Annotated in this window: 56 protein-coding genes (1 of these 56 cut by a window edge); 34 read left to right on the forward strand and 22 right to left on the reverse strand. The window is 63.2% G+C overall.

Going from position 1 to position 56,710, the window contains the following annotated elements; genetic code table 11:
* From ACMHLQ_RS10885 to ACMHLQ_RS10900, 4 genes are all read right to left on the reverse strand, one after another.
* A protein-coding gene (locus ACMHLQ_RS10885; protein ID WP_415404806.1) for a TetR/AcrR family transcriptional regulator crosses the window boundary here: on the reverse strand, positions 1–341 show its 5' portion. Its footprint begins 319 nt before the window's first position; only the first 341 of its 660 coding nucleotides appear in the window; its start codon is at positions 339–341; the stop codon falls past the left edge of the window.
* Positions 338–1,888 (reverse strand): trimethylamine methyltransferase family protein, encoded by a 1,551-nt coding sequence (locus ACMHLQ_RS10890; protein ID WP_415405270.1) that lies wholly within the window; start codon positions 1,886–1,888, stop codon positions 338–340. The genes ACMHLQ_RS10885 and ACMHLQ_RS10890 overlap by 4 nt, the downstream gene beginning before the upstream one ends.
* Positions 1,866–4,268 (reverse strand): GcvT family protein, encoded by a 2,403-nt coding sequence (locus ACMHLQ_RS10895; protein WP_415404807.1) that lies wholly within the window; start codon positions 4,266–4,268, stop codon positions 1,866–1,868. The genes ACMHLQ_RS10890 and ACMHLQ_RS10895 overlap by 23 nt, the downstream gene beginning before the upstream one ends.
* Before the next feature lie 106 nt (positions 4,269–4,374).
* On the reverse strand, positions 4,375–5,118 hold the full coding sequence (locus ACMHLQ_RS10900; RefSeq protein WP_415404808.1) for an IclR family transcriptional regulator: 744 nt from the start codon (positions 5,116–5,118) through the stop codon (positions 4,375–4,377).
* 142 nt (positions 5,119–5,260) lie between these two features.
* On the opposite strand from ACMHLQ_RS10900, the gene ACMHLQ_RS10905 reads away from it, so the two are divergent.
* The 11 genes from ACMHLQ_RS10905 (at position 5,261) to ACMHLQ_RS10955 (ending at position 13,871) form a co-directional block, all read left to right on the forward strand.
* Positions 5,261–6,100, forward strand: coding sequence for a cyclase family protein (locus tag ACMHLQ_RS10905; RefSeq protein WP_415404809.1), 840 nt, complete (start codon positions 5,261–5,263; stop codon positions 6,098–6,100).
* Positions 6,100–6,450: a cupin domain-containing protein gene (locus ACMHLQ_RS10910; protein ID WP_415404810.1), complete on the forward strand. Its 351-nt coding sequence runs from the start codon at positions 6,100–6,102 to the stop codon at positions 6,448–6,450. The genes ACMHLQ_RS10905 and ACMHLQ_RS10910 overlap by 1 nt, the downstream gene beginning before the upstream one ends.
* The gene (locus ACMHLQ_RS10915) at positions 6,447–7,100 is read left to right on the forward strand and encodes an SDR family NAD(P)-dependent oxidoreductase (protein WP_415404811.1); all 654 of its coding nucleotides are present in this window, start codon (positions 6,447–6,449) and stop codon (positions 7,098–7,100) included. The genes ACMHLQ_RS10910 and ACMHLQ_RS10915 overlap by 4 nt, the downstream gene beginning before the upstream one ends.
* On the forward strand, positions 7,052–7,231 hold the full coding sequence (locus tag ACMHLQ_RS10920; protein WP_415404812.1) for an SDR family oxidoreductase: 180 nt from the start codon (positions 7,052–7,054) through the stop codon (positions 7,229–7,231). The genes ACMHLQ_RS10915 and ACMHLQ_RS10920 overlap by 49 nt, the downstream gene beginning before the upstream one ends.
* Positions 7,232–7,234: 3 nt before the next feature.
* A complete protein-coding gene (locus tag ACMHLQ_RS10925; RefSeq protein ID WP_415404814.1) occupies positions 7,235–8,167 on the forward strand; it encodes a 3-hydroxyacyl-CoA dehydrogenase family protein in 933 nt (310 codons plus the stop codon).
* 190 nt (positions 8,168–8,357) lie between these two features.
* A complete protein-coding gene (locus ACMHLQ_RS10930; protein WP_415404815.1) occupies positions 8,358–9,629 on the forward strand; it encodes an ABC transporter substrate-binding protein in 1,272 nt (423 codons plus the stop codon).
* A 7-nt stretch (positions 9,630–9,636) separates the two neighbouring features.
* The gene (locus ACMHLQ_RS10935; RefSeq protein ID WP_415404816.1) at positions 9,637–10,365 is read left to right on the forward strand and encodes an ABC transporter ATP-binding protein; all 729 of its coding nucleotides are present in this window, start codon (positions 9,637–9,639) and stop codon (positions 10,363–10,365) included.
* The gene (locus tag ACMHLQ_RS10940; protein ID WP_415404817.1) at positions 10,358–11,068 is read left to right on the forward strand and encodes an ABC transporter ATP-binding protein; all 711 of its coding nucleotides are present in this window, start codon (positions 10,358–10,360) and stop codon (positions 11,066–11,068) included. Before ACMHLQ_RS10935 ends, ACMHLQ_RS10940 begins: the two co-directional genes overlap by 8 nt.
* On the forward strand, positions 11,065–11,931 hold the full coding sequence (locus ACMHLQ_RS10945; protein ID WP_415404818.1) for a branched-chain amino acid ABC transporter permease: 867 nt from the start codon (positions 11,065–11,067) through the stop codon (positions 11,929–11,931). The genes ACMHLQ_RS10940 and ACMHLQ_RS10945 overlap by 4 nt, the downstream gene beginning before the upstream one ends.
* Entirely contained in the window at positions 11,928–12,938 is a 1,011-nt protein-coding gene (locus ACMHLQ_RS10950) for a branched-chain amino acid ABC transporter permease (RefSeq protein ID WP_415404819.1), read from the forward strand. The genes ACMHLQ_RS10945 and ACMHLQ_RS10950 overlap by 4 nt, the downstream gene beginning before the upstream one ends.
* A gap of 3 nt (positions 12,939–12,941) precedes the next feature.
* Positions 12,942–13,871, forward strand: a complete 930-nt coding sequence (locus ACMHLQ_RS10955) for a 3-keto-5-aminohexanoate cleavage protein (protein ID WP_415404820.1) — start codon at positions 12,942–12,944, stop codon at positions 13,869–13,871.
* Here the strand turns inward: ACMHLQ_RS10955 and ACMHLQ_RS10960 are convergent.
* Positions 13,868–14,533, reverse strand: coding sequence for a winged helix-turn-helix transcriptional regulator (locus ACMHLQ_RS10960; RefSeq protein WP_415404821.1), 666 nt, complete (start codon positions 14,531–14,533; stop codon positions 13,868–13,870). The genes ACMHLQ_RS10955 and ACMHLQ_RS10960 overlap by 4 nt on opposite strands.
* An 81-nt stretch (positions 14,534–14,614) precedes the next feature.
* Here ACMHLQ_RS10960 and ACMHLQ_RS10965 point away from each other — a divergent pair, with 81 nt between their 5' ends.
* Together ACMHLQ_RS10965 and ACMHLQ_RS10970 are read left to right on the forward strand one after the other, a co-directional pair.
* Complete coding sequence (locus ACMHLQ_RS10965) at positions 14,615–15,709, forward strand: NmrA family NAD(P)-binding protein (RefSeq protein ID WP_415404822.1); 1,095 nt, start codon at positions 14,615–14,617, stop codon at positions 15,707–15,709.
* Positions 15,710–15,740: 31 nt separating this feature from the next.
* Positions 15,741–16,268, forward strand: coding sequence for a carbonic anhydrase (locus ACMHLQ_RS10970; protein ID WP_415404823.1), 528 nt, complete (start codon positions 15,741–15,743; stop codon positions 16,266–16,268).
* Between the two features lie 7 nt (positions 16,269–16,275).
* Here the strand turns inward: ACMHLQ_RS10970 and ACMHLQ_RS10975 are convergent, their stop codons facing one another.
* On the reverse strand, positions 16,276–17,754 hold the full coding sequence (locus ACMHLQ_RS10975) for a S8 family serine peptidase (protein WP_415404825.1): 1,479 nt from the start codon (positions 17,752–17,754) through the stop codon (positions 16,276–16,278).
* A gap of 143 nt (positions 17,755–17,897) precedes the next feature.
* Here ACMHLQ_RS10975 and ACMHLQ_RS10980 point away from each other — a divergent pair, with 143 nt between their 5' ends.
* From ACMHLQ_RS10980 to ACMHLQ_RS11005, 6 genes are all read left to right on the forward strand, one after another.
* Positions 17,898–18,428 (forward strand): RNA polymerase sigma factor, encoded by a 531-nt coding sequence (locus ACMHLQ_RS10980; RefSeq protein WP_415404826.1) that lies wholly within the window; start codon positions 17,898–17,900, stop codon positions 18,426–18,428.
* A gap of 7 nt (positions 18,429–18,435) precedes the next feature.
* Positions 18,436–19,185 carry an anti-sigma factor family protein gene (locus ACMHLQ_RS10985; RefSeq protein WP_415404827.1) on the forward strand — a complete coding sequence of 250 codons (750 nt, stop codon included), beginning with the start codon at positions 18,436–18,438 and terminating at the stop codon, positions 19,183–19,185.
* 192 nt (positions 19,186–19,377) lie between these two features.
* Positions 19,378–19,770, forward strand: coding sequence for a hypothetical protein (locus tag ACMHLQ_RS10990; protein ID WP_415404829.1), 393 nt, complete (start codon positions 19,378–19,380; stop codon positions 19,768–19,770).
* Positions 19,731–20,480, forward strand: coding sequence for a hypothetical protein (locus tag ACMHLQ_RS10995; protein ID WP_415404830.1), 750 nt, complete (start codon positions 19,731–19,733; stop codon positions 20,478–20,480). The genes ACMHLQ_RS10990 and ACMHLQ_RS10995 overlap by 40 nt, the downstream gene beginning before the upstream one ends.
* A gap of 135 nt (positions 20,481–20,615) precedes the next feature.
* Positions 20,616–22,211 carry an ATP-binding protein gene (locus ACMHLQ_RS11000; protein ID WP_415404832.1) on the forward strand — a complete coding sequence of 532 codons (1,596 nt, stop codon included), beginning with the start codon at positions 20,616–20,618 and terminating at the stop codon, positions 22,209–22,211.
* A 122-nt stretch (positions 22,212–22,333) separates the two neighbouring features.
* Positions 22,334–23,005, forward strand: a complete 672-nt coding sequence (locus ACMHLQ_RS11005) for a response regulator transcription factor (protein WP_415404833.1) — start codon at positions 22,334–22,336, stop codon at positions 23,003–23,005.
* Positions 23,006–23,053: 48 nt separating this feature from the next.
* Here ACMHLQ_RS11005 and ACMHLQ_RS11010 read toward each other — a convergent pair whose 3' ends face one another.
* From ACMHLQ_RS11010 to ACMHLQ_RS11035, 6 genes are all read right to left on the reverse strand, one after another.
* Positions 23,054–24,703, reverse strand: coding sequence for an ATP-binding cassette domain-containing protein (locus tag ACMHLQ_RS11010; protein WP_415404834.1), 1,650 nt, complete (start codon positions 24,701–24,703; stop codon positions 23,054–23,056).
* Positions 24,700–25,227, reverse strand: a complete 528-nt coding sequence (locus ACMHLQ_RS11015; RefSeq protein ID WP_415404835.1) for a hypothetical protein — start codon at positions 25,225–25,227, stop codon at positions 24,700–24,702. The genes ACMHLQ_RS11010 and ACMHLQ_RS11015 overlap by 4 nt, the downstream gene beginning before the upstream one ends.
* Positions 25,197–25,616, reverse strand: a complete 420-nt coding sequence (locus ACMHLQ_RS11020; protein WP_415404836.1) for a hypothetical protein — start codon at positions 25,614–25,616, stop codon at positions 25,197–25,199. Before ACMHLQ_RS11020 ends, ACMHLQ_RS11015 begins: the two co-directional genes overlap by 31 nt.
* Positions 25,617–25,639: 23 nt before the next feature.
* A complete protein-coding gene (locus tag ACMHLQ_RS11025) occupies positions 25,640–26,212 on the reverse strand; it encodes an aspartyl/asparaginyl beta-hydroxylase domain-containing protein (protein WP_415404837.1) in 573 nt (190 codons plus the stop codon).
* Positions 26,213–26,483: 271 nt separating this feature from the next.
* Positions 26,484–27,386: a CobW family GTP-binding protein gene (locus tag ACMHLQ_RS11030; protein WP_415404838.1), complete on the reverse strand. Its 903-nt coding sequence runs from the start codon at positions 27,384–27,386 to the stop codon at positions 26,484–26,486.
* A gap of 9 nt (positions 27,387–27,395) precedes the next feature.
* The gene (locus ACMHLQ_RS11035) at positions 27,396–29,024 is read right to left on the reverse strand and encodes an amidohydrolase (RefSeq protein ID WP_415404839.1); all 1,629 of its coding nucleotides are present in this window, start codon (positions 29,022–29,024) and stop codon (positions 27,396–27,398) included.
* A 105-nt stretch (positions 29,025–29,129) separates the two neighbouring features.
* Here ACMHLQ_RS11035 and ACMHLQ_RS11040 point away from each other — a divergent pair, with 105 nt between their 5' ends.
* The 6 genes from ACMHLQ_RS11040 (at position 29,130) to ACMHLQ_RS11065 (ending at position 35,671) form a co-directional block, all read left to right on the forward strand.
* Positions 29,130–30,062 (forward strand): LysR family transcriptional regulator, encoded by a 933-nt coding sequence (locus ACMHLQ_RS11040; protein ID WP_415404841.1) that lies wholly within the window; start codon positions 29,130–29,132, stop codon positions 30,060–30,062.
* Between the two features lie 105 nt (positions 30,063–30,167).
* Complete coding sequence (locus ACMHLQ_RS11045) at positions 30,168–31,739, forward strand: ABC transporter substrate-binding protein (protein WP_415404842.1); 1,572 nt, start codon at positions 30,168–30,170, stop codon at positions 31,737–31,739.
* A 73-nt stretch (positions 31,740–31,812) separates the two neighbouring features.
* Positions 31,813–32,790, forward strand: coding sequence for an ABC transporter permease (locus ACMHLQ_RS11050; RefSeq protein ID WP_415404843.1), 978 nt, complete (start codon positions 31,813–31,815; stop codon positions 32,788–32,790).
* A 9-nt stretch (positions 32,791–32,799) separates the two neighbouring features.
* Positions 32,800–33,687 carry an ABC transporter permease gene (locus tag ACMHLQ_RS11055; protein WP_415404845.1) on the forward strand — a complete coding sequence of 296 codons (888 nt, stop codon included), beginning with the start codon at positions 32,800–32,802 and terminating at the stop codon, positions 33,685–33,687.
* Positions 33,687–34,682, forward strand: a complete 996-nt coding sequence (locus ACMHLQ_RS11060) for an ABC transporter ATP-binding protein (protein ID WP_415404846.1) — start codon at positions 33,687–33,689, stop codon at positions 34,680–34,682. Before ACMHLQ_RS11055 ends, ACMHLQ_RS11060 begins: the two co-directional genes overlap by 1 nt.
* Positions 34,679–35,671 (forward strand): ABC transporter ATP-binding protein, encoded by a 993-nt coding sequence (locus ACMHLQ_RS11065; RefSeq protein ID WP_415404847.1) that lies wholly within the window; start codon positions 34,679–34,681, stop codon positions 35,669–35,671. The genes ACMHLQ_RS11060 and ACMHLQ_RS11065 overlap by 4 nt, the downstream gene beginning before the upstream one ends.
* 38 nt (positions 35,672–35,709) lie before the next feature.
* Here the strand turns inward: ACMHLQ_RS11065 and ACMHLQ_RS11070 are convergent, their stop codons facing one another.
* Positions 35,710–37,404: an ABC transporter ATP-binding protein gene (locus ACMHLQ_RS11070; RefSeq protein ID WP_415404848.1), complete on the reverse strand. Its 1,695-nt coding sequence runs from the start codon at positions 37,402–37,404 to the stop codon at positions 35,710–35,712.
* A gap of 555 nt (positions 37,405–37,959) precedes the next feature.
* On the opposite strand from ACMHLQ_RS11070, the gene ACMHLQ_RS11075 reads away from it, so the two are divergent.
* Complete coding sequence (locus tag ACMHLQ_RS11075) at positions 37,960–40,980, forward strand: hypothetical protein (RefSeq protein ID WP_415404849.1); 3,021 nt, start codon at positions 37,960–37,962, stop codon at positions 40,978–40,980.
* Positions 40,981–40,994: 14 nt separating this feature from the next.
* On the opposite strand, the gene ACMHLQ_RS11080 is transcribed toward ACMHLQ_RS11075, so the two are convergent.
* The 5 genes from ACMHLQ_RS11080 to ACMHLQ_RS11100 all read right to left on the reverse strand — a co-directional run bounded on the left by ACMHLQ_RS11080 (position 40,995) and on the right by ACMHLQ_RS11100 (position 46,111).
* On the reverse strand, positions 40,995–41,798 hold the full coding sequence (locus tag ACMHLQ_RS11080) for a citryl-CoA lyase (RefSeq protein WP_415404851.1): 804 nt from the start codon (positions 41,796–41,798) through the stop codon (positions 40,995–40,997).
* A complete protein-coding gene (locus ACMHLQ_RS11085) occupies positions 41,795–42,988 on the reverse strand; it encodes a CaiB/BaiF CoA transferase family protein (RefSeq protein WP_415404852.1) in 1,194 nt (397 codons plus the stop codon). Before ACMHLQ_RS11085 ends, ACMHLQ_RS11080 begins: the two co-directional genes overlap by 4 nt.
* A complete protein-coding gene (locus ACMHLQ_RS11090; protein WP_415404853.1) occupies positions 42,981–44,495 on the reverse strand; it encodes a tripartite tricarboxylate transporter permease in 1,515 nt (504 codons plus the stop codon). The genes ACMHLQ_RS11085 and ACMHLQ_RS11090 overlap by 8 nt, the downstream gene beginning before the upstream one ends.
* A 3-nt stretch (positions 44,496–44,498) precedes the next feature.
* Positions 44,499–44,981, reverse strand: coding sequence for a tripartite tricarboxylate transporter TctB family protein (locus ACMHLQ_RS11095; protein ID WP_415404854.1), 483 nt, complete (start codon positions 44,979–44,981; stop codon positions 44,499–44,501).
* 146 nt (positions 44,982–45,127) lie between these two features.
* The gene (locus ACMHLQ_RS11100; protein WP_415404855.1) at positions 45,128–46,111 is read right to left on the reverse strand and encodes a tripartite tricarboxylate transporter substrate binding protein; all 984 of its coding nucleotides are present in this window, start codon (positions 46,109–46,111) and stop codon (positions 45,128–45,130) included.
* Between the two features lie 104 nt (positions 46,112–46,215).
* Between ACMHLQ_RS11100 and ACMHLQ_RS11105 the strand changes: the two genes are divergently transcribed.
* From ACMHLQ_RS11105 to ACMHLQ_RS11140, 8 genes are all read left to right on the forward strand, one after another.
* Positions 46,216–46,881 carry a response regulator transcription factor gene (locus ACMHLQ_RS11105; RefSeq protein WP_415404857.1) on the forward strand — a complete coding sequence of 222 codons (666 nt, stop codon included), beginning with the start codon at positions 46,216–46,218 and terminating at the stop codon, positions 46,879–46,881.
* Entirely contained in the window at positions 46,871–48,229 is a 1,359-nt protein-coding gene (locus ACMHLQ_RS11110) for a sensor histidine kinase N-terminal domain-containing protein (RefSeq protein ID WP_415404858.1), read from the forward strand. The genes ACMHLQ_RS11105 and ACMHLQ_RS11110 overlap by 11 nt, the downstream gene beginning before the upstream one ends.
* Entirely contained in the window at positions 48,208–49,212 is a 1,005-nt protein-coding gene (locus tag ACMHLQ_RS11115; RefSeq protein ID WP_415404859.1) for an ABC transporter substrate-binding protein, read from the forward strand. The genes ACMHLQ_RS11110 and ACMHLQ_RS11115 overlap by 22 nt, the downstream gene beginning before the upstream one ends.
* A 63-nt stretch (positions 49,213–49,275) precedes the next feature.
* A complete protein-coding gene (gene maiA / locus ACMHLQ_RS11120) occupies positions 49,276–49,920 on the forward strand; it encodes a maleylacetoacetate isomerase (RefSeq protein ID WP_415404860.1) in 645 nt (214 codons plus the stop codon).
* A gap of 13 nt (positions 49,921–49,933) precedes the next feature.
* Entirely contained in the window at positions 49,934–50,884 is a 951-nt protein-coding gene (locus ACMHLQ_RS11125; protein WP_415404861.1) for an MBL fold metallo-hydrolase, read from the forward strand.
* Positions 50,881–51,273: a hypothetical protein gene (locus ACMHLQ_RS11130; protein ID WP_415404862.1), complete on the forward strand. Its 393-nt coding sequence runs from the start codon at positions 50,881–50,883 to the stop codon at positions 51,271–51,273. The genes ACMHLQ_RS11125 and ACMHLQ_RS11130 overlap by 4 nt, the downstream gene beginning before the upstream one ends.
* Before the next feature lie 3 nt (positions 51,274–51,276).
* Positions 51,277–52,902, forward strand: coding sequence for an FAD-dependent oxidoreductase (locus ACMHLQ_RS11135; RefSeq protein WP_415404863.1), 1,626 nt, complete (start codon positions 51,277–51,279; stop codon positions 52,900–52,902).
* On the forward strand, positions 52,902–53,090 hold the full coding sequence (locus tag ACMHLQ_RS11140; RefSeq protein WP_415404864.1) for a DUF2783 domain-containing protein: 189 nt from the start codon (positions 52,902–52,904) through the stop codon (positions 53,088–53,090). The genes ACMHLQ_RS11135 and ACMHLQ_RS11140 overlap by 1 nt, the downstream gene beginning before the upstream one ends.
* On the opposite strand, the gene ACMHLQ_RS11145 is transcribed toward ACMHLQ_RS11140, so the two are convergent.
* The 4 genes from ACMHLQ_RS11145 to ilvD form a co-directional block, all read right to left on the reverse strand.
* Complete coding sequence (locus ACMHLQ_RS11145) at positions 53,087–53,458, reverse strand: hypothetical protein (protein WP_415404865.1); 372 nt, start codon at positions 53,456–53,458, stop codon at positions 53,087–53,089. The genes ACMHLQ_RS11140 and ACMHLQ_RS11145 overlap by 4 nt on opposite strands.
* A gap of 13 nt (positions 53,459–53,471) precedes the next feature.
* On the reverse strand, positions 53,472–54,245 hold the full coding sequence (locus tag ACMHLQ_RS11150) for a DUF6478 family protein (protein WP_415404866.1): 774 nt from the start codon (positions 54,243–54,245) through the stop codon (positions 53,472–53,474).
* Positions 54,246–54,310: 65 nt separating this feature from the next.
* A complete protein-coding gene (locus ACMHLQ_RS11155) occupies positions 54,311–54,934 on the reverse strand; it encodes a hypothetical protein (protein WP_415404867.1) in 624 nt (207 codons plus the stop codon).
* Positions 54,915–56,678, reverse strand: a complete 1,764-nt coding sequence (gene ilvD / locus ACMHLQ_RS11160) for a dihydroxy-acid dehydratase (RefSeq protein ID WP_415404868.1) — start codon at positions 56,676–56,678, stop codon at positions 54,915–54,917. Before ilvD ends, ACMHLQ_RS11155 begins: the two co-directional genes overlap by 20 nt.
* Between the last annotated feature and the right edge of the window lie 32 nt (positions 56,679–56,710).

The raw sequence follows: 56,710 nt of genomic DNA on the forward strand, positions 1-56,710 counted from the left end.
TCAAACAGCGATGTGTCGATGTTGCAGTGAAAGACGTTGCAACATGCTTCGGTGATCGTGTCGGCGGGCGCGTTGGCCTGCGCCACCATCGCGGCAGTGTTGGTGTCTCGCCAATGCTGCAACAGCGCATCCAGCAGGTCGGTGCGGTTCTTGAAGTACCAGTAAAAGCTAGATCGCGAGACGTTCATACGCGTGGCCAGGTCCGCCACTTTGACGGCCTCGACCCCGCCTTGTTTCAGAACCGCGAGGGCGGCGTTCATCCAGTCCTGCCGCGTGACCTTGACGTTGCCGATCAGCGGATCCTTGTCTGGATCATCCCTATGCAGCAGCGGTGCGCTCATCCGTTCTCCGGCGCGCAGCCGCCCCGTGCCGTGCGATCGGCAATGTACCTGGTCAGCTCTTCCAACCGGTCCTCATTCCCTGCGGGCGGGGTAAAATCGCGCAGGATACCCTTCCAGATGTCCGTTGCGCGATGCGTGGCATCCACGCTGCCCCGTTCCTCCCATGTGCCGATATTGGCGAAATCCGCAACAAGCGGTTCATAGAATGCGGTCTGATACCGCTCCATCGTGTGGGCGGCGCTGAAAAAGTGGCCGCCCGGCTGCACCTCTTCCAAGGCGTCGATGGCAATTTCGGCCTCTTGGGCCGGGGTCGCCACGCAGAGTTCTGCCACCATTTGCAGCACCTCGACATCCGTGATCAACTTTTCATAGGACACGGTCAGCCCCCCTTCGAGCCACCCGGCGGCATGCAGGGTGACCGTCGCCCCGGCCATCAGGCATCCCCATGTGCCAAACTGCGTCTCGTTCGCCGCCTGCACGTCGCCAAGGTTGGCGGCCGATCCAGAGGCACAGCGCCACGGCAAGCCGATATGGCGCGCAAGTTGGCCCGCCGCCAGCGATGCCTTGAAATGCTCGGGCGTGCCGAAAACGGGCGCCCCGGATTTCATGTCGACATTGGACGTGAACGTTCCATAGCACACGGGCGCACCCGGATTGACCAATTGGCCCAGGGTGATGGCCGCCAAAGCCTCCGCATGGCTGAGCGTCATGGCCCCTGCCACGGTGATCGGTGCCATTGCCCCCATAAGGGTAAAGGGCGTTATGATCGCCATCTGCCCGGCGCGCGCAAAATCCATCACGCCCAGCGCCATGGGAATGTCCAACTGGCGGGGCGAGTTGGTGTTGATGATGGTGTAGCAATGGGACTGCGCCGCAAACTCTGCATCCGAGATCCCGCGAAAATTGCGCAACATCTCAAAGGATTCTTCCACCTGGCCCGTGCCCCGCGAGTAGATGAACGGCACCTTGTCCGTCAGCTCCATCTGCCCCTTGGTCATTGCATAGTGCCGCAGGTGGATCGGCACGTCCTGCGGTTCGACCAATGGCGGGATCATGTGCAGCACGTCAAAATGCTGGGTCAGCGTGATCAGTTCGCGAAAGTCCTGTTCGGTGCCGGGTCTGCGCCCCCGGTCGAGGTCGGTCGCGTGCGGGCACCCGGCACCGGGTTGAAAGACCATCGATCCCAGTTCCATCACCTGATCGCGGCTTGGATCGCCTGCAATCAGCGCAAAGGACTTCGGGGCCGTCGCCAGCGCAGCCTCGACCATCTCGCGCCCGAGATGCACCATCTGGGTGCTCTCATCGACCTTCGCGCCACCTGCCTTGAAGGTCGCGCGCGCGGCGGGCAACAGCACTTTGATGCCCAGCCGCTCCAGCACGTCCAGCGCCGCGTCGTGCATCGCGGCAACGCGATCGTCCGAGAACACGTTCATCGGCGGGAACGGATTGCGGAGGCGTCGATAGTCTGTGGTTCTTGTTTTCAGCGGCGGCGCGCCGCGCCCCGCCTGCGTTTGGGTTGCCCGGTCATCCTCGCATCGCTTTGCCAGCTGGATCGTAGGGCGAGGCGGCGATGACTTTGGCGTCCCGCTCGACCCCGACAATATGCACCTTCAGCGCCGATCCCTCATGCGCATGTTCGGCATTCACCAGCGCCATGGCCAGTGATTTGCCCGTCGTGTGCCCGTACCCGCCAGAGGTGACAAAGCCGACCTTTTCGCCGTCTTTCCAGATTGGCTCATACCCCGAGGCATCCGCCCCCTCTGCGGCCACGTCCAGCGTGACCTGCACTTGTGCAGGGCCGTTGCCGTCGCGTTCAGCCAGGGCCGCGTCCTTACCGACAAAGGCCTTGTCCCAGTCGATCCAGCGGTCCATGCCCGTCATGCCGGGCGTGTAGCCTTGGGTGAATTCCGCCGACCAGATGCCGAACGATTTCTCGATCCGCAGCGACAACAGCGCGTTGAACCCGTATTCGATCATCCCCTCGTCCGCGCCTGCCGCCAGCAGCGTTTTGCGCAGGGTGATGTGGTCACCCATGCGGCAGTGGATCTCATACCCCATCTCGCCTGTGACCGACAGCCGCCCCACCTTGCAGCGCAGCATGCCAATGTCGAATTCCCCACAGCCCATGAACGGCAGATCGCCCACTGCGCAATCCGTCAGCTTTTCGATGACCGCCTTCGACTTCGGACCAGAAAGCGAGAAACCCGCCATTTCGTCGCCCAGATCCCTGACCGTCACACCCTCGATCATGTGATCGTCAAACCACCGCATGTGCCAGGCGCGCAGGTAGTAGCTGCCCATGATCCACCAGGTGCCATCACCCCAGTTGAACACAGTCAGATCGCCCTTGAGCCGCCCATCCTCGCCCAGCATCGGCGCGAGCCGCGCGCGGCCCGGTTTGGGCAGGCGCGAGGCCATGATGTGGTTCAGCCACGCCTCTGCATTCTCGCCCGTCACCTCGAACCGGGAAAAGCCGGTGATGTCCAGCAACCCGACGTTTTCCCGCACTGCCTTGCATTCGGCCGCAACGATGTCGAACGCGTTTGATCGCTTGAGCGACGGCGTTTCCTCGAACCCCTCGGGCGCAAAGTACAGCGGCACCTCCATGTCCCAGCTTTGGCCCCACTGGCAGCCAGCAGCGGTCATGTCGGAATAGGCCGGGGCCATCTTCAGGGGGCGACCTGCGGGCAGTTGTTCGTTCGGATAGGTCATCACGAAACGGCGGGAATAGAACTGGCCCGTTGTCTCCTTGATGTATTGCTTGTTCTCGGCCCAGACGCCGTAGCGGGCGACGTCCATGCCGTAGACATCCGCCTCCGGCTCGCCATGGATCATCCACTCGGCCAGCGATTTGCCCACACCGCCGCCTTGCAGGAACCCGGCCATCACGGCACAGGCCGACCAATACCCGCGCTTACCCGGCACCGGCCCGACCAGCGGATTGCCATCGGGCGAGAAGGTGAAGGCACCGTTGACCCAGGTCTTCACACCCACATCCTGCAAGGCGGGGTAGCGTTCGAATCCCATGATCAGCTCTTTCTCGATGCGGTCGGGGTCTTCCTGTTGCAGCTCGAACCCGTACTCCCACGGTGCGCCGTCCATCATCCAGTGCTGGTGATCGACCTCGTAAATGCCCAGCAACACGCCCTTCTGGTCCTGACGCAGATAGGTGAACCCTTCGAGGTCCACGGTCATCGGCACTTCGAAATCCAGCTTTTCCAGCGCGGGAATGCTGTCAGAGATCAGGTAGTGGTGGTTGAGCGGTGAGACCGGCAATTCGATCCCTGCCATGCGCCCCACCTGCTTGGCCCAAAGCCCCCCGGCATTGACGACATGTTCGCAGGAAATGGTGCCCTTCTCGGTCACAACCTCCCAACCTTGCAGGGTCTGGTTCAGCTCCAGCACGCGGTTATGTTCGATCACGGTCGCGCCGCGTTTCTTGGCGGCAGTGGCATAGGCGTGCACTGTGCCGGTGGTGTCGATATACCCCTCGCGGTCGGCCCACATGCCGCCCAGCAGGCCATCGCCCGACATGATCGGGTTCAGTTCGACCGCCTCTTCCACGCTGACAAGGCGACAATCCTCGATCCCGATGGACTGGAAGGTGCGGTAGGCCGATTGCAGCCATTCCCAGCGGTCAGGCGTGCCCGCCATGGTCAGACCACCGGTCATGTGCAGGCCGATGTTCTGGCCCGACTCCTCTTCGATCTCGGACAACAGATCAATGGTGTAGGCCTGAAGGGCGGCGATGTTGGGATCCGCGTTGAGCGCGTGAATACCACCCGCAGCGTGCCAGCTTGACCCTGCCGTCAGGACCGAACGTTCGACAAGGCACACATCGCTCCAGCCCATCTTGGCCAGGTGATAAAGGACAGACGCCCCCACCACACCGCCGCCAATCACCACAACCCGGTAATGCGTATTCATATCGATCCCCTGTCGTCCAAATCGTGCGTTCAGGGGATCATCAGACGACTAGACAGTTCTGTCCAGTACTTTCACGACATGAAGATGTCGGCAAACGACGCGGGGCCTACATCACGCCCGACAGATGGCGATACATGGCGTCGGTCAGGCGATCCTTGACCCGATCGTAGCGGCTGGCCGGAACAGGCGTGGACAGTGCGTAGATGTCGCCCTTGGCGTCCTTCAGCGCAAAGCCCAACGCGCACACCCCTTCCGTATGCTCATTCTCGTCACGGGCCAGCGCGCCCTGGCGGATATCCTCGACCTCTTTCAAGATGCCGGCGAGGGGGCGCGCCCTGTCCACCTCGCGCTCAAGCTCGGCCAGGATCAGGCGCGTCGCGCGCGCAGGTTCCATGCAGGCCAGTGCCGCCTTGCCATTCGCCGTGGTGGTCAGGGGAAAGGATTCACCGATGCTCGACACCGTGCGCAGGCGCTGGCTGCCCACGATCTGGTCGATGAACAGCATCCGGTTCCCGTCCAGCACGGCCAGGTCCACGGTCTCGCCCGTTTCGGCGGCGATACGTTTCATCAAGGGCAGCAACTGGTCACGCATGTCCGAAACCGCGGCCTGGGCCAGGCTCTGGATCTCGGGGCCCAGCTTGATTCCCCCATAGCCCTTTTCGGTCGAAATGAACCCTTCGACCGTCAGTGCGGCCACGATCCGCTGTACCGTAGAGCGGGGCAATTTCACACCTGCCGCGATTTGCCCCAGGCTTTGGCCATCCGTTTCCTTGCCCAGTAGACGCAGGATGTCAGCCGCCCGCGAAATGACCTGAATGCCCTGATTTTTATGGCTTTCCTGTCCGTCCATTCTGCCTCTCCAAACTTGCAACCACCGATCTGGCGCCCTCTTTACACTACGAAAATGCCCGGCTCAAATCAACGCTTGACCGCTATGTGATACATACGCACCATGATGCGAAACACCTATTACCGCTTTTTGGGAGGAACGGATGGTCGTCAATATTCGCGGGATCGATTTCCAGGAAAACGACAACAACGACATGGGGCTGGAGTTCGTGAACCTCAGCCACCGCTACGGGTTCCAATGCCCGAACTGGCCGTATTTCAAGGACGTCCAGATTGATCGCAAACACTACATGGCCAAGTCCGGCGTGCTAAGCCAGACCATCACCACCACCATGCACGTGACCACCCACATCGATGCCCCTGCGCACGTGGTGCAGGGCACGCCGTTCATCGACGAGGTGCCGCTGCCGCATTTCTTTGGCACCGGCCTTGTCGTCAGCATCCCCAAGAAAAAGTGGGAACAGATCACCGGCGACGATCTGGAGAAAGCCTGCGGCCATGCCATTCGCAAGAACGACGTGCTGATCATCAATACCGGCTGGCACAAGCAATACGAGGATGGCGATTACTTTGCCTATTGCCCCGGTCTGGTGCCTTCGGCCGCCGACTGGATGGTGGAAAAGGGTGTGAAGGTCGTCGGCCACGACACCCAGGCCAACGATCACCCGCTCGCCACGGCCATCGGCCCGCAGCGTAACGGCCCGATCCTGCCCCATCTCGAGGCGGAGTATCTGGAATGGTCCGGCGGCACCCCGTGGGAGGTTGATTTCCCCGAATGGGAACCCGTCCACCAGAAACTGTTCAAGAACGGTATCCTCGGCATCGAGAACGTGGGCGGCGATCTGGATCGTGTCACGGGCAAACGTGTGACCTTCGCCTTCTTCCCCTGGAATTGGGATCGTGGTGATGGCTGCATCATCCGGCTGGTCGCCATGATGGACAAGGATCAGGGCTACCGCATCGAGGCGGGCGAGGATTTCTGATGCTGGTCAAGCGCTTTGCTGACGCCGAAACCTATGACGCCCCCAACCATTGGGGCGTCACGGGCCTGCGGCTGCAGGGGTTCGAGGATGGCGGCCCGGAAAACCAGTGGGTCGGCTTTTCCCAATTCCTGCCGGGTGGCGGCGCTGGCCCCGATGCGACCCCGTTTGAAAAGGTCTATGTCGTGCTCGAGGGCGAGATGACGGTGACCATCGACGGCACCGACACGGTGCTGAGCGCGATGGACAGTTGCACGATCCCGCCGGGCGAAATCCGCAAGATCGAGAACCGCAGCAACCACATCTGCAAGTTGCTGGTCGTGATCCCCTACCCCGAGGGAGGCCGGCCATGAGCCTCGACAACCCCCTGTCCTTCTTTGACGTCTCGGGCAAGGTTGCCCTGATCACCGGGACCTCCGGTGCCTTTGGCGCTGTCGCAGCCCGCTGCCTTTCGGGTGCGGGGGCCAAGGTGGTCCTGGCCGCTGGAAATGCGGATGCGATGGCCGAGGTGGCAGGCACCTGCACAGGCGACACGCACCAGATCAACGCCCGCCCGGAGTCCGAGGATGCCTGCGCTGCGCTGGTTGCGGAAACCGTCTCTACCTATGGCCGGATCGACATCCTGGTCGTGGCTTCCGGCATGAACAAGGTGGCCAAGATCGGGGATATGACCCCCGAAACCTTCGAGGGCGTCATGGACGCCAACGTCACGCAAAGCTGGCTGATGGCCCGCGCGGCAAGCGCGCAGATGCAGGCGCAGGGCGACGGCGGCAAGATCGTTCTGATGTCCTCCGCCCGAGGCCTTCTCGGCCACCCCGCAGGCTACACCGCCTATTGCGCCTCAAAGGCCGCAGTGGACGGGATCACCAAGGCGCTGGGATGCGAGCTGGGGCCGACAGGCATCACGGTGAACGCGATCGCGCCGACCGTGTTCCGCTCCCCCTTACCGCATGGATGTTCGAAGACACCGAAGAGGCGACAGCCGTGCGCAACGGCTTTCTGACCCGCGTGCCCAAGGGGCGCCTGGGTGAGCCCGAAGACCTTGCCGGGCCGCTTCTGTTCCTGTCGTCCCGGGCGTCGGATTTCTACACCGGGCATATCCTATATGCCGACGGTGGGTACACGGCGGGTTAGGCCATGACCAAGAACCAGCAAATCGCGGTGATCGGCGGGGGCCTCATGGGCCACGGCATCGCGCTGACATTTGCCCGCGCAGGGCAGTACGTGGCCGTGACAGACCCCGTGCCCGAGATGCTGGCAAGCGTGCCCAAACGGGTTTCCGACAGCCTTGCTTTGCTGGGCGCGACCGAGGTCGAGATCGCCAAGGCGCTGAAACGGATCGAGCTGTGCGATACAGTGCAGGCAGCAGTGAGTGACGCGGATTTCGTGTTCGAGGCGGCGCCGGAAAAGCTGCCGCTCAAGCAATCCATCTTTGCCGAGGTCGAGGCACACGCACCGGCCCATGCCGTGCTCGCCTCAAACACCTCCGTCATCCAGATCACCAAAATCATGGAAGGCCTCGGCACCCGACACCGCGCGCTTGGCACCCATTGGTGGAACCCTCCGCACATGATCCCGTTGGTCGAGGTGGTCAAAACCGAATGGACGGATGCTACGCTCGCCCAGTCCATGTTTGACCTCTTGGCGGATGCGGGCAAAACGCCCGTGATGGTGGAAAAGGACGTGCCCGGTTTTATCGGGAACCGCCTGCAACACGCCATGTGGCGCGAGGCGATCAGCCTTGTGGAAAACGGGATTTGCACGGCCGAAGCGGTCGATGATGTGGTCAAGGCCAGCTTTGGCCGCCGTCTCGCAGTGCTCGGCCCTCTGGAAAACGCTGATCTGGTGGGGATCGAGCTGACGCAGGACATCCACAACCAGGTGCTGCACGATCTTGATGCGCGCGGGGTGCCTTCGCCCTACCTTCAACAGCTGTTGGACGATGGACGCACCGGCATGGCCGCAGGCGCCGGGCTGCGCACGTGGAAAGAGGGCGACCTCGAAGCGACCAAGGCGCGGATCGCACGGCATCTGGCGCAACTGCAAACTCTGCTTGAAGAGGAGGCATGACGGATGGCCCGATCAACCGCCCTGCAGGTAGAATTCATAACACTCGGTTATAAAGTCCCGATGAATCCGCATCAGGATCAACTTCCCGACATGCTAGCTGGGGGCAAAGCGTTTCCAATCACATAAGGGCGCAAGACGCAGCACGGCGTCGGGACCACAAGAAAAGACATCAATCTCAGGGAGGAGAGACATGACTTACAAAGCAAACAGACGGACGGTACTGGGCGGGCTTGCCGCCACAGTTGCCTCACCCGCCATCCTGACGGCAACGCGGGCCTACGCGGCCAATCCGACGATCAAGGTCGGGTTCGTGACGCCCTCGACAGGCCCGCTGGCGGGCTTTGCCGAGGCCGATGACTACATCCTCGACGGGCTGCGCGCCCATTTCGCGGGCGGCGTGACCAACAACGGCAAGTCCTACAATATCGAGATCATCAAGAAGGACAGCCAGTCCAACCCCAACCGCGCCGCCGAAGTGGCCGCGGAACTGATCCTGTCGGACGAGGTGGACATCATCACCGCCGCCGCGACACCGGACACCACCAACCCGGTTGCCGATCAGGCCGAGATCAACGAAGTGCCCTGCGTCACCACCGACGCGCCTTGGCAGCCCTATTTCTTTGGCCGCGGTGGCAACCCGGCCGAGGCGTTCCAGTACACCTACCACTTCTTCTGGGGTCTCGAGGACGTCATCGCGAACTTCACCGGCCTCTGGAATGACAGCGGCGTGGCCAAGAAGGTCGGCGGCCTGTTCCCCAACGACGCGGATGGCAACGCCTGGGGCCACCCGGAACTGGGCCTGCCCGCGCCGCTCGCGGCCCAAGGCTTCGAATTGATCGACCCGGGTAGGTTCCAGCCGCTCAACGACGACTTTTCCAACTACATCGCCGCGTTCAAGGATGCGGGATGCGAGATCGTGACCGGCGTGATGATCCCGCCGGACTTCGGCACGTTCTGGAGCCAGGCGGCCCAGCAGGGCTTCAACCCCAAGGTCGCGACCATCGGCAAGGCGCTGCTGTTCCCCTCGGCCATCGAGGCACTTGGGGATCGCGGTGTGGGCCTGACAACGGAAATCTGGTGGTCGCCGAACCACCCGTTCACATCATCGCTGACAGGCGCGTCGGCGGGTGATCTGGCCGGGGGCTTTACCGCTGCCACAGGCCGGCCCTGGACCCAGCCCATCGGGTTCAAACACGCCCTGTTCGAGGTTGTGGCCGACGCCATCTCGCGATCCGCAGACCTTGACGATTACGAAGCCAACGCCGCCGCGATCAAAGAGACAAACATGTCCACCATCGTCGGCGACGTGAACTGGTCAAATGGCCCTGTGCCGAACGTGTCCAAGACACCTCTGGTCTCCGGCCAGTGGCAAAAGGCAGGCGACGGTGTCGAACTGGTCATCACCAACAACGCTCATGCGCCGCAGATCCCTGTAGGCGGCGAATTGCAGCTGTTGGGATAGACCACTCATGTCCGCCCTGTTGTCCATCGCTGGTTTGCAAAAGTCCTTCGGCGCCGTTGTGGTCGCCGACGGCACCAGCTTTGACGTGGCCCAGGGGGAAGCCGTCGGCATCCTTGGGCCAAACGGGGCGGGCAAGACATCCCTGTTCAACCTCATCACCGGCGCACTGTCGCCCGATGGGGGCAGGATCACATTTCAGGGGCAGGACATCTCGTCCGCCCCCGCCGCGCGACGCTGCAAGATGGGCATCGCGCGATCCTTTCAGGTGCCCCAACCCTTTGGCGGCATGACCGTGTTCGAAAACGCACTGGTCGGCGCGATCGAAGGCGCAGGCCTGCGCGGCCACGAGGCGGAAGACCACGTTCTGTCGGTTCTGGACGACACCGGCCTGCTGCCCAAGGCCAATGTGCGCGCGGGGTCGCTGACCCTGCTGGAACGCAAACGGCTGGAAATGGCGCGGGCGCTGTCGGCCAAGCCGCAATTGCTGCTGCTTGATGAAATCGCGGGCGGGCTGACGGATGCGGAATGCACCGCCCTGATCGAAACGATCCAGCGGGTGCATGCCAACGGCACCACGATCATCTGGATCGAACACGTGGTGCACGCCCTGCTGGCCGTGGTCGAAAAACTGATCGTCATCGATTTCGGCAAGAAGATCGCAGAAGGGCAGCCAAAGGCCATCATGGACAGCCCCGAAGTCAAGGAAATCTATCTGGGGGTCGATCCCGATGTCTGACGCGCTGCTGACCCTGACGGGCCTTGATGCCCACTACGGCGACTTCCAGGCGCTTTATGGCGTCGACATGGAGGTGTCGGAGGGCGAAGTCATCGCCATCATCGGGGCCAACGGCGCGGGCAAGACGACGCTCATGCGCTCGATCTCGGGCCTGCTGCCGAATGCGGGCGCGCAGGTGCGCTTCAAGGAGCAATCCATTGGCGCGATGCGCGCCGATCAGGTGGCCTATGCCGGGATCGCGCTGGTGCCCGAGGGGCGGCAGCTGTTCCCGTCGCTGTCGGTCGAGGAAAACCTGAGGCTCGGCAGCACGGTCGGGCGGTCCGGGCCATGGTCGCTGCGCGCCGTCTACGACCTCTTTCCCATTCTCGAGGAACGGCGCAACCAGCCCTCGACCTCGCTGTCGGGCGGGCAACAGCAAATGGTCGCCATTGGCCGCGCACTGATGTCCAACCCGGACCTGATCCTGTTTGACGAGATCAGCCTGGGCCTCGCCCCCGTCATCATCAAATCGATCTACGACGCGCTCCCAAGCATCATCAGCGGCGGCATGACCGCGATGATCGTGGAACAGGACATTTCCAAGGCCCTTGCCGTCTCGTCCCGCGTCTACTGCCTGCAAGAAGGGCGCGTGTCGCTGACAGGCCGGGTCGAAGACATCACACGCGACCAGATCACGGCCGCCTATTTCGGAGTGGCCGCGTGATCGAATGGCTCAACGCCGTGGTGCAGGGCATCCTGCTGGGCGGGCTCTATGCCCTGTTCGCCGCCGGGCTGTCGCTGATCTTTGGGGTCATGCGGCTGGTCAACATCGCCCATGGCGATCTGATTATCCTCGCCGCCTATCTGGGGCTCAGCACGACGCTGATCCTGGGCGTGCACCCGTTCGTGGCGCTGCTGATCGTGATGCCCGCTATGGCCGGGATCGGCTATGTGCTGCAACGTGGCCTTTTGAACCAGACGCTGGGGCCGGACATCCTGCCGCCGTTGCTCGTGACCTTTGGGCTGTCCGTCATCCTGCAAAACGCGCTGCTCGATACCTATTCGGCCGATCCGCAAAAGCTGAACGCAGGCGCGATCGAAACGGCCAGCATCTCGGCCGGGGGACTGACACTGGGCGTGTTGCCCCTGCTCACTTTCGCGATTGCCGTTGCCGTGATCGCGGGCCTGCAATGGATCTTCTACTCCACTGCCCTCGGGCGCGGGTTTCGCGCCGTGTCCGACAACCAGGACATCGCCCAGCTGATGGGCCTGAACAAGGCGCATGTGTTTGGCATGGCCATGGCCCTGGCACTGGCCGTCACTGCCATCGCGGGCGTGATGCTGGGCGTGCGTACCAGCTTTGATCCCTCCATCGGCGGCGGGCGCCTGATCTTTGGGTTCGAGGCGGTGATCATCGGGGGCTTGGGCAACATCTGGGGCACCCTTGCGGGCGGTGTCATCCTGGGTGTCGCACAAACCATCGGGGCCAAGATTGATCCGGGCTGGCAGGTGCTGGCCGGGCACGTCGCCTTTCTGATCGTCCTTGCCGTGCGCCCCAACGGCCTGTTCCCGAGGGTCGAACATTGAATACCGTCACCCGCGCCACCCGTGCCAGCCGCGTTGCGATGATCATCGCCGCCCTCGCCCTGATCGTGCTGGCCCTCGCCCCATGGTGGGCGGGCCGGGCCGACATGCGGCTGATGGGCGAGATTTTCCTCTACCTCTCCCTCGCCTGCCTGTGGAACCTGATGGCGGGCTATGCGGGCCTCGTGTCGGTCGGGCAACAGGCATTCGTGGGCTTTGGCGGCTACATGCTCTTTGCGCTGACGATCTTTGGCGGGCTGCACCCCATTGCCGCCATCCTGCTGGCCGGTGTACTAGCGGCGATCCTGTCGGTGCCCATCGCGGCACTGATTTTTCGGCTCAAAGGGGCCTATTTCGCCATCGGCACCTGGGTCATGGCCGAGGTGTTCCGCCTGACCTTTGCCCAAATCTCCGCCCTTGGGGGCGGGTCGGGTTCGTCCCTGCCGGTGGGCATCGTGCGCTCGCTCTCCTCGTCCCGCTCGGGGCGCGAGGCGCTCAGCTATTGGCTGGCGCTGGGGGCCGCCGTGACGGTCATCACCTGCGTCTACCTGTTCCTGCGCTCGCGCCGGGGGCTGGCCCTGACCGCAATCCGCGACAGCGAGGTCGCCGCCAGCGGCCTCGGCATCGACATCTGGCGCACCAAGCTTGAGGTCTATGTCGTCACCTCGGCCTTCACTGCCATCATCGGCGGGCTGCTGTTCCTGCAAAAACTGCGCATCTCGCCCGATGCCGCCTTCTCAGTCAACGACTGGACGGCCTTCGTGATCTTCATCGTCGTAATCGGCGGGATCGGCACGCTTGAGGGGCCCATCATCGGTACGCTCATCTTCTTCCTTCTGCGCGAAACGCTGGCCGATTTCGGCACGATCTACTTGATGGTGCTGGGCGCCGTTGCCATCGTGGTGATGCTGAAAGCCCCCAAAGGCGTCTGGGGCCTCGTGCGCGACCGATACGACCTCGAACTCTTCCCCCTCAGCTACCGTGTGAACACGGACAAGAAAGGCGACTGACCCATGGCCAAAACCAAAACAATCATCACCTGCGCCGTGACAGGGTCGATCCACACGCCCACCATGTCCGACCACCTGCCGATCACCCAGAACGACATCGCGGAACAGGCGATTGCCGCGGCAGAGGCCGGCGCGTCGATCCTGCACCTGCACACGCGCCATCCCGACGATGGCCGCCCATCGGTCGAACCCGATCATTACGCCCCGATCCTCGCCCGCGTGAAACAGTCCACCGACGCCGTGCTGAACATCACCACCGGCGGCGCGCCCACCATGCTGATCAAGGAACGGATCAAGGCCGCCACGCAGTTCAGCCCCGAGATGTGCAGCCTGAACATGGGGTCGATGAACTTTGCCTTTCATCCGCTGGCCGGGCGTTATGACACCTGGAAACACGACTGGGAAAAGGACTATGTCGAAGGGTCCGAGGCGAATATCTTCCGCAACACCTTTGCCGACATCCGCGAGGCCGCAGAGACGCTGGCCCCCCATGACATCAAGTTCGAACACGAATGCTACGATGTCGGACACCTCTACAACCTCAAATACTGCATGAACATCGGCCTGTTCAAAGCGCCCGTATTCATCCAGTTCATCTTTGGCATCCTCGGCGGTATCGGCCCCGAGGTGGACAACCTGATCTTTATGAAACGCACCGCCGACCGGCTGTTTGGCGACGATTACCGCTGGTCGGTGCTGGGGGCGGGCGGCGCGCAGATGCCGCTGGCCACCACCGCCAGCCAGATGGGCGGCAACGTGCGCGTCGGCCTCGAGGACAGCCTGTTCATCAACCGGGGCGAGCTGGCCACATCCAACGCCCAACAGGTCGCCAAGATCCGGCGTATCGTCGAAGACCTCGGCAGCGAGGTCGCAACCCCTGACGAGGCGCGCGAGATCCTGGCGCTCAAAGGCGGGGACCGCGTGGCGTTCTAGGCCTCGGCCAACATCGCGACAATTGCCGTCATGAAGGACAGGAATGCGACCTCCTTGCCTGGGGTCCGTATGTCGATCTGGCTGTGCCGCGTGGCAAAATCCTCGCCGGATATCTCTCCCTCGGTGACGCCCAGCAGGCTTTGATAGCTTGTGGTCAGCACCACATCGGGATCGGTTGCGGGGCCATATAGCGCCCGCACCGTGCCGTCGTGCACATCCAGTTCCACCTCTTCTCCGTCCACCACAAGGGCGGCGCGAAACGCCATGTCAGGCGTGACCACGCGCTGGCCCGCTGCCCCCAGCGTGGTGGCGACAGTGCGCAGGTTTCCGGGCCGCACAACCTCTGTTTCGGGCGCGAAACGGGCGCCGAACACGGCCAGCTCAAAGATGATGTTGCTGGTCCGCGCCCCCAGTTCGGTCAGCGCATAGACGGATGCGCCATGGCCCCCGTCGCCCTTGCTGACCAGACCGTCCGCCACCAGCTTGACCAGCCGGTCCGTCAACAGGTTGGCCGCAATGCCCGTCAGCCCCTTTTGCAACTCGCTGAACCGCGCAGGACCGGCGTGCAGATCCCGCAGGATCAGCAGGGTCCACCGGTCCCCGATGCGGTCAAGGCCGCGGGCGATCGGGCAGAGCAATTTGTAGGAACGCGTCTTGGCCATGCATCACTCACGATCATGTTACTTTAAAAAATAAAGTGTTCACTTTATCCATTAAAGTGACCGTAATTTTGGAGGGATCAGGTGTCAACGAAACCAAGGATACTTGTCACCAGCGCGGCCGGAAAAACCGGGATGCCCGTGACGCTGCAATTGCTGGAAAAGGGATTTCCCGTGCGGGCCTTTGTGCGCAGCGACGACGTGCGGGCGCGCACCCTTGCCGCCGCGGGCGCCGAGATTTTCGTGGGCAATCAATACGCGATCAGCGACATGCGCCGCGCGATGACGGATATGCGGCGCGCCTATCAATGTGCGCCCACCGCGCCCAACGGGCTGCAATTCAACGCGATCTTCACCGCTGCCGCGCATGAGGCGAAACTGGAACACGTGGTCAACCTTGGCCAATGGCTGTCCTCCAGCGATCACCCCTCGCCGTTCACGCGCGATGTCTATGTCAGCGACCTGCTGGCCCGGATCAGCCCGACCACCACCGTCACCTCCGTCGATCCCGGCTGGTTTGCCGACAACTACCTGATGGTCATCGACATGGCCGCACATCTTGGGCTGTTCCCGATGCCCCTGGGCGACGGGACGGTGAAAAAGAACGCCCCTCCATCGAACGAAGACATCGCGAGCGTTGTCGTTGCCGCCCTGACCAATCCGCAAATGCATGCCGGGAAAACCTACCGCCCCACGGGCCCCGCATTGATGTCGCCCAATGACATTGCCGCCGCCATGGGGCGGGGGCTTGGGCGCAAGGTGGTCTATTCGGACATTTCCGAAAAGATGATGGTCAAGGCGCTGCGGGCCAACCCGCCATCCAACTTCAACTTTGCCATGGTCTCGCAACTGGCGATCTATGCGGATGAATACAGGCGCGGTGCCTTCGCGGTGAACGCCCCGACTGACCATGTCGAGACGGTCGGCGAACGCGCGCCCGAAACCTTTGACAGCATCGTCACACGCACGGTCGCCGCGCGGCCCGATCTGGGGCGCAGCACGGGCAGATGGATCGGCGCGATGGCCGGCTTTGCCAAGATACTGCTGACCCCGTCACTCGACCTCAGGCAGGTGCAGCAAGACCGCGATTACGTGCTGCTGAACGCTCCGGCCTTCAGCCAGGACAATGGCACATGGCGCGACACGCATAAACCGGGCGCCCTGCTCGGTCTCTCCTGAAACCAGCCACCACTCACAGGACAACAACGACATGACACATATGGACACCCTTCTGGCCCGCAATGCCACCTTTGCCGCCGCGTTTGCGCAAGGCGATCTGCCGATCCTGCCCAAAATGCGCACCGTGATCCTCACATGCGCCGATGCGCGGGTCGATCCGTGCCACATCTTTGGCCTCGATTTGGGCGAGGTGGTGGTGATGCGCAATGCCGGGGGCCGCGTCACCGACGACGCCCTTGACGAGATCGCGACACTGGCCTTCATGGCGGCGATGATCGACGGCGACACCCCCGGCCCCTTCAACCTGATCGTCATGCAGCACACCCAATGCGGGGCGGAACGCTTCGCCGATCCCGGATTTCAGGCGATGATCAAACAGCGGCTCGACATAGATGTCGCACACAGCGCCATCACCGATCACGATCAAGACCTGACGGATGACATCGCGCGGCTCAAAGCATCGGACAAGATACCGGCGCATGTCGTGGCAACCGGCGTGCTCTACGATATCAAAACCGGGCAGGTGACAGAGGTCGTGGCACCCACCCCCATGAGCTAGCCGGTACTCAGTCCACCAGCACCGGCTGCAAACTCGGAATGGGCGCGCAGATGGGCGCGAATTGCACAAGGCCCGCGCCATAGGTCTCGTCAACGCCCGCCTCTCCCAGATCCACAGCTGTGTTGCGCAGGAACGCCTTGACCTCTCCAATGCGGATACCGGGCTGCGCAGACATCAGAACCGCCGCCGCCGCCGTAGCGAACGGCGTGGCAAATGAGGTGCCCGTCTTGGTCCGGATGCCCCGGACAGAGGCGGCGGTCCATACCTCGACCCCCGGGGCCGCCAGATCGACATGCGCGCCTCGGCTGGCCCGCCGATAGACGCGGTCGTTCACATCGACCGCCGTCACCGTCATCACCGGATCATACCCCCCGGGATACACGCGCGGGCCGCGTGAGCCGCCATTGCCCGCCGCCGATACGATCAGGGTCTGATCCTCGCTCAGCCGCGTCACCATGTTTTCCAGCAGGGCATTGTGGGGGCCTGCAAGGCTCATGTTCATCACGCGCACGCCTCGGATCGCCAGTTGGTCCATCGCCGAGACAAGGTTGAACACATCACTGCGCTCGTCCCGGCCCGCCCTGTAGAACGCGTTGACGGCCACAAGGTCCGCATCCGGCAACAGGCCCTGCGCCCGCCCCGACCGCGCCCCGATCAGTAGGGCCGCCACCGCCGTACCATGCTGGTTGCCCGAGCTACGGTCGGCGCCCGTGTCAAAATCCAGCACATCCAGCTGACTGCCCAGAAACGCCTCGTGATCGGGGTTGATGCCTGTGTCGATCAAACCGATGCGCACCGTACTGTGCCCACATTGCGCCGTTTCGGACGCGGGCGGCGTCCAACGGACCTGGTTGAAGGATGTACAGTGCAAACCCTCGCAAGGCACCTCGGGCGCTTCGTTGGTGCGGTAGAAATGGTTGAAATCCGACGCCTGCCCCGATTGCAAGGCGCGCACCTCGTCCAGCGCCGCCGTCAGCCCAAGACCGTCGGGCACGCGCAGCCGCTGCATCGTGCTGTTGGTCGTCGCGATTTCGACCGTGCGGATAACGTCATAGCCGCGCGCCAAAAGCGTGCCGAGGTCGGCCTCGGACAGATCCAGAACCACGATTTCATCATCCGCTCGCTCGGGCAGGGGAATGGGTGCTGGTGCCGGGCTGGGCGCACGCGCTGGCGGGGGTGGTGGGGCCTGACGCCCAAACAGCAAATCGCGCAGAAGACCGGGGCGCATGTTGGCCCCGGGCTGGCGACCCGAACTGCCGGATCGCGTGCCATTCTGACCGCCGCTGCTGCGGCTGTCATAGCCGTCATCGTCGTCATCATCATCGTCCCCGTAGTCACCGTTATCGCCGTTGTCGCTGTCGCCATCATCCCCATCGTCGTCATCATCGGCCCACGCCGCACCGTGCATCGGGGTTGTCGGATCAAGGGCCGGCATCACCCAAAGGGCGGCAACAAGGGCAATCAGGTGGCATAAACGCTGTGTCATCTTCACTCTCTGCATAAGCTGCAATTTGCAAATTCAGGCAACCGGATGCGCCGGATCGTTGCACCGGTCTTGGCAGTTGCCCTAAAGACAACGGGACAGGGCGGAAAATATTCCGCCTCGACCGGCAACAAAAAAGAGCAGCAATGTCCGACCAGTTTGCAGATGACATTATCGCGTTTCTGCCAAACCTGCGACGATTTGCGGTTTCGCTGTGCCGCTCGCAAGATACCGCCGATGACCTTGTGCAAATCACGGTCGAGCGGGCCTTTGCCGCACGCGATCAGTACCAGACCGGCACGCGGCTGGACGCATGGCTGTTCCGGATCCTGCGCAACGCATGGATCGACATGACCCGGCGCGCCAAGTCGCGCGGCACCGAGATCGACATTGACGACGCGCCCGAGGCGCGCACCGTCGATGGCACCCAGACCGTGGAAACCGCATTGATGCTGACCTCGGCCCGCGACACGATCGCGGCCCTGCCAGAAAACCAGAGGGATGTTATCCTGCTGATCTGTGTCGAAGAGTTGAGCTACAAGGAAGCGTCACAGGTTCTGGACACACCCGTCGGCACCGTGATGAGCCGCCTGGCCCGCGCGCGACGGGCGATTGCAGAAAAAATGGGAATAAACCGCGATGCCGGGCGTTCTTCGGACAGGCAAGGAGACAGCTGAGATGCAAATGTCCGAGTTCACAGACGAAGAATTGATGGCCTATGCCGATGGCGAACTGGCCGAAGACCGCGCGTCCGAGCTGGACCTGGCCCTTGTCGAGGACACGGACCTGTCGGACCGTCTGGCCATGTTCGTCGAGACACGCAGCCTGTCAAAGGCCGCCCTTGACGAGGCGTTGAACGCACCCGTGCCAGAGCACCTTGTGCAATTTGTCAGGGATCAGGCCGAGGCAGACCGTCAGAAAACGGCTGAGACCGTCATCCCCTTCCCAACGACCCAAAGGTCGCGCGGCCCCGCCTGGGCCTTGCCCCTGGCCGCCAGCCTCGCCCTTGCAATTGGTCTGGGGGCGGGCCTCTCACTGTCACCGGGTGGCAATAGCGATCTGGGCAGCATCGAGATCGCGACCGTGCAGAACCCGCAGATCACCGCCGCGCTGAATACGCTGCCGTCCGGCGCGGACAACACTCTGGACAACGGCGCACGCATCGCGCTGATCGCCACATTCTATGACGGCGCGGACACCCTGTGCCGCGAATTCGAATATGACCGGACTGACAACATGACCATCGTCTCGGTCGCCTGTCAGGCCGACGGGCAATGGGATGTGCAGATGGCGGTCGCAGCGGCAGCAGCCACCGACACAGGCTACGCGCCTGCATCATCGCTGGACACATTGGACGCATACCTCGCCGCAACGCAGGCCGGGCCGCCCCTGGAACCCGACGCCGAAGCCGCCGCCCTCGCGACATTGCGCTAGCCTGGGTTTCCCGCATCTCGCACAGACCCACCCCGCCCCTAACAGGCGGGGTATTACCTATTTAAAACAATGGTTTGCACGTTCATTTTCCATTCATCTCATTTTACAAATCCATTCACTCCACCAACAGGATACTGACAGATCAGGTGCCTAAATTTATCCTCAGACACACCAGAAAAGAGGAATTCTGCCATGACCGTTCACACCCTGGACTTTGACGTTGCCCTGCTGCACCTCAGCGCGAAGTGGGCCTTTACCACACGCCGCGTGAACCACGACGATGTGGCGGGCCTCGACCCTGCCGTGGCGCTTGGCGTCGCAGGCGATCTGATCCTGTGCGAAATCTCCGAGATCAACCAGCACCAGAAAATCCAGCTGGCCAACGGGCGCGCCTCGACAAGCTATCTGGGCGACAAGGTGGTGCTGTGTATCGGTGACCGCTATGCCCCGGACCAGTTCGAGGGGCTGCGCGCGTCACACCCGAAACGGCCGATTTGCTGGCCGGGGGCGGCATCGCGGGCACGATGGAGCACGCACATGCCCGTATGGCACCGCCAACGAAACTGCGCCCGATCGGGTTGCTGACGGACCGCAGCGGCGAAGTGATCAATATCGCGCGCTACGCCCTGCCAGCGGCGACCATTCCCGATCATGTCACCGTCATCGGCGTCTTCGGCGCCTCCATGAATGCAGGCAAGACCACCGCCGCCGTCAGCCTCGCCCACGGCCTGTCGCGGGCCGGTTTCAGCGTGGCGGGCGTAAAGGCAACCGGCACAGGGGCCTTCAGCGACTTCAACGCGTTCGAAGATGCAGGCGTCTGCGCCATGGACTTTACGGATGCGGGCATGCCCACCACCTACCGGATGCCCATGGACCGGGTCGAACACGGCTTTGAAACGCTGGTCGGCACAGCGGCCGCCAACGGTGCGGATGTCGTGGTGGTGGAAATCGCCGACGGGGTCTTTCAGCAGGAAACCCTCGAGATCCTCGAAGGATCGTCGATCCGCGACCGCTTTGACGGGATCCTGTTTGCGACACCCGACGCGCTCGGGGCCGTGGGCGGCAGCCGGGTTCTGGCGGATCACGGGCTCACACCATTCGCCATGTCGGGCAAGCTGACGCTGTCCCCCCTCGCCATGGCCGAAGCCTGCAAAGCCACGGGCATCCCCCAGCTTACGCGCGAGGATTTGTGCACACCCTCTGCCGTCATGGCCCTGGCCCATAGGGTCATGCGCACACCCAAGGCAGGCCCGAAACAAGGGCCTGCAAGGATCACGGAAATGAATGCCGCGTGACACCACTCTCACGGAACTGTCGGGGGCTGCATCCATGATGTGGCCCCCGACGACTCTCAGGGCGGCGAAAGCCGGCCACAGCCCGTTTGCGCCCGTGATAGAGATCGGGCAAGCCCCTATACTGCACCCAAACCCATGCGCGACCACACCGCAGGAGGACGCCCCGTGACCATCGCCAATTTGCTGCGCGGACTGGCCGCCATCATGTTGATTGTTGCACTCAGCGGCACGGCCCTCGCCTATCGCACGGCCCAACGTGCGGCGTTTTTCAACGAACGGCTCAACCTCGCCCATGAATCCTACGAGGTGCATCTGCAACTCAGCAGCAACACCTATCAGCTGTTCAAGCAATATGGCGATGCGATGCTGATCGGCGACCGCGACAAGGGCACGGGCGAGGCGGAACTGATCGGCTTTATCCGCGACAACATCAAAACCATCCGCACCCTGATCGGGCGCGAGATCGAGATGGTCGGGGACGAGGAAATCGAAGAGCTTGAACTGCTCGCGCAGATCGAACGCAAGATCGAAGACCTGATCGCGCGCTTCGAAGTGGTGCGCAAGGACACCGCCGTCGAACAGTTCGGGCGCAACTGGACGGGTCTGTCGGTCATGCTGGATGACGAGATCGACCGCGACTTTCGCTCGATGATCCGCGCCGCGTTGGAAGAAGAGCTGGAAGAGGTCCAGGAGACCCGAGCCGATTCTGCGCGCTATCTCAAACGGGCCAACCAGGTTGCGCTGTTCCTCGTCATGCTGGCGCTTGGTGCGGCCGCAGGGGCGATGTGGGTCTATGCGCGCGTCATCATGCAACCGATGCGCCGCCTGATGACGGGTGTCAACGCATTGGCCGCGGGCCACTTCAATCAGCGTATGAAGTTGCGCGGCAGCAGCGAGATCACCGAAATCGGGGCGGTCATGGACACCATGGCCGAAATGGTCGAGGCGCGGACACAGGCGCTTACCCATCAGAACACCGAACTGGAACGGGCGGTCAAAACCCGCACCGCCGAGTTGGAGAACCTGTTGGAAAAGTCGCGTGTTGCCGAGGCCGGGCGACGCCAGATGCTCGCTGATGTCAGTCACGAATTGCGCACGCCCCTGACCATCATCCAGGGCGAAAGCGACGTGGCCCTGCGCGGCGCGGACAAAAGCGTCGAGGAATACCGCGAGGCGCTACGGCGCACCCGCGAAACGGCGCGCCACACCAACCTGCTGGTCAATGACCTGCTGTTCATCTCGCGCGAGGAAGCGGGCCAATCCCGGCTCAAGCTCGAGCGCGTCGACCTCAAGCAGTTTCTGCAAGAGGCGATTGCCGTGTTCGACCCGGAAATCCCGGTTATCAGCACGTTGGACAGCGCTGAAACATCCGTGGACACGGCCCGCATACGCCAGTGTATTGCCGCCATGCTTCAGAATGCCCACCGCTATGGCGGGCCAGAGATTTCCGTCAGGCTTTTGCGCACGCCCACCACGTTCCGCATCTGTGTCGATGACAACGGCCCGGGCCTGCCCGATGACGAAAAGGAAAAGGCGTTCGAACGCTTCTTTCGCGGCTCGAACGCGGCCAACCGGTACGAGGATGGGGCCGGTTTGGGCCTGCCCGTCGTGCGTTCCATCGCGCGGGCGCATGGCGGAAACGCGCTGTTGCAGGATCGCGAGGGCGGCGGTCTTTCGAGTATCATGGAACTGCCCGTCACCCCGCCCTTGCGCGTTGTCGGCACGGCCTGACATGGTTTCGGGCAAGACTTCGACGCCAGGACATTTTTGGGAATAAACCCCGCGCCGATCCGTTTGTCATTGAGAAGGGTGTCGAAGTTGCACCCGGCAGACAACGAAAAGGCCCGAGGATAATGAATGTACTTTTGATCGAAGACGAAATGCGCGTGGCAGATTTCATACGGCGCGGTTTGAAAGCCGAAGGGTGGATTGTCGAACATGCAAGCGACGGCGAAACCGGGCTCGAGATCATGCAGGACCGCAGCTTTGACGTGCTCATTCTCGACCTGATGCTGCCGGGCGTCTCTGGCCAGCAAGTCTGCCAAAAGATGCGCGCCCGCTCGAATATGACGCCCGTGCTGATGCTGACCGCGCTGGACAGCACCGATGAACGCGTTGCGGGCCTGCGCCTGGGGGCCGATGACTACCTGGCCAAGCCTTTCGACTTTGACGAATTGATTGCGCGGGTCCACGCCCTGCATCGGCGCAACACCGGATATGCCAGCGACGAAGACGTGGGAAAGCTGCAGCATGAGGGCCTGATCTATGACAGCACCGCCATGGTGCTGACCGTCGATGGCGAGATCATCGATCTTTCGGCCAAGGAACGCGACCTGATCGCGATCCTGATGGCCAGCAAGAACAAGGCGCTCAGCCGCGAACGTATCCTGAACTCCGTCTGGGGCACGCACGAGGATCCGATGACGAATGTCGTCGATGTCTATATCGGGCGGCTGCGCAAGAAACTCGGGCCCTATGGCCACCTGATCACGACGGTGCGGGGCGCAGGCTACCGGTTTGGCTAGCCCCGTGACCCGCCCGCCGGTGTACACCATGCGGGCAGGTCCATTCCGTCACCGCCCCGCCCGAACATCCGCCAGCACGACATCGGGCGTTCCGGTCTGCACCACACGCCCGTTATCCACCACCCACAGCTCATCCATGGCCATGGCGATCTGCATGTTATGCGTGATCAGCAGGGTCGTTGCATCGCATTGATGCACCAGCGCACGGACAAGGGCCGGGCCCTCGCTGTCCAGCGCATCGTCAGGCTCATCCAGCAGCAACAGGCGCGGTTTGGACAGGGCGGCACGCGTCAGCAGCACGCGCCTGATCTCGCCCGCCGACAGGTTGCGCCCCGCCTCGGCCACCTGGCCGTCCAACCCGCCCAGCCGGTCGATGACCCGCCCCAGACCAAACTCTTCGGCCTGCGCAATGATGCTATCGTCGTCAGGGCGGGGCTGCGCGCCCATGATCAGCGCGCGGCGCAGCGACCCTTTCAAAATGGGCGACCGCGACCCGACCCAGGCCACCAATTGCCGCCGTTCGCGGGTGGTCAGACCGGTCGGGGGCACATCGCCCAGCAACACCTGACCGGAATGTGGATGCTCCAACCCCGCCGCAAGGCTCAGCAACGTCGACTTGCCAGCGCCATTGGCCCCGATGATCCCGATCTTCTGACCGGGCCGGGCGCGCACGGTGACGTCGCACAGCGCGCCGGATGATGCGTCAGTGAACTGAAGGGCGGGCGGGGCATCCGGCACATCCGCCTCGATCGAGCGATCATTCTCCAGCTTGGGCATGTCCAGCAGGTTCTCGCATTTTTGGCGGGCATTGCGCCACGCGCGGTGGCGATCCCAGACACCGGCCAGGTCGCGCATCGGCTGGATCATCAGGCCCACAGCGGCCAAGGCGCCCGCCGCCTGCGCCGCAGGCAACCCACGGGTCAGCGCGACCCAGAACACACAGGCCCCCGCCAGCCCGGACACTGCATCGGGGATGGCGCGCAACAGGGCGGCCCCCTTTGCGCGCTCAAGGGCGGCGTCGATCAGCGCGTCGGTCTTGGACCTGAGCCTTTGCGTCTCGATCTGGACACGGCCCAACAGGCGCAACTCGGGCGCATGGGGGATCCGCTCGCTCATATCGGCGGCCAAACGGGCGCGGCGCGCGCGCAGGCGCTTGTGCACAGGTCCAAGGCGCGGGCCGAGGGCTGCGGATATCAGCAGCCCAAGGCCAACGGGCACCGCGACCGCCAATCCAATCTCGACATTCATGTAAAACAGCACCGCCGTCGCCACCGGCAACACGATCAGGGCCGAGATCAGGCGCGCCAACCCCATGCTGACCCAGCCGCGCACCGCCGTGAGGTCTCCGACAAAGCGCAGGGCCAACGACCCGTTGCGCCGCGCGCCGATATCGCGCACCGACACCCGCGACATGTGTTTGAACAGGCGTATGCGCAAGGACGCGGCATAATGCTGGCCGACCTTCTCGGCCACCACACGCTCGAGAAACCGGCAGATGGCGACGGCGAAGCCCGCCGATGCCACAAGGGCCAAGGCAAGGACCGGCAATGCGGTCGACCCATCGCGAAACGCGGCAAAGACATCGCGGGTGGCAAAGGCGGCAAGGCCCGCCGCACTCGCCTGCCCCAGCGCCAACACGATCAGCACGCCGATGTTCCGGCCGCGCCCCTCGCCCATGATGTTCGGTATCTTGCTCATTGCGCCGCCTCCATCAGGTCGGGGGCAAGGCCCGGCGATGCCCCCTGGCACGCGCGCCGCTGGGCCGCCGTGCACAGCCCCTGGCAGGTGCCACCGACATGCGGTGGCCGGTGCGCGTCAATCACGATCTTGTCCATCTCGCCGCGCATCATGCAGGCCTCGAAATCGTGGCCACAGCCCGGCAGGACGTGCAGCGTGATGTCGGGTTTGACGCCCATGGCACGTGCCGCTGTGCGCACGGCCTCGGTCCAGCGTTCTGCACGCGCCATGCGGTGCAATCCCTGCTGCGCGTCGATCTCGAAACCACGGCGCGTGTTCTTGTCGGGCACGCGGTCCTTTTCACCGATACACACCCGCATGGGCAGCGCCAGAAAGCGGTCGAGGTTCGCAATCAGGCTGGGGGCCCAACTGTCCGACCGGCCCGCCCGGGGTGACAGACCATAAGGATAGGGCGCCTCGTCAAAGAATGTGTACCAGCCCGGCGACGCGATGCTCAGCGTTCCAACGGTCTGGGGATGCAGCATCGCAAAGCGATGGACAAATTGGGCACCCCCGAAAAGCCGAACAAATCCACATGTTCCGAGGTGATCACACCCCGCAGACGCAGATCGGCCAGCACATCCAGCAAGGCCAGATCGGCACGGCCCCGCAGAAACGCCTGCTGATAGCCCGCCCAGGTGTCCGTATTAAACAGCGGGGCAATCACGTGTCGCCCCATGGCAGCGGCGCGCTTGGCAAACAGGGTGGCCTGTTGCTGCGCACCGCGCCTGATGCCGTGAACGGCGACAAGAGGCGGCACGCCAGGGGCTGCATCCGGCGCCATCGCCAGCCAGTAAGGCACTGGCCGCGGACCCCGTCCGGGATGAAAGGTCACTGGCCCGACGGACCCGATTGTATCAGATGCGATGCACATGGCGTACGCCTCCTGTGTTTGGGTTAAGCGGCAGTGCCCAGCACCTCTTCGGCAAGGTGGCTGGGCAGCATGTCAAAGATCATGTGGATGCGGTCGCGGTCGCCATCATTGTTGGCTTCGTGCATCTGGTCGTTGTCGAACCACCACAGCTCGCCCTGCTGCATCCGAACCTCTTCATCGCCCGCCTTCATCCACGACCCATCGGTCGAGGTCAGGACGAAATGATAGCGGTTGCGCACCCGGTAATAGAGCCCGCGATCGATATGCGGATAGACCCGCTTGCCTGCGGGCAGGCAGACGATCTTGGCACGGCCCAGGATGCTGTCCTGCTCGTTTGCGAACTCTTCCAGAAAGACCCGCGCCAGCGGGTAGTTGGCGGAGCCGGTTGTCCAGCGGCTTTCGTGGACATCGCGGCGCGCGCGGTCCCCGATGGCGGATTTGCGCAACCCGCGCAACGGAATGGCCTTGGCCTCGCGCTGCACGGCGATCTTGTCCTGACGGCCGGTCGATACGTCCCAGGCCTTGGTGACGCTTGCGATTTCCGCGAGATAGGGCGCGGTGTCCACGTCGGATTTGAGGCGTTTGAAATACTGCATCTTTTTCTCCCTTTCGAGCATTGGCAACACTGGTCTTGCGACCACGCGCCCCCTGCCAGCAGGTGTCGACAGATTGGGGCACGGGCCTTGTCCAACTGTGCGCACCGCCCCCTTTGAGATCAACCAAAGCACTGATTTTTAACAGGAAAATAAGAATGGATTAATGGCGCGTTCATGAAATTTTCATGCAACCGACAGGACGGCAAAAACCAGCCACTCTGCACCCGACACACGCACATGAATCGCGAATTTTGTAGGGAATCAGCAGGCCCTAGGCCGCCGACCCCGCAACCGTAAGGCGCTGCGCGACCCGGTCCAGATCCGCCTGACCTGCTTGCGCAATGATGACAACGCCCGGTGTCGCACCCGCCGGGGCATCGGACACAGCCCAGCGCCCCCCGACAGTCTGGATCGCACGCAGACCCTGCGACGTTGGCACAAACCCCTTGGCACGGACCAGCCCGTTCCCGGGGTCGGCAAGCCACCGGGCAACCGCCTCGGCATCGCAATCGGTGGGAAACGCGATCACGCGGCTGGCAAAGGCCGGGGCATGGGACGGGTTTGGGTCCGCGAAGTCCGCAGGCGCGTGGTCAAAGGATTGCATGACGACACTGTTGGGCACGCGGGCATGACGGGTCGCAACGACACGGGCAGACGGCGACATCGTCGCCAGCCACTTGGTCACATCGTCCAGTTGCGCGGGCGGCACAAGGTCCGCCTTGTTCAGCAGAATGATATCCGCGTCGCGCAACTGGCGTTCTATCGTATCTCCGACATAGGTGTCCTCGGCCTGCCCCTTGATGGTCTCGGCATCAGCGACAATGACAACGCCATCGACCTGAAACCCCTCGATCAGCGACACCGACGCGGCAATCGCTGCGGGCAGGGCCACGCCACTGCACTCGATCACCAGGTGATCCGGCGCCTGATCCCATTTCGAAAGGTCCAGCAACGCCTGCACAAGGTCGTTGCCATAGCTGCAGCACACGCAGCCCCCGGCGATGGAAATCAGCGCATCGTCCTGGGCTTCGATCAGGTCTTCGTCGATGGGCAGCGCACCGAATTCATTGACCAGAACGGCGATCCTGGTGCCATTGGCCTGGCGCAACAGGTTGTTGACCAGCGTGGTCTTGCCCGCGCCCAGATAGCCCCCGATGATGCTTACCGACAGCATGTGCGTGCCCTATGCCGCAAAGACACGGCCGCCCTGCACCGTGCCCCACACGCCGATGTCCTTCAGGGATGCGGGCGTCGCCGCGGTCGGGTCATCCTCCAGCACCGCGAAATCGGCGTGTTTTCCGGCCTCGATCGACCCGATTTCGCCGTCCAGCTTCAGCGTATAGGCCGCGCCCAGCGTGATGGCGTACAAGGCATCCGCGATGGAAATGCGCTCGTGCTCTCCCAACACACGCCCCGAGGCGGTCAGCCGGTTCACCGCGCACCATGCGGTGAACAAGGGGCCAAGCGGCGTGATGGGCGCATCCGAATGGATGCCCATGGGGATGTTGTTGGCCAGCGCCGTGCGGCACGCATTCATGCGCTCGGCCCGCTCCGGCCCCACGGTCAGGGCATAGTGTTCATCGCCCCAGTAAAAGTGGTGATTGGCGAACAGATTGACACACATGCCCAGCTTGGACATCTGCCGGAACTGCGCGGCATCGGCCAGTTGGCAGTGTTGCAGGGTAAAGCGGTGGTCTTGGGTCGGGCGCTTGTCCAGCGCCTTTTCCAGCATCTCGAGGGCCAGTTGCGTCGCCTGATCCCCGTTGGTGTGCGTGTGGACAAGCAGGTCGTTCGCTAGGGCCAGATCATAGATCTCGCGCATATGTTCCGGGGTGATGTACCACAGCCCGTTGGGCGCACCATTGTAGTATCCGGGCGCGCGCATGCGGGCGGAAAAGCCCTGGATCGACCCGTCCGCGATAACCTTGATCGCCCCCAGCCGCATCCGGTCGGTCGACCGCGCCTGCAACTTGATCGCGTGGTCGATCAGCTCTTGCGCCGTCAGCCCCTGAAAGAACCGCATGGCCAGCACGCGCGCGGGAAATAGCGGCTCGCCCGTGACACGTATCATCATGTCGGCAACATCGTCCGACATGCGCGCGGCCAGATCGGTGACGGTGGTCACGCCCGCGCGGACGCACAGCTTGCCAAAATCGCGCAAGCACCGTTCGTCACAGGCCAGCATGTCGCGGTCAAAGCCGACATGCGCCCCCACCGGCGTCATGATATCCGGCCCCTTCAGCTCTCCGGTCGGCAGGCCATCTGTGCCCAATGGCACACCGGGATGGTTCACGCCGGGCTTCAGCAGCCCCGCCAGTTCCAGCGCCTTGGAATTGACGTTCATGATATGGCCCGAGGCATGCATGACACCGACGGGCCTGGTCGTGGACACCTTGTCCAGATCGGCGCGGGTCACCCGCTCGTTGTTGAAATAGATCGGGTCCAGCTGCCAGCCCGGCAGCGGCGCGTCCGGGTCGTCCAGCTGCGCTTCGGCCTCCCTCAAACGGGCGATAACCGCATCAATGTCCTTGAGGCCTTGCCAAGTCTTGCCGTTCGGATCGACCCGGTCAAAGTAGCCGCAATAGGTATGGCGCCACAGCGTGCCTTCCATCGTGTGCGCATGCCCCTCGACCAGACCCGGCATCAGGACCTTGTCGGCAAACCGGTCATCCACCTTGTGCGCGCCCCAGCCCGTCAGTTCATCCAGGTGGCCCACACCGACGATACGCCCGTCGCGCACCGCAACATGGGTGGCCTCCGGGCGTGCAGGTGCCATGGTGATGATCTTCTTGGCCTGAAAAATGGTGATCACAGAAATGTCCCCGCGCGCGGCTGTTGGCTGAAACGGTAGAAGACTTTCAATCCTCCAAAAACTAGTTTTATCTAGGCTTATTGCTCGTATTTCTTGGGGATATCCGTGCTGAATATCACGCTGAAACAGATGCAGTATGTCGAGGCTGCGGGGCGCCTTGGGTCCATCGCCAAGGCCGCCAAGGAAATCGGCATATCCGAGTCCTCGATCAGCGCGGCCATCGATTCCCTTGAACAGCAACTCGCATTCGACATGTTCGTGCGCACCCCCGCCAAGGGCATTCAGCCCACCCCGGCAGGCCTGTCCGCAATGCAGATCATCCACGACTTCATGGAACAGCAAAAACACTTTGAAACCGAACTGACCGCAATCGGGGGCAGCGAGGGGGGCAAGCTGCGCATCGCCTGTTTCGTGACCGCGGCGGGGTCTTTCGTCGCCCCCATTCTCAGCGAGTTCAAGGCGCTGCACCCCAATGTGCAGATCGAGTTTCTCGAAGGGAATATGGAAGAAGTCGTCGTGCTTCTGGAAGAAGGAAAGGCAGATGTCGCCTTTACCTATTCCGATGTCGTGGGGCCGGGCCACATCTTTGAACCGCTGGTCGCGACGCCCCCCTTTGCGCTAGTTGCCGAAAACAGCGCGCTCTCGCGCCAGGACGATGTCAGCCTTGCCGAACTGTCCCGGTTGCCCATGGTGATCTTGGACTTGCCGCTGACCAAAGGGTACTATTCCCGCCTCGTCACCAATGCCGGGTACGACGTCACGGTGTCCCATCGCACTGAATCCGTCGAGATGGTGCGCACCCTCGTGGCCAACGGGTTCGGCTTTTCGATTCTCAACGCAAAACCCTCGGAATACATCGAAGGGCACTCTCAATACCGCCCCGTCCCGATCCGCGACCCCCTGCCCGTCAGGCAATTCGGCATTCTATGCCAGTCCGGCATCCGCCACCCAAGGATTGTGCGCCGGTTCGTTGAAATATGCGGAGAGCTCAAGACCAAAGGCGCTTTTGAGCGCATGGTTGTGCAAAAAGCGGGCTGATTGATTCCTCGGGAAAGCTGGGGAATATCGGTCAATAAAACTATTATCTGAAGTTTCGACCCTGTTTTAGAGTTTTGAAAACAAAACCACAGGGGAATTATCAACGTGCGAAGACTGATCAAGACTTTGGCGGTATCTGCGGCGGCGGCAGCACTGGTGGCCACGTCGTCCGTGGCGCAAGAACCCAAACGCGGCGGCACGCTGACCATGGCGTTGCAGCAAACGCCCCGCCACCTGAACCCCGCCGTGCAATCCGGCACCGCGACCGGACAGCCCGGCACGCAGCTTTTTGCGTCCCTGCTGCGCTACGACGAGGGCTGGGAACCGCAGCCCTATCTGGCCGAAAGCTGGGAAGTGTCCGAGGACGGCCTGTCCGTCACCGTGAACCTGGTCGAGGGCGCGACATTCCACGACGGCGCGCCGATCACATCCGAGGACGTCGCCTTTTCCATCGACACGGTCAAGGCCAACCACCCCTTCAAATCCATGTTCGCTCCGGTGACCGAGGTCGAGACACCGGACGCGACCACCGCAATCATCAAACTGTCCAAACCCCACCCTGCGCTGCTGCTCGCGATGTCGTCGCAACTGCTGTCGATCATCCCCAAACACGTCTACGGCGACGGTCAGGACTCCAAGGCGCATCCGGCAAACTCGGAAAACGTCGTGGGCTCGGGCCCGTTCAAGCTGGTGGAATTCAAGCGCGGCGAACACGTGATCCTCGAACGGAACGAAGACTACTTTATCGACGGTCTGCCCTATCTGGACCGCATCGTGATGCGCATCCTGCCCGACGAAAGCACCCGCGCCATCGCGCTTGAAAGTGGCGAGTTGCAGATGTCCGGATTCGAGTCGAACCCGCGCAACATCGTGCGCCTGAAAAAGAATGACGCGCTGACGGTCAATGCCGATGGCTACGCCGCGATTGGCCCGGTGAACTGGCTGGCCTTCAACACCAAGGGGGAAAAGACGGCGAACCCCGCCGTGCGTCAGGCCATCGCCTATGCGGTGGATCGGGAATTCATCAACAAGGCGCTGAACCTCGGCACCGCGCCCACGGCCCTGACGGGTATCCACCCCGGCAGCCCGTTCTATGATGCCAGCGTCGAGGCCTATGACCTTGATCTCGACAAGGCCAACGCGCTGCTGGACGAGGCCGGGTTTGCCGCCGGTGCCGATGGCACCCGCTTCAGCCTGACGGTCGACTATGGCTGGCCCGCGATGAAGCCCTATGCGGAATACCTCAAACCGCAGCTCAAGAAGATCGGCATCGACGTTTCTGTCCGCTCCTCCGCCGATTTCCCCACATGGGCCAAACGGATCTCCACATGGGATTTCGACATGACAATGGACAACGTCTTCAACTGGGGCGACCCGGTGATCGGCGTCCACCGGACCTACAGCTCGGACAACATCAAGGAAGGGGTGATCTGGTCCAACACGCAGCAATATTCGAACGCGCGCGTGGATGAGCTGATGGAAATGGCAGGCTCCACCAACGATCCGGCCAAGCGCAAAGAGCTTTATGCAGAGTTCCAGCAGATCATCGCCAATGAACTGCCGCTTTACCCGCTCTGGGCCTCGCCTTACCACACGGTGTCATCCAACGATGTGGGCAATGCGCCCGTCAGCGTTTGGGGCACGTCCAGCCCGCTGGATCGCGTCTATCTGAAGTAATCCTGCGACACGCGCCCGGGCGACAGCGATGGCCCGGGCGTTCTGGCTTTTTGCGAACACACGGGAACAACTGATGGGCCTTGGGCAAATCCTGGCAAAACGTGTGGGCTACGGCCTCGTTTTGCTTGTCGCCGTTGTCGTGCTGAACTTTACCCTGATCACCATCGCCCCGGGCGATGTGGCGGATTCCATTGCCGGTGACATGGGCGGGGCGGATGCGACCGTGCTGGCGGAAATCCGGGCGCGCTACGGGCTGGATCAGCCGTTTTTCGTACAGCTTTGGCGATACCTGTCTTCGGTTGCCGTGCTCGACCTCGGCTATTCCTACTTCTACAACGCGCCCGTGACCGAGCTGATCTTGCAGCGGCTGCCCGCAACCCTGCTGCTGGTGTTTTCCTCGCAAATCCTCGCCATCGCGCTGGGGCTGATCATGGGCGTGATGGCGGCGCGCAAGCCCAACAGTTTCGTCAATCTCTGCGTGACGTTCCTGTCGCTGTTCGGCTTTGCCGCACCGGTGTTCTGGACGGGCATTCTGCTGATCATCCTCTTTGTGTCGATCTTCCCGGTCTTCCCGGTCGGCGGGATGATGAGTGCCTCGCTGATCGACGCGGACTTTTTCGCGCAGGCGGTCAACATCGCCTACCATCTGGTGCTGCCGATGGTCACGCTCGCCTCCATATACCTCGCGCTCTACTCCCGGCTCACCCGCGCCTCGATGCAAGAGGTGCTGGGCAGCGACTATGTGCGCACCGCCCGCGCCAAGGGCCTTGCCGAAACCAAGGTGTTTTACAAACACGCCCTCAAGAACTCGCTCGGTCCGCTCGTCACCGTCGCAGGCCTGCAGTTTTCGGCCGTCATTTCCGGTGCCGTAGTGGTCGAGGCGGTGTTCAGCTGGCCGGGGCTGGGCACGCTGGCGCTGCAATCCATCCTGGCCCGCGACACGCCCACGATCATGGGCATCCTGTTCTTCTCATCGCTCGTGGTGATCGTGGTCAACATCCTCACGGATCTTGTCCTGCGCGCGATCGACCCGCGCATTCGCGCCGAATAGGGTCCAGGCATGAGCGACACAACCACACCCCCAATGGAAGACCCCGACATTCAGGTCACCAGCCCCTGGCGCGAAATGGGGGCGATGTTCGTGCGCAACTATGCCGCCGTGGCCGGGCTGATCCTGCTGATCGCCATTCTGCTCTTTGTCTTTGTCGGCCCCATCTTGCACCCGGTCGACCCGTTCGAAATGGTCTGGGCGCCCTTCACGCCGCCCATGCAGGAAGGGTTCCTGCTGGGCACCGACTACCTCGGGCGCGATATCCTCGCGGCGATGATGGCCGGGGGGCAGGTGTCGCTGGCCATCGGCCTGGCGGCGGCGCTGATCTCTGTCATCATCGGCGTGTCGATGGGGGCCTTTGCAGGCTATTACGGCGGCGTGGTCGAAGAATTGCTGATGCGCATCACCGAGTTCTTCCAGGTGCTGCCGACCCTGCTGTTCTCCATGGTCATCGTTGCGCTCTTTGGTGCGTCGCTGCTGACGGTGACACTGGCCATCGGCGTGGTCAGCTGGACCGCCGTGGCGCGGGTGACACGCTCGGAATTCCTGCGCATCCGCGAGATGGAATATGTCGCCGCCGCCCGGTCCGGCTCGGCCCGCGATCTCTACCTGATCTTCCGGGTGATCCTGCCCAATGCCCTGCCCCCGATTGTCGTTCAGGCCAACCTCATGGTCGGCTCCGCCATCCTGTTCGAGGCGGCGCTCAGCTTTCTGGGGCTAAGCGATCCCAACGTGATGAGCTGGGGACAGGTCATCGGCTCGAACCGGCCCTACATCCTCGATGCAGGCTTTGCCGTGGCGATCCCCGGCTTTGCGATCTTTCTGACCGTCCTCGCCATCTCGCTGGTGGGGGATGGGCTGAACGACGCGCTGAACCCCAAGCTGAGGCAACGCTGATGTCCGCGCCGCTCTTGCAGGTCCGGGACCTCGTGGTTGATTTCCAGACGCGCGCCGGGAATGCCCGGGTGCTCGATCACGTCTCGCTCGAGGTGCGCGAGGGCAAGATCCTCGGCATCGTCGGGGAATCCGGGTGCGGCAAATCCATGACGGCCCTGTCGATCATGGGGCTGGTCCCCAACCCGCCGGGCCAGATCACATCCGGGTCGATCCAGCTTGCCGGGCAAGAGCTGGTCGGCATGGACATCGACAGCCTGTGCAAGGTGCGCGGCAAAGAGATCGGGATGATCTTTCAGGAACCCATGACCTCGCTCAACCCGGTGTTCACCGTGGGCGAACAGATCGCGGAAAGCGTGCGGCTACACGAGGGTGCCTCGACCAAGGCCGCCCATGCCCGCTCGGTCGAGATGCTGAAAGCCGTCGAAATCCCCGAGGCCGAGACCCGCGCCGCCGCCTATCCCCACCAATTGTCCGGCGGCATGCGGCAACGCGTGATGATCGCGATGGCACTGGCCTGCCGCCCCCGTGTGCTGATCGCGGACGAACCGACAACGGCACTCGACACCACGGTGCAGGCCCAGATCTTTGACCTGCTCCAGACCCTCCAGGACGAGATGGGCACAGCGATCATCATGATCACGCATGACATGGGCGCCATTGCCGAACTCGCCGACACGGTGGCGGTCATGTATGCGGGCCGCATTGTCGAGATGGGGGCGGTGGACACGGTCCTGTCGCACCCCGACCACCCCTACACCCAGGGGCTGATCGCCTGCGTGCCCCACCTGTCCGATGCGCCCGGCCCCGTGCGCGAACGGCTGATGGAAATTCCGGGCGTGGTGCCCGCGCTGACCGATCTGGGCCAGGGCTGCGCCTTTGCGCCACGCTGCAGCGCACGACTGCCGCGGTGCCAGACGGACAAGCCCGTGCTCAGCGCCACGCAGGACAACCACCTCGCCGCTTGCTGGGCGGCACAGCAAGAGGTGGCGACATGACGCGCGCGGACATCTCCTTGCGGGTCGATGACCTCAAGGTGCACTTCGGCAGCAAGACGGGCCTGTTCGGAAAAGTCGGCAAGACGGTGCACGCGGTCGACGGGGTCAGCTTTGAGGTCGCGGCCGGAACCACCTTCGGCATTGTCGGCGAAAGCGGGTCGGGAAAATCGACCACCGCGCTGGCGATCATGCGGCTGGTGCACATCACCGATGGCAAGGTGAGTTTGCGCGATACGCCCTTGTCGGACTTGCAAGGCGATGCGCTGCGCGAGGCGCGCTCACGTTTTCAGATCGTGTTCCAGGATCCCTATTCCTCGCTCGATCCGCGCAAACGCGCAGGCACCATCGTGCGCGAACCGCTCGACCTGATGAAGATCGGCACCCCCGCCGAACGCGCGGCCAAGGTAGCGGAACTGTTTAGGCAGGTCGGCCTGCGCCCGGAACAACAGGCCCTGTTCCCGCACCAGTTCTCCGGCGGGCAACGCCAGCGTCTGGGCCTCGCCCGTGCGCTGTCCACCCGCCCCGAACTGATCGTGTGCGACGAACCCGTCTCGGCGCTGGACGTCGCCATTCAGGCGCAAATCCTGAACCTGATGAGCGACCTGCAAAAAGAGCTGGGGCTGACCTACCTGTTCATCTCCCACGATCTGGGGGTGGTGCAGCACATCTGCGATACGGTTGCGGTGATGTATCTGGGGCAGATCGTCGAACTGGCCGACCGCGTCAGCCTGTTCACCAACCCGAAACACCCCTACACCAAGGCGCTGCTCAGCGCCGTGCCATCGGTCCATGGCAACAGCCGGGACAGGCGCAATCGCAGCCGCCTGCAAGGCGATCCGCCCAGCCCGATCAACCTGCCCAAAGGGTGCCGCTTTGCCTCGCGCTGCCCCATTGCGGAACGCAGATGCCACGACGCGCCGCCCGCGCTGAAAACACATGCGGACGGGCACAAGGTGGCCTGTTTCCTGGCCGACATGACCGGGTCGTAACCTGTGCGCCGCGATCCACCATGGACCGCGACGCACCTTCATGCCGCCAAAGTCTGACGCTGTCGCAGGGCGCGATAAAGACCGTTCTCGCGCGCCATCAATTCGGCGGGCGTGCCGTCCTCCACGATCCGGCCCTGATCAAAGACCAGGATGCGATCCATCCGCTCGACCGTCGCCAGCCGGTGCGCAATGACCAGGGTCGTGCGCCCTTCCATCAACCGCTCTGCGGCCTCGGCAACCTTGGCCTCCGCCTCGGAATCGAGCGAGGATGTCGCTTCGTCCATGACCAGAACAGGCGCATCCGACAGAAAGGCGCGCGCGATGGCGACCCTCTGGCGTTCACCGCCCGACAACTTCACGCCGCGCTCGCCCACCTCGGTGCCATAGCCCTTGGCCAGCCGCCCGATAAAGGCGTCCGCCCCGGCACGCGCCGCCGCTTCGCGCACATCCATCGCGCTCGCACCGGGGCGCGCATAGGCGATGTTCTCGGCCAGCGAGCGGTGAAACAGGATCGGCTCCTGCGGCACCAAGGCGATGTGACGGCGCAGGTCGCACAACGGCACTTGCGCGATGTCGACACCGCCCAGCGTGATCGCCCCGCCCGACACCTCGTGTATCCGCTGGATCAGCTTGACAAAGGTGGTCTTGCCAGAGCCGGAGCGGCCCACCAGACCCACCTTCTGACCCGCCGGGATCGCGACGTGCAGATCGGTGAACAGCGGCGTCGCCGCCTTGGCATAGCGGTAATCCACATGCTCAAAGCTCAGCGCGGCGGCACCGGGCGTCAACGCGCGCGCAGGCAGACGGGCCACCTCGCGCTCGGGCGTTTCACGCATCAGCTGCACCAGCTCTTCGGCGTCGTTCACGGATTTCTGAAGCATCCGCACATGGTTGCCGATCTGGCGCAGATAGCCATCCAGCACACCCAGCGCCGTGACCACATAGGCAATCTCGCCCGCACCGGCGAGGCCGCGGACAAAGGCCAACAAGGCACCCCCCAGCACCGCCGCCCGCAGACACCAAAGCGATACGTTCTGCACAAGGCCAGACCAGGTGCCGCGCCGCCACGTGCGCCGGGTCCGATGCGCCCATTTCGCCAGAACACGGCCCAGACGCCCATCCTCGCGCACTTCGCCGGCATGGGCCCGCACCACCGGGTTCGACGTGATGGCATCGGCCATCGCGCCCGACACCCGGCTGTCCTGCGCATTCGACAACCGCGCGGCGGGGGCCACCCAGAACAGGGTGATCGTCAGCGAAAGCACCAGAAACAGCACCGCACCGATGGCAGCGACCAGCCCGACCTCCCAGCGGAAGGCCGTAAGGGTGCCGATGGTGCCCAGCAGCACAAGCAGCGATGGCAACAGGGCCAGCATCAGCACATCCGCCATGTCATCCAGCGCCCAGGCCCCCCGGGTGATCTGGCGCACGGTCGATCCGGCAAAGGCGTTGGCGTGCCAGTCCGCAGGCAGTCTTTGCACCCGCGCAAAGGCTTCGGCCTCGGCCGTGCGCATGGTCGGAACCGTCAACGCAATGATCGCGAAATAGCTCAGGATCTTGGCGGCAATGGACACAGCGCCCAACCCCAGCAGCAGGTTGAACGACCACCAGGGCGACGTCGCCTCGGATACCGCCGTGACAAGATGGCCCGTGACAACAGGAACCGCGACGTCAGCCGCCGTCGCAATCAGCACAAGCAACAGCACGGCAGCGACAATGCCGCGCTGACGCATCCAAAGACGAAAGGCAAAGCTTAGAACGCGCGCAAAGGCGCCTTTTGCAGAAATGTGGGACATGAACCATTCGCGGACAGATACGCCGCGTCCATAGTCAAGATGTATATGTTTTGTCCGGAGGGTGGACGGTTGCGTCTGACGTCAGTGGCGCGGTGCGCCCGATACTGTCAGGATAGGACGGCCTTCAAACGTGAGCGTCCCGGAAGGAAACAAGTGCTGATCTTCATGTTCACCCTCCTTGCAAAATGGTGTCCTGCCCGTTGCTACGGTGTGTCACAGGCCCAAGTCAAGCGCTAGTGAACACCTCTATGCGCGCTGTGCGCATTTTAGCCAATTCCTGCCACCTATCACGTCACGCAGAACAGCAGCACAGTCATCATGACTAGTCGTAGCCAAGGCAAACCTTCAAGGGTCCGGCCCGTGCCTGCACGCGCAAAACGCGCTTGGCAAAGAAAAATGCCGAAATTGAACGATCAATTCCAGCAATCTATTCGTGTACTTTTTCGCGCTCTGGTGGTTAATTGTAACCATTCCAAGCAGGAGGTTTTTTAGATGCGCCCCCGTTTTCTTGCTTTCATCCTTTGTGTTCTTATCCCCTTCGCCCATACGTCCTCGGCTTTCGATGCGACGCAAACGGGCCAGACGGCGGACCTGCCATTGCCCAGCAGCCTGCCACTGATCGACTACGAAAACGTGCTGTTTCCGTGGGTTGCGAAACGCGAGTACGTGGGTCTCGGCTGGAAGCGGGACAAAAGCTGGCGCGATACGGGGCCGTTCGTCTTCAACATGAGCTTTGGCATCCATCCGGCGGTGCGGATGTATTACTCGCCCGAAATCATGGCCTGGCTCGACGGTGGTCGGGAAGGTGCAATTGCAGACGGGGCCATCGTCATCAAGGAAATGGCGACACCGCCATCGGCCATCTACAACGAACATTACGCCAGCCTTGTCGCGCAATACCCGGACCGCCCCGAAAAGGTGGCCGCGGAAATGGAGCATTACGTCTACGACACCGGCGGCCTGAACTGGACCGTCATGGTCAAGGACAGCGCGCTGTCCCATGGCGGCTGGTTCTTTGCGTCGGTCTATTTCGCGGACAAGCACGACATGAAGGTCCGCAAACCCGTGATCGACACGTTCGAGGCCCCCTACAGCCCGCCACTTGGCGCGGGGGGCGACGGGATGTGCATGCGCTGCCACGCCTCCGCCGCCGAAGAGTTGATCTTTTCCGCCCTCGAAAACATCGAAGGATACCCCGGCGAGGCGGTCATCTACCGCGTGGATGAAAGTTGGCGAGACCTGCCCATGGCGCAGAAACCCGCCTTTGGCGCCAGCCTCGAGGACATGATCAAATCCTATGTGAACGACGCCCACGACCCCGGCGCAATGCGGGCCGCGCATGTGGCCGCAGCCACCGCATCACCGGTCGATCAGAACACGGCGTTCACTGACATGTTCCCCGGTACAGGGGGCGTGGATATCACCCGCGCCAACCTGCAAACCCTGCCCAGCGAATGGCTGGACCACGTGCCCGCCCGGCCCAACGACACCCAGCACTTTCTGACATCAGACAATTGCCTCGGCTGTCACGGCGGCCTTGGCGGCGCGCCCTCGGGCGTGACGATGTTCATCAAGAACGGCCCGGAATATGGCGAGGGCTTCAACATCTCCGAATACGGCGAATGGCGCTGGTCACCCATGGGGCTGGCCGGGCGTGACCCGATTTTCTACGCACAGCTTGAATCGGAATTTGCCCTGCTCGAGGCGGCAGGCGTCGGAGAACTGTCCGAAAACCTCGGCACCACCTGCCTGTCCTGTCACGGCGCGATGGGGCAGCGCCAGCTTGAAATCGACGCACATGCCAACCCGGACCTCGGGCTTGACGGCAACACGTTCAAGGTCGCCTACACCCTGCTGCACGACCCGCTGACCACGGCGGAAAAAGACCAACAAATCGCCGATGGCACCTATCCCTACCACGAATACGGCAACCTCGCGCGCGAGGGGATTTCCTGCGCCGTGTGCCACCACATCGCACCGCCCGAACAAGCCGCAGGGCAGCCTGACTACAACAAGCTCGACACCTACCTCATGAACGGCACCACCGGCGTGTTCCGTACAAACCCGGCGGATGAACTGATCGGCCCGTTCTCGGATGTGCTGCAAAAGCCCATGCAGAACGCGATGGGCATCACCCCGATGCACGACGACTACATCAAGGACAGCGAGATGTGCGGCGCCTGTCACACCATCAACCTGCCCAATGTGGATGCCGCGACCGACAAACCGCTGCCCGGCTTTACCGAGGGCGAACAGGCCATCCTGAACCAGTCGGCCCGCAACGCCGTCGACTTCCTGAACGAAGAGTTCGGCGTGACCTACCGCGAGCCTCTGGTGCAGTTCCAGCACTCGGTCGAACAGGCCACCTTCCTTGAATGGCAAAACAGCCAGTTCGCGGACGCGGGCACCGCGCAGTCCTGTCAGGATTGCCACATGAAAGGCAGTTTCGAAACGCCCGATGGCAAGATCAAGATCGACAGCCTGACCACGCAGATCGCAACCATTCAGGACACGAACCTGCCCGAAGTACCCAACGCCCTACCCCATAGCGAACTCAACGTGCCCTTCCGCGACGACTACAAGCGACACAGCTTTGTCGGCCTCAACGCCTTCATGGTCGAGATGCTGTCCCAGTTCGACGAGGAAATGGGATTGGGCCCCAAGGACCCGATGACCTACGCCACCAACGGCGCGCAACTGTCGCTTGACACCATGGCCCTCCAGGCCCGCGATGAAACCGCAGATGTGGCCATCGAAAGCCTGACAGCCACCGGCGACGTGCTCGAAGCGGTGGTGAGCGTGGGCAACAAGACAGGCCACCGCCTGCCCTCCGGCGTCGGCTTCCGCCGCGCCTTCCTCGAGGTGCGGGTGACCGACGCAAGCGGCGAACAGCTCTGGTGCTCGGGCTGTACAAACGGGGCGGGCGTGATCCTTGGCCCGGACAAAAAGCCGCTCAAGACCGAATTCCTCGACTATGTGCCCGACGGCGCAACCGAAGCCCTGTATCAACCGCATCACGACCTGATCGACACCGAAACGCAGGTGCAAATCTACGAAGAGTTGACGCAAAACGCGAAAAAGGAATTCACCACCAGTTTCGTGCACCGCGTATACCACCCCAAGGACAACCGGCTGTTGCCCTGGGGCGCTGCCGAGCCGGGGACGGATGCGTTCAAGGCGCGGTTTGGCGACAGCGCGGTCACCGCCGCCTTCATGAAGGCCACGATGCCCGAAGGGCGCGCCGAACATGACGCGGGCGTCAAGGCGGGCAAGGACGAGTTGACCTACAAGATCACCCTGCCCTCCGGCGTGGACCCGGCCAGCGTGACCGTCTCGGCCACGCTCTATTCGCAGGCCATCCCGCCCTACTACCTCAGACAGCGCTTTGAAACGGCGCCCACCGGGCCCGCAACGCAGCGCCTCTACTACCTCGCCAGCCGCCTGAAAACCGAAGGGACGCTGATCGAAAACTGGAAGCTGCGGGTGCAGGGGGACGAGGCGAAACTACAGTAATCCGCCGCCAGCCCCTACTCGATCGGGTTGTTGCCGGTGTAGGTCCAGCGATAACCGGGCGGGGTCGGCCCCTTGTTGCGCCCGCCCTGTTGCTGCTGCTCCCACGCATGGGCAAGGATGCCGACCGACCGCGACAGGCAGAACAGCCCCCGCGCCAAGGGCGCGGCAAAGCCAAGCTCGGCAAAGATGACAGCCGTGGCACCGTCGATGTTCATGGGCACAGGCTTGCCCTTGGCCGCCAGCAGCGCCGCTTCGACCCCGCGCGCGATCTGCGCAAACCGCCCCGCAACCACGCCCTCGGCAGCCGCCGCATCAACCAACGCCAGCAGGCGCGGCGCACGCGGATCGACAGGGGTGTGAAACCGATGGCCAAAGCCGGGGATGTAACGACCATGCGCCGCCTGCCATGTCGCAACCTGGGCCTCCACAACGCCCGACAAGGTGCCCGGGTCACCGTCCCAGGCCTCGGCAATCTGACCGTATAACGCAACCGCCTGCTCCCCCGCGCCGCCATGCACATCGTCCAGCATGTTGACTGCCGACGCCATCGCACCGTTCAAGGGCAAACCGCAGGTCACAGCCATGCGCGCCGCGGCAATCGAGGGCGCTTGCGGGCCGTGATCCACGGCCGCAACCAATGCGGCCTCTAGCAACTGCGCCTGCGCGTCGCTCGCCACATCGCCGCGCAGCATCAGCCATATCATCTGGGGAAAGCTGGTCGTGCCGATCAACTCTTCGATCGGATGGCCGCGCATCCGAATCTGGCCCGGCGCCATGTCGATGATGTCGGTCTCCCACCAATCGGATACGTCACTCATATCGCCCCCTTGTCAGCCAGTGCCGCAATCTCGTCCACGCTCAATCCCAACGCACCCCAGATCTCTGCCGCATCCGCCCCCAGTTCAGGCGGCGGTGCGTCCACACGCAGGGGTGCGCCATCCAGCTTTACGCCTGTGTTCATCACCGTGATATCACGGCCCACCCCCGGCACATCCTCGAAATCCGACAGCAGCCCGCGATCCGCGATCTGGGGATGGGTCAGCACATCGGGCACCGACATCACCGCGCCCGCAGGCACGCCGATCGCGTTCAGATCACGGGCCAGATCGCGGGCGGTGTGCTGGGTCAAAACGGCCTCGATTTCGCGACGCAAGGCGTGCCGGTTGCGCTTGCGATCTTCGCGCGTGGCATAGTCTGGATCGTCGCGCAGGTGGGCAAGGCCAAGGTGGTCGCTCAGCAGCACCCACTGCTCGTCCTTGTTGGCGGCGATGTTGATCAGCCCGTCGCCCGTCTGGAACGCGCCCGACGGGGCCGAGGTCGGGTTTTCATTGCCATGGGCCGCAGGCGAGGCATCCGCGATCAGATGGTTCGACACAACCCAACCCATTGTTGTCAATACGCTTTCCAGCATGGAACAGTCGATAAACGTGCCGCGCGGATTCGCGTTCAGGGCCGCAGCGACGGCAAAGGCCGCCGTCATGCCCCCCACCGTATCCGCCACCGGATAGCCGACGCGCAAGGGCGCGCTGTCTGCATCGCCGGTGATCGACATCACGCCCGACACCCCTTGGATGATTTGGTCATAGGCGGGCCTGTCCACCCACGGCCCGTCCTGCCCGAACCCGGAAATCGCGCAATAGATCAGGTCGGGCCGCGCGGCTTTCAGCACCTCGTAGCCGATGCCAAGACGGTCCATCACACCCGGGCGAAAATTCTCGACCACCACGTCCGCTGTCTCGACAAGGCGCAGAAACAGCGCCTTGCCTCCTGGGTGTTTGAAGTTGACGGTGACCGACTTTTTCCCCGCGTTCTGCGCCAGGAAAGACACGCCCATGCCCGCCGCGTTTAGCGCGGGATCCGCGCCCAATTGGCGGGCCAGATCGCCACGCCCAGGGGCCTCGACCTTGATCACCTCGGCCCCCATATGGGCGAGCTGGTGGCAACAGAACGGCCCCGCCAGGACGTTGGTCAGGTCAAGAACCCGGACCCCGTCCAGCGGTTTAGTCACCGTCGGCGATCCCCGCCGCCCGTGCCCGCGCGCGCCGCGCCCGGTAGCTGGGCAGAATCACGAGGAAGGCGGCGATGACCAACAGGCCCAGCGTCATGGGCCGTTCCCAGATGAATGCCACACCATCATACAGCTGCATCGACCGGCTGAAATTATCCTCGAGCATGCCGCCAAGGATGAACCCGATCAGCAGCGGCGCGAGCGGGTAGTCGGCAAAGCGCAACACGGTCGCGCAGATGCCAAAGCCCACCAGCAGCAGCAGTTCGGTCGCGTTGTTCTGCCCGATATAGGCCCCCATCAAGGTAAAGAAAAGAATGAAGGGAATCAGGAAGTTACGCGGCACCGACAGGATTTTCGCGATGTAGGGGATCAGCGGCAGGTTCAAGATGAGCAGCACCAGATTGCCGATATACATCGAGATGATGACGGCCCAGAAAATCTGCGGATCGTCCAGCATCAGGCGCGGGCCCGGCGTGACGTTCAGCGCAATCAGCGCCCCCAGCAGGATCGCCGTGGTGCCCGAACCGGGGATGCCCAGCGTGAGCAGCGGCACAAAGGATCCGGTACAGGCCGCGTTGTTGGCTGTCTCCGGTGCGGCAAGGCCTTTGATAGACCCTTTGCCGAACTCTTCCTGTTCCTTCTTGGGCGCGATGTTGCGTTCGACCGCGTAGCCGAGGAACGACGCAATGGTGGCCCCCGCGCCGGGCAGAACGCCGATGAAAAAGCCCTGGATCGACTGGCGTCCGATGACGGGTGCGATGGATTTCGCCTCGGACCCCGAGATGCGCATTTCCTTGATCACGCCGCCGTCGCCATCGGCAGAACGCGCCGGGTTGAGAACGAGAAAGATCGCCTCGGGCAGGGCAAACATGGCCATGGCCAGCGTGACAAATCCAAAGCCGGATTGCAGGTCCATCAGCCCCATGGTGAAGCGGGGCATGTTGAACAGCGCGCCTTCGCCCACCGTCGCCATGATGAGGCCGAGCAGGGTCATGATGATCGCCTTGGTCACTTGTCCGGTGCCCGCAAAGGCCGCGATGGCCGAGAGGCCCACAACCATCAGCGCAAAGTATTCAGCGGAGTGGAACAGCAGCGCGACGGTGGAGAGCATCGGCGCAAAGATCATCAGCAGGATCGCCCCGATGGTGCCGCCGCAGAAGGACGCAATCGCGGCGATGGTGAGGGCCTTGCCCGCCTTGCCCTGCCGCGCCATCGGGTAGCCGTCGAAACTGGTCGCAACAGTGCCCGCGACCCCCGGCGCGTTCAGTAGGATGGAGGAGGTAGAGCCGCCGAAGATGGCCCCGTAGTAGACGCCCGCCAGCAGGATCAGCGCCGCCGCCGGGTCACCGATGGAGATGGCGACGGGGATCATGATGGCGATGATCGACATCGGCCCCAAACCGGGCAGCATGCCGATGAAAGTGCCGATAAGGCAGCCGCCGATCACCATCAGCAGGTTCTGGACGGAGAGGGCCGTTTGCAGGCCAATCAGAATTCCTTCGAGCATGTCTTATCCCCCCAGAAAGCCGGGCAATGGGCGCAGGAAGATGCCCAGAACCACTTGGACCAGATACCAGACCACGCCGGTGGCGATGGCTGACACGATGATCATGGTGAGCCAGCGGCGCTCGCCCAGAATGACGGACCCGAGGATCAGGAATGCGGTAGTCGAGAACAGGAAACCGGCAGGGCGCAGCAGCAGGGCATAGAGCACCATGAGGCCCAGCAGCATGAGCGCCTGACCGAGGTTGTAATCCCAGAGGCGGCGGTAATCGATGTCACCGATCTTGGCCTCTCCCTTTTCCAGCCCGGTGACGATGATCAACGCGCAGACGATGCCCAGCACCGACAGCACCTTGGGAAAGGTCGAGGGCCAGATCGGGTTGCGCCGCATGAAGGGGGCCAGGCTGCCGTCCATCGTGAACCAGGCCGCGTAGCCATAGGCGAGGAATATCCCCAGCAGGATCAGTCCGATCCATCGATCAAGTGCCATCTTGTCCCCCCGTCAAAGTGTCCCCGCGGGGACACCCCTGATTTCGTTCAACAAAAGTGTTAATTTTACTTAATTTTAACGGTTTAGCCCCCGTCAAAGGCAGATGCGGGACGTCGCGCGCCCCGCACCCAGACCGGCGCTCTGGATCAGAGGAAGCCGAGTTTTTTCATCAGGTCGCCGATGACTTTTTCCTGGTCTTCGAGGAAGGCCTGGAAGTCGTCGCCGCTGTTGTGGATGTTGACCCAACCGTTGCGCGCGCGCACGGTTTCCCATTCGGGCGTGTCATACATCTTGGCAATCGCGTCCTGATACATGGCCACCTTGTCGGCAGGCAGACCGGGTGCGCCAAAGAAGCCGCGCCAGTTCACGAACTCGGTCGCGATGCCCTGTTCGGTCATGGTCATGGCATCGGGGTAGGCATCGACACGCTCGGGCGCTGTGACGCCGATGATTTTCACCTCACCCGCGTTGGCCAGATCGACCGCTTCGGAGAAGCCGGTGGACAAGGCCGCGATTTCACCCGACAGCAGCGCTGCCATGGCTTTGCCGCCTGCATCGTAAGGAATGTATTTCACGCCAAGCGCGTCCTTGCCTGCCGCTTCCATCACCATGGCGGCCACGAGGTGGTCCATGCCGCCGGGCACGGAGCCGCCGCCAATGGCTGTCGCGCCGGGATCGGCGTCATAGGCTGCGATCAGGTCCGCCATCGAGTTGATCGGGCTGTCCTTGCCCACGACCATGGCCGCGTAGTCACCGATGGTGCCAGCGACCAGTGTCAGGTCGCGGAAGTTGTGCGGGAACACGCCCGTGAGCGAGCGGATCACGATGGGGGTCGAGTTGACCATCAGCGTGCCGTGATTGCTGTCGGCGTTTTCGATCAGGAAGCCGATGGCCTTGCCGCCGCCGCCGCCCGACATGTTTTCATAAGATGCGGTGCCCACGAGGCCCGCGCCTGTCAGCGCCTCGCCTGTGCCACGGGCTGTGCCGTCCCAGCCGCCACCGGCGCCGCCGGGGATCAGAAAGTGGATGCTCTCGACGACCTGATGGCCGTCTGCCATGGCCTGACCACCCAGACCCAACGCCAAAGCGGCGCCCAACAGAGCCCGACGGCTCAGTTCAAACGTTTTCATAATGTCCTCCCATTTGACTCCGCACGCCTTGCGCGCGAATGGTGACAGTCAAACACCCGAACCTGACATAAACCTGTCATGGTCAGAATACGCGGCGCAAAGCGATGAAATATCTGCTGATCGAGGACAATACGGAGCTGGCATCGGCCCTGTGCGACCGGATGCGTCTGGACGGGCATGTGATCGATCACGCGGCGACCCTGTCGGATGGCGCGGATTTTCTGCGGGTGGGGGAATATGACCTGATCCTGCTGGACATCATGTTGCCCGATGGCGATGGCCGCCGGTTTCTGGAACGTCACCGCGCGCAGGCCAATGACACCCCTGTCATCGTGCTGACCGCCCGGTCGGAAGTGTCGGACCGCGTGGGCATGCTGGATCTGGGTGCGGATGACTACCTGACCAAACCCTTTGATCATTCCGAGTTGCAGGCCCGGTGCCGGGCCGTGTTGCGCCGCCGCACCGGGTCGGCCCAGACGGTGATCCGGGTGGGCACGGTCGCGCTGGACCCGGTGTCGAGCGTCTTGCGTGTGGGGGATGCGGACGTGACCCTGCGCAACCGCGAGCTGCGCCTGCTGGAGTTGTTCATGAACGCGCCCGGCCAGATCTTTTCCAAGGGCAAGCTGGTGGACCGGTTGTTTTCCTATGATGCGAGCGTGACCGAGAACGCGATCGAGGTTTATGTGGGTCGCCTGCGCAAGCATCTGGAGCCGTCGAATGTGACGATCACGACCCATCGGGGTTTGGGGTATCGGCTGGATGAGGGCTGAGCCGCGATCCCTACGGCGGCGCCTGACCCTGACCCTGATCGGGGGCGCGGCGGTGCTGGCCATCCTGTTTTACCTGGTGGTGCGCACCTATGCCCAGCAGATCGCGCAGCAAAGCCAGGATCGCATTCTCGAGGCCTCTGTCACCTCGTTGCTGGACGCCGCCGTTGTCCGTGACGGGCAGGTCGAGATGGACCTGCCCTATGCCGCCTTTGCCATGCTGGACACATCCGCCGATGACCGGGTGTTTTATGCGATCCATCAGCGGGGGGATTTGTTGAGCGGCTATGACGGTCTTGTGTCGGGTCCGTTTGCGTTGAGCGCCGCGCCGACCTTTGACACCGTGCCGTTCAATGGCGTGGATGTGCGTGTGGCGACGTGGACGCATAGCCTGCCCGCCAGCCCGCGCCCGGTGCTGCTGACCGTGAGCGTGGCGCAGACGCGCGACAGTCTGGCGGGCACCTTGCTGACCATTTCCATCAATGCCGCCGTCTTTGGCGGTGCGTTTTTCCTGTTGGCGGCGGGCATGGCGCTGTGGACCTCGGCCTCGACCCTGCGGCCCTTGGGGTTGCTTGCGGAATCCGTGGCGCGCCGGGGGCCGAGCGATTTGCGCCCTGTCACCCGCGCTGTGCCGTCGGAATTGTCGCCTTTGGTGACATCCCTGAATTCGTTGATGACCCGGTTGAGCCAGTCCTTGTCCCAATCCGAGACGTTCATTGCCGAGGCCGCGCACCGCGTCCGCACGCCCTTGGCCACCGTGCGCAGCCATGCCGAAGTGACCCTGATGCGCGTGGACAAGGATGAGAACCGGCAGGCGTTGCGGTCGATGATCCGCGCCATTGACGAGAGCAGCCGGGCGGCGGGGCAGCTGCTTGATCATGCGATGGTGACCTTTCGCGGCGATCAGCTGGAAAAGCAGGACATTGACCTCGTGACCATCTGTTCGGAGATCGTGGAGCGCCTGACCCCGGTGGCAGAGATGATGGACCTTGATCTGACCCTGATCAGTGACGGGCCTGTGCCGGTGAAGGCCGATCCCATCCTGATCCAGAACGCGGTGCGCAATCTGGTGGACAATGCGCTGAAATATTCCGACCCCGACAGCGCCGTGCAGATCGCGGTAACGGCCACACCGGCCCCCACCATCACCGTGCGGGACCAGGGCATCGGCTTTCCCGAGGCCGAGATCGCATCCCTGTCGCAACGCTTTCAGCGCGGGGGCAATGCCAAGGACACGGTAGGCTCGGGCCTTGGGCTGACCATCGCGAGTGACGTGGCCGAGGCCCATGGCGGGCGGCTGGAGTTGAAGAATCTGGAGACGGGTGGGGCATGCGCAATCTTGCATCTTTGATCCTTGTGCTGTGGGCCGGTGCGCTGGGTGCGGCCACGCTGGAGGACAGGCAGCTGTTCGAGGGCAGCGGCGGGCAGACCACCCTGCGTGTGCTGTCGAGCACGGATACCGACATTTTCGCCCCCATCCTCGAGGGGTTTCTGGCGCGCAATCCCGGGCTGAGCGTTGATTATGCCGTGGCGGGCTCTGCCGATATCGTGACCCTGATTGCGGAGTGCCCGGACTGTTTCGACGTGGTGATTTCCAGTGCCATGGATTTGCAACTGAAGCTGGCCAATGACGGGCTGGCGCGCCGTCTGTCGGGCCTTGAGGGCAGCGCGGGCAGCCAGTGGCGGCAGAGCCTGTTCGGCTTTACCCTGGAACCTGCCACGGTGGTGATCAATCGCGCCGCGTTCGAGGGGCGCCCGGTGCCCGAGACCCGCCAGCAGTTGATCGAGGCCCTGCGCGCCGACCCGGCGCATTTTCAGGGCAAGCTGGGCACCTATGATGTGCGTCTGTCGGGCCTTGGCTATCTGTTTGCCACGCAGGATGCCCGCACATCCGAGACGTTCTGGCGGCTGATGGAGGTGTTCGGGAACCTTGATGCGCAGCTATACTGCTGTTCGGGGGCCATGATCGACGATCTGGTGCGGGGCGATCTGTTTGTCGCCTATAATGTGCTGGGCAGTTACGCCGCCACGCGCCCGGATGCGCGCGATAGGGTGGCCATCATCACGCCCAGCGACTTTGCCACCACGATGATGCGCACGGTTCTGGTGCTGGACAGCACCCAGCAGGAGGCGGCAGCGACGCGCCTTGTCGCCTTCCTGACCTCGGGCGCCTGGGCCGATGCGGATCAACCCGGATATCCCCTGCCCTCCATCGCGGCGGCCGATCTGTCTGTACTGAATGTGGTGACGCTGGAGCCGGGTCTGCTGGTCTATCTCGACCGCCTCAAGCGCGCGCTGTTCCTCGAGGCGTGGTCGTCGGCGCTGTTGCGATAGCGCCCTTGTTGGTTACAAAATCAACCATTACGCATGCAACCAAATGACCCTCCCGGAGATCCCATGACCGCACCCCTGACGCTGTACAGCTACTGGCGCTCGACCACGTCCTACCGGGTGCGGGCGGCGCTGAACCTCAAGGGCGTGGCCTATGACACGGTGCCCGTCGATCTGGTGGCGGGGGATCAAAAGGCCGAGGCCTATGCCGAGATGAACCCCGGCAAGGGCGTGCCCACGCTGGTGTTGCCGGATGGGACCGTGCTGACGCAATCGCTGGCGATCCTCGACTATATCGACGCGGTGTGGCCGACCCCGCCGCTGCTGCCTGCCGATCCGCTGGCCCGCGCACGGGTGCTGGCCGCCGCCCACACCATGGCGCTGGACGTGCATCCGGTGAACAACCTGCGTGTCGTGACCCATCTGCGCGATGCCTTTGACGCGGGCACGGACGGCGCGATGGATTGGATGCGCCACTGGATGAACGAGGGCTTTGCCGCGCTTGAGGTGCTGGTGCAGGATGACACGCCCTTTGCCTTTGGCGACGCCCCCGATCTGGCCGATCTGTGCATCGTGGCGCAGGCCTATAACGCGCGCCGCTGGGGTCTGGACCTTGACCCCTATCCCAAAGTGGCGCGGATCGAGGCGGCCTGCCTTGCCCACCCGGCCATTGCCGCCGCCCATCCCGACCAACAACCCGACGCCTCCTGAAAGGACCCGACACATGGCCAAGGCCTTTGCCTCTCAAGGCGACATGAGTGAAAAGACGATCACCTTTGACGAGATCGGCGAGGGCCTGTGGGCCTTTACCGCCGAGGGCGATCCCAATTCCGGCGTCATCATCGGCGATGACAGCGTGATGATCGTCGAGGCGCAGGCGACACCGCGTCTGGCCGAGAAGGTGATCGAGAAGGTGCGTGGTGTGACCGACAAGCCGATCAGCCATGTGGTTTTAACCCATTACCACGCCGTGCGGGTGCTGGGCGCGTCGGCCTATGGCGCCGATCAGATCATCATGTCGGACATGGCCCGCGGCATGGTGGCCGAGCGCGGGCAGGAGGATTGGGACAGCGAGTTCCAACGCTTTCCAAGGCTATTTGAGGGGCACGAGAGCATTCCGGGGCTGACCTGGCCGACGACGACGTTTTCCGATGCGATGACCGTTTATCTTGGCGCGCGCCGGGTGGACATCAAGCACGTGGGCCGCGCCCATACGGCGGGGGATGCCGTGATCCATGTGCCGGATCAGAACGTGATGTTTACCGGCGATATCGTTGAGTATCATTCGGCCTGTTACTGTGGGGACGGGTACTTTGGCGACTGGGGCGGGACGCTGGATGCGATCAAAGCCTATGACGTCGATGCCATTGCGCCGGGGCGCGGGGATGCGCTGGTGGGGTCCGAGATGGTGAACAAGGCCATCGCCAGCACGCGTGATTTCGTGGACAGCACGTACCGCCCGGCGGCGCGGGTTGCGGCCCGTGGTGGCACGTTGAAAGAAGCCTGGGATGCGGTGCGGGCGGAGTGCGATCCCAAATTCAGCGACTATGCGATTTACGAACACTGCCTGCCGTTCAACGTCGCCCGCGCCTATGACGAGGCCCGCGGCATCGCGCATCCGCGCATCTGGACGGACAAGCGGGATATCGAGATGTGGGAGGCGTTGCAGGGGTGACGCTGGAAACTGTTCTTACGATACTCGTCCTGTGCTTTTTTGTGGTTACCCTCGCAACTTGGTTCAAGTTTTTTGCGTGGATGTTCAGCCTATTTGCTGCGAGTTCCAAAGCAGCGGCCCGGCATCCGGTTCATGTTCGCGTTGGAACAGGTGGGATGTCCGGCGTGATCGATGTCTTGACTGAATCTGGGCGTGGAGCGCAAAGGTGGGGATTTGCAAAAGCATTTCTTTGGGCTGCGAGTAGTTTCGTCCTAACCATGGCATTCGCGTTGATGCTGATCGCGCCACAAGAAAAAGAGTGCGTTGCGCGATTTGAAACAGTCGAAACGAGCCTTTCTCAACGCGCGCAATGCGCTTGGTTCATTTTGGGTTCTGACGGAGACAATTAGACAATGGGGGCACAACTGAGAAATCGTTATTCATTGGCTTTCGAGCTTTACCCCTATGCCCCCGTCGCGGCACAGACGATGCCCGCGCGACGGCATCCGGTTGTCATTGTTGGCGGTGGGCCGATTGGGATGGCTTTGGCGCTAGACCTTGGGCGCAAGGGGACGCCGGTGCTGGTGCTCGATGACCATGACGGCGTTGGGCAGGGCAGTCGGGCGATCTGTTTTGCCAAGCGGACGCTCGAGATCGCCAATCGGTTGGGTGCGGGGCAGCGCATGATCGACAAGGGTGTTGTGTGGAATGTCGGCAAGGTGTTCCACGGCGAAACCCGTGTGTTTCAGTTCGACCTGCAGCCCGAGGACGGGCATCGCTGTCCGGCCTTCATCAACCTGCAACAGCCCTATTTCGAGAAGTTCCTGGTCGATGAAATCCGTGTGGCGCAGGACGAAGGCGCGCCGATTGAGATACGCGGGCGCAACGCGGTGACGGCCATGGATCAGCGCGGCGATCACGTGCTGCTGGACGTGGACACGCCCGACGGGCCCTACCAGATCGAGGCGGAGTGGCTGATTGCCTGTGATGGCGCGCGCTCTCCCATCCGCGACATGATGGGGCTGAGTTTTGATGGCCGCGTGTTCGAGGACAATTTCCTGATTGCCGACGTCAAGATGACGGCGGATTTCCCGACCGAGCGGTGGTTCTGGTTCGAGCCACCCTTCAAGGACGCAGGCCAGTCGGCACTGCTGCACAAGCAGCCGGATGACATCTGGCGGATCGACTTTCAGCTGGGCTGGGACATCGACCGCGAGAAGGAGTTGCGCGAGGACAATGTGCGCGCCCGCGTCGATGCGATGCTGGGGGAGGGTGCGGCGTATGAATTGGAGTGGACGTCGATCTACACCTTCCAGTGTCGGCGGATGCGGGAGTTTCGCCATGATCGCGTGATCTTTGCCGGGGACTCGGCGCACCAGGTGTCGCCCTTTGGGGCGCGCGGGGCCAATTCAGGCGTGCAGGATGCGGACAATCTGGCGTGGAAGCTGGATCTGGTGCTGCGGGGGCTGGCGCCGGATGTGTTGCTGGACAGCTATGATGAGGAGCGGGCGTTTGGGGCGGATGAGAATATCCTCAATTCCACCCGCGCGACCGATTTCCTGACGCCCAAGAGCGAGATCAGCAAGGTGTTTCGCAATGCGGTGCTGGAACTGGCGCGCGATCACGCCTTTGCGCGGCCTTTGGTCAATTCGGGGCGGTTGTCGGTGCCCTGTGTCTATGACGGGTTGTCGCTGAACGGGCCGGATATGCTGGATGGGCCTGCGCGGACGCGGGTGGGGGCGCCTGCGGTGGATGCAAAGCTGGCCGATGGGTATTTGCTGGACCGGTTGCCGGGTGGATTTACGCTGCTGTGCATTGATGTGGCGGCGCCGGATGTCGACGCGGTGGATGGCGTGCCGCTGACCCATCTGGGTTTGAACGCGCGCGACAATCCGTTTTTGAAAGAGCGGTATCTGGGCACGGCGGAGAGCGCTGTGTACCTGCTGCGCCCGGATCAGCATGTTGTGGCGCGGTGGCCTGCCGCGACTGCCGAGGATGTTGCAAGCGCCATGCGGATTGCACTCGGGAAGGGGGCGTGATGGACTTGAACCTGGAGCCGAACATCGCGGACCCGGACGGGTTTTATGATGAGTTGCTGGCGGCCCATCAGGGGTTGAGCAAGGAGGACAGCGATGCGCTGAACGCGCGGCTGATCCTGGTGCTGGCCAACCATATCGGGGATCGGGATGTGCTGCGGGCCGCGCTGGCGGCCGCAAAACGGGCCTAGGTCGTTTCCACGCAGTGACGGCGGAAGGCGCGTTTGAGCATGTCGAGTTCGGCGCGCAGCAATTCGACCTCGCCCCGGATGTCATCGCCCAGCGCCTCGCCTGCGATCAGGGTGAACTGGCCCAGCTGTTCGCCGTCGGTCGCATCGGTGATGACAAAGACCTGAACGCCGTCGGCGATGGCGGCGGCGGGAATGGGCACCTGCATCATCCACTGGCCGTCCTCGCCCCCTTCGGAGACCTGCACGTCGGGCACATCGGTGCCCAGATGCGTGACCTTGATCTGCGGCACGCCGGAGCCTGATTGCTGGATTTGGCCTTGCCACACGCCGTGGCGCATCTTGGTCGGGGTCAGTGTCAGGGTGCTCATTTCGGCATCTCCTTCACAGGGCCGCGCGGGGGCGGCGCGAGAATGTCAGGTCGCGCAGGGTGACCTGGTTCATTTCGGGGCCTTCAAAGATCAGGTCGATCCAGGCCCGCTCCACCCGCTTTTCATTCAGCTTGGAATAGGCGAGGTCGAATTCGACGGTCACGTCCTCTTGGTTGAGGGGCAGTTCGCGCACGATCTGTTCGGTGTTGGGACCGTGACGGATGTTGAGGCGGCCAAAGATTTCCAGCGGCTTTTCCATCTCGACAATGGCGTTCATGCCGACGAGGTGGGTCTTGCGCAGGCCCTGCACGGCTTCGACCGGCAGGTCGATCACGATGGACAGGAACGAGCCGTCGAATTTGAAGACGTCGATGCGCAGGCCGTAGGGCGCGAGGTCTGCCTCGCGCAGGTTGCGCAACTGGCGCAGGGTCAATTCGCTGAGTTCGCAGTCGTGAAACAGCGTCACCTCACCCCCAAGCATCGACTTGGTCTGGACCGAGGATGCGCCGGGCGTCGGCAAGGGGCCGCGCCACAATTCGGGTCGCCATGCCCAGTCGGCATTGTGCGGCCGGGGAAAGCTGGTGGCGCCGATGGCGGGCAGGGCCAGACGTTCATCAGCCTTGTGGATCAGGCGGTCAAGGTGGCTGCGCAACAGCCGCGCGGCACTGCGCAATCCGCGCAACTCGTCAAGCGGGGCCTCACCGGCATTGCGCGCCGCGCGGGCCCAGCGCCGCATCGCACGCCGATGCGCCAGCTTGTCGATGAATTTGATGCTTTTGCCTGCCATGTGCCCTTGCGCCGTCGCCCTGCTGCCACTCGTTTTTGGTGTGCTCTTTATCTATGCCAAAGGTTTCACTCAAATAAACCGGCCAAAAACCCATTGCCGGATCGTTTTGTGGGCGTCGTTGCAGAATTGTCCTGCTGGGCGGGCTGAATGGCCGCGCTTTGATCCTGGGTGCGCTGCATCGTCTGCTTTAGCATATCAGGGGCGAGCGTGCCCAGATTTGCCCCTTGCGCGGCTTCGTAGATGGCAAGGCCCACGACCTGATCGCCGACCCGCCCTGCCGCGCGCCAGTACACATCGCGCAGCCTCGCGTTGGGAGGTGTCCCCCGGACCTGGATCAGCGAGAGCGTGTCGGTGTCACTGCGTGACAGCACGGTTTCCTGACCATTGCCCAGATCGTCCGCGCGCACGCCCCCGACAGCGGGTGCAGTGGTGGCGGTGATCAGCGCCAACGGTGCGCCGCCGGATGCATCGCCGCCCAACGTGTCGCAGCGCGCCATAAGCGCAAAGCTTTGACGCAAGCTGCGCTTGTCGACGCAATAGCCCGTAGGCGGCACAAGCATTACCCGCCCGAGCTGGGCCGAGGTCAGCGCCTGTGATGCGCTGGGGGCGAGACCGGGGAAATCGTCACATCCGGCGAGGGCCAAACACGCGGCCCCCGCCAACAGACCCTTACAGGTCCATGTAGTCATGACGTTCGGCCTTGGCTCCGGGATGGGTGACGGCGCCTTTGTATGTCGAGCCAACCAGTTGCGCGTATTTCCACAGCGCCCCCGCCCCGTAGAGCGTTTCGCGCGGGCCTGCCCATGCGGCCTTGCGCGTTGCCAGTTCCTCGTCCGTGAGGTCGACATTGATCGACCCCTCGATCGCGTTGATGGTGATCACATCGCCGTCTTTCAGCAGCGCGATGGGGCCGCCATGGGCCGCCTCTGGCCCCACGTGACCCACGCAGAACCCGCGTGTCGCACCCGAGAAACGGCCATCTGTGATCAGCGCCACCTTCTTGCCCATGCCCTGGCCGGACAGGGCGGCGGTGGTCGCCAGCATCTCGCGCATGCCGGGGCCGCCCGAGGGTCCTTCGTTGCGGATCACGAACACGTCGCCTTCCTCATAGGTGCGGTTCTGGACGGATTCAAAGGCGTCCTGTTCGCATTCGAAGATACGCGCGGGGCCGGTGAAGATCTGGTGCTGGGGTTCGATGCCCGCGACTTTCACGATGGCCCCTTCGGGCGCCACGTTGCCCTTGAGGCCCACAACGCCGCCGGTCTTGGTGATGGGTGTTTCGACGGGGTAGATCACCTTGCCGTCCGCTTCGAGGTCGATCTTGTCCAGTTCCTCGCCGATGGAATAGCCGGTGGCGGTGATGCAATCCTCGTGGATGAGGCCCGCCTTGCGCAGTTCCTTCATCACCACGGGCACGCCGCCGACTTCGTAGAGGTCTTTGGCCACATAGGCGCCGCCCGGTTTCAGGTCGACGAAATAGGGCGTGTCGCGGAAGATTTCGCAGACGTCTTCGAGGTAGAATTCGATCCCCGCCTCGTGCGCCATTGCGGGCAGGTGCAGGCCCGCATTCGTGGAGCCCCCTGTGCAGGCCACCACGCGGGCGGCGTTTTCAAACGCTTCGCGGGTGCAGATGTCGCGGGCGCGGATGTTCTTTTCGATCAGCGTCATCACCGCCGCGCCGGAGGCCTTGGCGTATTCATCGCGGGATTCGTAGGGCGCGGGCGCGCCGGAGGAGTTGGGCAGGGCGAGGCCGATGGCCTCGGACACGCAGGCCATGGTGTTGGCGGTGAACTGGCCGCCGCAGGCCCCGGCAGAGGGGCAGGCCACACGCTCGAGGATTTCAAGCTCGGCCTCGGTCATGGTGCCGTTTTGCTGGTGGCCCACGGCCTCGAACATGTCCTGCACGGTCAGGTCGCGGTCGGCGTATTCGGCGGGCACCTGTGCGCCCTTGGGCGCGCGGCCCGGCAGGATCGAGCCGCCATAGAGGAAGACGGACGGCACGTTCAGACGGATCATGGCCATCATCATGCCCGGCAGGGATTTGTCACAGCCCGCAAGGCCCACGATAGCGTCATAGCAGTGCCCGCGCATGGTCAGTTCGACCGTGTCGGCAATCGCCTCGCGACTGGCCAGGGACGAGCGCATGCCCTCGTGCCCCATGGCGATGCCGTCGGTGACGGTGATGGTGGTGAACTCTCGCGGCGTGCCCGACGCCCCCTTGACCCCGACCTTGACCGATTGCGCCTGACGGTTCAGCGCGATGTTGCAGGGCGCCGCCTCGTTCCAGCAGGTGGCGACGCCGACGAGGGGCTGGTGAATTTCCTCTTCCGTCATGCCCATGGCGTAGTAGTAGGACCGGTGCGGCGCGCGCGCGGGCCCCTCGGTCACGTGGCGGCTGGGCAGCTTGGATTTGTCGAACTTGCCGTTGGTCATCTGGCGTCTCCCGTAAAAGCGTTGCGGACCGG

Origin of the sequence: Tateyamaria algicola (assembly GCF_047715485.1) — a bacterium.
In the GTDB taxonomy this organism is placed as follows: domain Bacteria; phylum Pseudomonadota; class Alphaproteobacteria; order Rhodobacterales; family Rhodobacteraceae; genus Tateyamaria.

Coding starts and splice junctions, on each gene's coding strand:
- ACMHLQ_RS10895 (WP_415404807.1), bottom strand. CDS start 4,268: ATGAATACGCATTACCGGGTTGTGGTGATTGGCGGCGGTGTGGTGGGG.
- ACMHLQ_RS10900 (WP_415404808.1), bottom strand. CDS start 5,118: ATGGACGGACAGGAAAGCCATAAAAATCAGGGCATTCAGGTCATTTCG.
- ACMHLQ_RS10905 (WP_415404809.1), top strand. CDS start 5,261: ATGGTCGTCAATATTCGCGGGATCGATTTCCAGGAAAACGACAACAAC.
- ACMHLQ_RS10910 (WP_415404810.1), top strand. CDS start 6,100: ATGCTGGTCAAGCGCTTTGCTGACGCCGAAACCTATGACGCCCCCAAC.
- ACMHLQ_RS10915 (WP_415404811.1), top strand. CDS start 6,447: ATGAGCCTCGACAACCCCCTGTCCTTCTTTGACGTCTCGGGCAAGGTT.
- ACMHLQ_RS10920 (WP_415404812.1), top strand. CDS start 7,052: ATGTTCGAAGACACCGAAGAGGCGACAGCCGTGCGCAACGGCTTTCTG.
- ACMHLQ_RS10925 (WP_415404814.1), top strand. CDS start 7,235: ATGACCAAGAACCAGCAAATCGCGGTGATCGGCGGGGGCCTCATGGGC.
- ACMHLQ_RS10930 (WP_415404815.1), top strand. CDS start 8,358: ATGACTTACAAAGCAAACAGACGGACGGTACTGGGCGGGCTTGCCGCC.
- ACMHLQ_RS10935 (WP_415404816.1), top strand. CDS start 9,637: ATGTCCGCCCTGTTGTCCATCGCTGGTTTGCAAAAGTCCTTCGGCGCC.
- ACMHLQ_RS10940 (WP_415404817.1), top strand. CDS start 10,358: ATGTCTGACGCGCTGCTGACCCTGACGGGCCTTGATGCCCACTACGGC.
- ACMHLQ_RS10955 (WP_415404820.1), top strand. CDS start 12,942: ATGGCCAAAACCAAAACAATCATCACCTGCGCCGTGACAGGGTCGATC.
- ACMHLQ_RS10960 (WP_415404821.1), bottom strand. CDS start 14,533: ATGGCCAAGACGCGTTCCTACAAATTGCTCTGCCCGATCGCCCGCGGC.
- ACMHLQ_RS10970 (WP_415404823.1), top strand. CDS start 15,741: ATGACACATATGGACACCCTTCTGGCCCGCAATGCCACCTTTGCCGCC.
- ACMHLQ_RS10975 (WP_415404825.1), bottom strand. CDS start 17,754: ATGACACAGCGTTTATGCCACCTGATTGCCCTTGTTGCCGCCCTTTGG.
- ACMHLQ_RS10980 (WP_415404826.1), top strand. CDS start 17,898: ATGTCCGACCAGTTTGCAGATGACATTATCGCGTTTCTGCCAAACCTG.
- ACMHLQ_RS10985 (WP_415404827.1), top strand. CDS start 18,436: ATGTCCGAGTTCACAGACGAAGAATTGATGGCCTATGCCGATGGCGAA.
- ACMHLQ_RS10990 (WP_415404829.1), top strand. CDS start 19,378: ATGACCGTTCACACCCTGGACTTTGACGTTGCCCTGCTGCACCTCAGC.
- ACMHLQ_RS10995 (WP_415404830.1), top strand. CDS start 19,731: ATGGCACCGCCAACGAAACTGCGCCCGATCGGGTTGCTGACGGACCGC.
- ACMHLQ_RS11000 (WP_415404832.1), top strand. CDS start 20,616: ATGCGCGACCACACCGCAGGAGGACGCCCCGTGACCATCGCCAATTTG.
- ACMHLQ_RS11005 (WP_415404833.1), top strand. CDS start 22,334: ATGAATGTACTTTTGATCGAAGACGAAATGCGCGTGGCAGATTTCATA.
- ACMHLQ_RS11010 (WP_415404834.1), bottom strand. CDS start 24,703: ATGAGCAAGATACCGAACATCATGGGCGAGGGGCGCGGCCGGAACATC.
- ACMHLQ_RS11015 (WP_415404835.1), bottom strand. CDS start 25,227: ATGCTGCATCCCCAGACCGTTGGAACGCTGAGCATCGCGTCGCCGGGC.
- ACMHLQ_RS11020 (WP_415404836.1), bottom strand. CDS start 25,616: ATGTGCATCGCATCTGATACAATCGGGTCCGTCGGGCCAGTGACCTTT.
- ACMHLQ_RS11025 (WP_415404837.1), bottom strand. CDS start 26,212: ATGCAGTATTTCAAACGCCTCAAATCCGACGTGGACACCGCGCCCTAT.
- ACMHLQ_RS11030 (WP_415404838.1), bottom strand. CDS start 27,386: ATGCTGTCGGTAAGCATCATCGGGGGCTATCTGGGCGCGGGCAAGACC.
- ACMHLQ_RS11050 (WP_415404843.1), top strand. CDS start 31,813: ATGGGCCTTGGGCAAATCCTGGCAAAACGTGTGGGCTACGGCCTCGTT.
- ACMHLQ_RS11055 (WP_415404845.1), top strand. CDS start 32,800: ATGAGCGACACAACCACACCCCCAATGGAAGACCCCGACATTCAGGTC.
- ACMHLQ_RS11060 (WP_415404846.1), top strand. CDS start 33,687: ATGTCCGCGCCGCTCTTGCAGGTCCGGGACCTCGTGGTTGATTTCCAG.
- ACMHLQ_RS11065 (WP_415404847.1), top strand. CDS start 34,679: ATGACGCGCGCGGACATCTCCTTGCGGGTCGATGACCTCAAGGTGCAC.
- ACMHLQ_RS11070 (WP_415404848.1), bottom strand. CDS start 37,404: ATGCGTCAGCGCGGCATTGTCGCTGCCGTGCTGTTGCTTGTGCTGATT.
- ACMHLQ_RS11075 (WP_415404849.1), top strand. CDS start 37,960: ATGCGCCCCCGTTTTCTTGCTTTCATCCTTTGTGTTCTTATCCCCTTC.
- ACMHLQ_RS11080 (WP_415404851.1), bottom strand. CDS start 41,798: ATGAGTGACGTATCCGATTGGTGGGAGACCGACATCATCGACATGGCG.
- ACMHLQ_RS11090 (WP_415404853.1), bottom strand. CDS start 44,495: ATGCTCGAAGGAATTCTGATTGGCCTGCAAACGGCCCTCTCCGTCCAG.
- ACMHLQ_RS11095 (WP_415404854.1), bottom strand. CDS start 44,981: ATGGCACTTGATCGATGGATCGGACTGATCCTGCTGGGGATATTCCTC.
- ACMHLQ_RS11100 (WP_415404855.1), bottom strand. CDS start 46,111: ATGAAAACGTTTGAACTGAGCCGTCGGGCTCTGTTGGGCGCCGCTTTG.
- ACMHLQ_RS11105 (WP_415404857.1), top strand. CDS start 46,216: ATGAAATATCTGCTGATCGAGGACAATACGGAGCTGGCATCGGCCCTG.
- ACMHLQ_RS11110 (WP_415404858.1), top strand. CDS start 46,871: ATGAGGGCTGAGCCGCGATCCCTACGGCGGCGCCTGACCCTGACCCTG.
- ACMHLQ_RS11115 (WP_415404859.1), top strand. CDS start 48,208: ATGCGCAATCTTGCATCTTTGATCCTTGTGCTGTGGGCCGGTGCGCTG.
- maiA (WP_415404860.1), top strand. CDS start 49,276: ATGACCGCACCCCTGACGCTGTACAGCTACTGGCGCTCGACCACGTCC.
- ACMHLQ_RS11125 (WP_415404861.1), top strand. CDS start 49,934: ATGGCCAAGGCCTTTGCCTCTCAAGGCGACATGAGTGAAAAGACGATC.
- ACMHLQ_RS11135 (WP_415404863.1), top strand. CDS start 51,277: ATGGGGGCACAACTGAGAAATCGTTATTCATTGGCTTTCGAGCTTTAC.
- ACMHLQ_RS11140 (WP_415404864.1), top strand. CDS start 52,902: ATGGACTTGAACCTGGAGCCGAACATCGCGGACCCGGACGGGTTTTAT.
- ACMHLQ_RS11145 (WP_415404865.1), bottom strand. CDS start 53,458: ATGAGCACCCTGACACTGACCCCGACCAAGATGCGCCACGGCGTGTGG.
- ACMHLQ_RS11150 (WP_415404866.1), bottom strand. CDS start 54,245: ATGGCAGGCAAAAGCATCAAATTCATCGACAAGCTGGCGCATCGGCGT.
- ACMHLQ_RS11155 (WP_415404867.1), bottom strand. CDS start 54,934: ATGACTACATGGACCTGTAAGGGTCTGTTGGCGGGGGCCGCGTGTTTG.
- ilvD (WP_415404868.1), bottom strand. CDS start 56,678: ATGACCAACGGCAAGTTCGACAAATCCAAGCTGCCCAGCCGCCACGTG.